Source organism: Psychrobacter sp. CR212, from assembly GCF_059693765.1.
Map to the genome: position 1 here is coordinate 57,672 of NZ_JCATIF010000007.1, position 55,662 is coordinate 113,333.

The window sequence follows — 55,662 nt, forward strand, 5'->3', positions numbered from 1 at the left end:
CTAAAGAAGAGCTAGTCAAATTAGCAAACGATGTACCTTTTGATATCCTTCAGTTTCACGGTGATGAAACGCCCGAACAATGCGAGCAGCTGGCAAGCCGTGTCAATAAACGCTGGATCAAAGCATTGCGTATCAATGTAGAGCAAGACACGCCCGATAGCGTTCGTGCTCAGGTTGCACAGTTTGCTGATGCAGGTGCCAGTAGTATTTTGCTGGATGCGTATCATCAAGCGGCATATGGCGGGACAGGGCAGCGCTTTGACTGGAGTCTCATTCCCCATGACAGCGCGTTACCCATTGTACTGGCTGGTGGTCTTGATGCGCAAAATGTCGCAGAGACATCAAATCTGCCCATCTACGGCGTTGATGTCAGTGGTGGTATCGAGGTTGATAAAGGCAAAAAAGATGCTGCTAAGATGCGTGCCTTTATGAAAGCGGTCAAGCGCGACCGATGGCAAAACGCTACGGTCACTGACGCCATTTAAGTTTGTTATCGTAGGTTATTTTCTATATATAATAGGCTTATTTGGTCGTTATTCCGATTTATCCGTTCCAATCTTATTTCATTTTTCTCTTTATATTTATTCTAAAAAATACCACTTATTACAGTAGGAATTACCATGAGTCATGTCGCGAACAAAGATTTATCTACTACAGCACAATCTGTAAACACCTTTACCAATCCTGAAAACGTGCAAGATTTTAACCAATACCCTGATGCACGCGGCCATTTCGGTGTACATGGTGGACGCTTTGTCTCTGAGACGCTGATGGCCGCATTAGAAGAGCTTGAGACGCTTTATACCAAAGTCAAAGCAGATCCAGCGTTTTGGGAAGAGTATCATAACGATTTGGTCAATTATGTCGGTCGTCCAACGCCGCTGTATCATGCCAAACGCTTGAGTGATGAGATCGGCGGCGCGCAAATTTACTTTAAGCGTGAAGACCTGAACCATACTGGCGCGCACAAAGTAAACAACACCATTGGTCAGGCATTGCTTGCCAAGATGTGTGGCAAAAAACGTATCATCGCCGAAACTGGCGCAGGACAGCATGGTGTCGCGACCGCAACGATTGCTGCGCGCTTGGGGCTAGAATGTATCGTCTATATGGGTGCTGACGATGTTGAGCGTCAAAAAATGAACGTCTATCGTATGCGCTTGCTTGGGGCGACAGTCGTGCCGGTTACTTCTGGCTCACGTACGCTCAAAGACGCGATGAACGAAGCCATGCGTGATTGGGTGACCAATGTTGATAGCACGTATTATATTATTGGTACGGTTGCAGGGCCGCACCCTTATCCGCTATTGGTTCGTGATTTCCAAGCCATTATTGGGAAAGAAGCCCGTATCCAGCATTTAGAAAAAACAGGCAAAATGCCAGATGCGTTGGTTGCTTGTGTTGGTGGTGGTTCAAATGCTATTGGTTTGTTCTTTGATTTCCTAAACGATACTGACGTTAAAATGTATGGTGTCGAAGCCACGGGTGATGGTATCGAGTCAGGTCGTCATTCTGCACCACTAGCTGCCGGTCGTATCGGTGTATTGCATGGTAACCGTACTTACCTCATGGCAGATGATGATGGTCAGATTCAAGAGACGCATTCTATTTCAGCCGGTCTTGATTATCCTGGTGTTGGCCCTGAGCATAGCTTCTTAAAAGACATGAAACGCGTTGAGTATGTCGGCTGTACTGACAAAGAGGCGCTAGAAGGTTTCCATGAAGCCACGCGCAAAGAAGGTATCATCCCTGCGCTTGAGTCTGCGCATGCTGTCGCCTATGCATTGAAACTGGCGAAAACCATGACGCCTGATCAGACAATCATCGTTAATATGTCAGGTCGCGGTGACAAAGATTTGCATTCAGTAATGAAGGCAGAAGGGATTGAGATGTAGTAAGAGTAGAGTAGTTTAGATGGTTGTATAAGAAAGTTTAGCAGCGTATTAATTTGATTAGGTATCATAAATCTCAATACGCTAATTGATAATTACTTCACTCTATAGAGTAGAGTAGTTATCAATATTGCTAGCTATTTTTTCATTATCGATAGTATACCTCCATGAATTTGAACCGCTTAATACCGAGTAAGCCTAGCCAGTTGGGCAAATATCCAGATCAAACGGTGCTAACAGCGCCAGTCACAATAAGTGTGGGTGTACCTACTGAAAGCGTCAGTTTTTGGCAGAGTTATGGTTTCTTTGTAGTTGTCATTGTATGGTCAGTGATTTATGTCTTTATGGCCGTTTGGGAGTTTTCGACAGGTTATACGGTTACGACAATTGATGAAATTTTAAGAAATATTATTGGGCTTTGGTCTCTTTTAGCTATACCCATGTTGTTTTTATTCCTGATGATATATTGGTTGCATCGTACCTACAGAGGTTTTGTCGTTCCAAATCCATGGGTTGCAAAGCGGTTGACTTGGAAACATGTGCCAATCATGGTTATTAAAGAAGATAGCATTAGCTTTCTATCTAGCTTCTTTATATTCATTGATAAGCTACATCATGATCAGATAGTAAGCTTTGATGATGTTGAAAAGTTTTATCTAAATCAAAGTAGTCATTCTGGTATTGGTTTTTCGATAATATATAAAAAACAGCATGTTGCAGCTATGAAAAATAAAGGTAAAAGACTTGAAGGCTTGTTAGCTCACAAAAAATTTACGTTATATGAGCATTACAATGTTTTGAATGGTCGGTATTATATTGATTTGCGTGAAATTCTAAATATTATGAATACTTTTCACAAGCAAAGAACTGATGGTATTAAATATTTGTCGCAAGATAACCATGATAATTTAATGGATATTGGCTGGTAAGAATACACTTATATAAGCTAACAATTTATTTAACAAAATTATAAGAGATCACTATGACCCGAATTGAAAGCACTTTTGAAACTTTAAAATCACAAAACAAAAAAGCTCTGATCCCTTACGTGATGGCAGGCGATCCTAATCCTGCAACGACCGTAGGTCTATTGCACGATTTAGTGAAGCACGGTGCAGATATGATCGAAGTTGGCTTGCCATTCTCTGATCCGATGGCAGATGGTCCAGTCGTATCGCTGGCAGGTGAGCGTGCCTTAGCAGCAGGGACGAGCACACGTGACACGCTAAAGATGGTAGCAGAGTTTCGCCAAACCGACACGCAAACGCCAATTATCCTGATGGGTTATCTAAACCCTGTCGAGATCATCGGTTACGATAATTTTGTGGATCTATGCGAGCAGTCAGGCGTTGATGGCCTACTAATGGTTGATTTGCCACCAGCAGAGGCGGGTAGCTTTACGCAGCATTTGACCGACCATTCAATGAATGAGATTTTTTTGCTATCGCCAACGACGTTGCCTGAACGCCGTGAGCAAGTATTGACCCATTGTGGCGGTTATATTTATTATGTATCGCTAAAAGGTGTGACTGGCTCAGCCACGCTAGATACAGACGATGTTGCCACTCAAGTTCAAGCAATCAAAGCAGAAACAGACCTGCCAGTATGTGTCGGCTTTGGTATTCGTGATGGTGCCTCTGCAAAAGCAATTGGTACTCATGCGGATGGCGTTATCGTGGGTAGTGCATTGGTACAGAATTTTGCAGATATTGATGCCAATGATACCGCGGCTGTGGCCAAGGCTCAGCAAAACATCATGGCAAAAATGGATGAGCTGCGTGCAGCATTAGACAGTCTGAGTGCTTAATATTCATTATCCTAGTATCGCTTTTATTAATCTAACAGCGGCAAGATGTTTTAAGTATCTCATTGAGACAATTTGATAAAGGTAATAGTTATAAAGGCGACAGCTGGTTTGAAGGGGTTATTTTGAGTAGTTGTCCTTGAATCGCGAAGTTAAATAATAGGAATCAATGACTCAAAAACGTTACTGAAAGATGATGTTAAATGACTTTGCTAAATTTAGTTTACGAGTGTAAACTAACATGACTATTATATGGCGTCTGATAGCCGTGGTTTGTCAGTGACTAGTTTCAAAAAGCATTTGCCAAAAAGCGTTTGTCAAAAAGTCTCAACAAGCACATCATCTATCAACAAGCACCTAACCAAATGATCGACACGTAAGATTGATACATTAGCGTGTCGCATAATTGCTCATGTTATGACTGGGTTTGACGCTTTGTTTAGACAACCATTAAACTCTCAATGACAAGCGAATGAGCCAACTTGTCAATAAGCCTTTTATGATGGCAAATAATATGACTGATACAGCAACAAAACTCGATAATAATACTGCTAAAGCCGAGCCAAACAGCAACGCTGATAGGCAGTCATGGTTTAACCGTCCTATACCAGGTATCAAGCAGCAATTAACTGCGCAATTGACCGCGGTAGAGACTGAACCGTCGACCAAATGCAGCAATTGTCATTCTGTGATTACCAACACCGCACTGATTTTTAACTGCTATGTGTGTCCGCACTGTGATCATCATTTACCGATGAGTGCTCGTGAGCGCTTAAATTGGTTGCTTGATCAAGTAGACGGTGAGACAGGGCAAGAATTCACTGCCAAAGATCCGCTGAGCTTTGTGGATAGCAAGCCATATCCTGCGCGTATGAGCGAAGCACAAGAAAAAACGGGCGAGAGTGAAGCGCTGGTTGCCATGTACGGCAAGCTGCGTAACCTTGATATTGTCGCTTGTGCCTTTGATTTCCGTTTTATGGGCGGCTCGATGGGTTCAGTGGTTGGCGATCGTTTTGTACAAGCCGCTGAAAGAGCGCTTGAGCAAAAAGTACCGTTAGTGTGCTTTGCTGCTTCTGGCGGTGCGCGCATGCAAGAAGGTCTCTTGTCATTGATGCAAATGGCACGTACAGCTGCCGCGATTGAACGTCTAAAAATCGCTGGTATTGCGTATATTGTGGTATTGACTAACCCTGTTTATGGCGGTGTGACTGCGTCATTGGCCATGCTGGGTGATATCCATCTGGCAGAACCAAAAGCGATGATTGGCTTCGCGGGTAAGCGTGTAATCGAGCAGACCGTGCGTGAGACGTTAGAAGAGCCGTTCCAACGTGCAGAGTTCTTATTAGAGCATGGCGTCGTAGATGAAGTGGTGCATCGTCATCAACTGATTGATACGATCTATCGTTTGCTCGCAAAACTGTGCCACATACCTAATGTAGATGCTTAATAAGATGTATGGCTCAGTATCATAAGTCATTTATTGAGTGCATAAACGCCTAGCCGCGTGCTAACATCTATTGTGTGCACAAGACATTCTAATAGCATTTATCGTCATGGTACGGTAAATGCTATTTTTGGTTTTTAGGGTGCGTCTCCTGCCTCTAGCGGACCAGCTAGTGCATGCGTCTATTATTTCTTATTAACATCTCATATAGGTTTCACCCATGTCTGACCCTCTAGCATCCAGTTCAATGACTCCTACCAGTACAGCCAGCTTGACCGAATGGTTAAATTATATGCAGCAAATACATGTGTCTGCGATAGATATGGGACTATCGCGTGTATTGCCTGTTGCCGAAGCGCTAGGAGTAGTAAAGTCAGCTAAAGATGACGCTTATGTCTTCACTGTGGCAGGCACCAATGGTAAAGGCTCTACGACCGCTGTTATCGCCGAAATGTGTAAAGCCGCAGGTTATAAGACGGCACTATATCAATCGCCACACTTGAGCGTATTTAATGAGCGCGTGCGTATCAATGGCGAAATGGTCAGCGATGAGACGCTGATTGATGCTTTTAGCAAAGTCGAAGCAGCACGTTTAGAGTGCGATTTGACCTTGTCATTCTTTGAGATGACAACGCTGGCAGCATTACTCATATTTGCTGAGGCAGACTGTGATGTATGGGTGTTAGAAGTTGGATTAGGCGGACGGTTAGATGTGGTCAATATTATTGATCCTGATATGGCAGTGATTACTAATATTGGTATCGATCATGTCGACTGGCTCGGTGACAATGTTGAGGACATCGGTCGCGAGAAAGCAGGTATATTGCGCCAAGGTATTTCTTTAGTTTATGGTGCTATTGAAATGCCATCTAGCGTGCAGCACGCTATCGATAATAAGCAAGCGACTTGTTATCAAATTGGGCAAGATTTTAGCTACCGCGATATTGACTCAATGATTTGGCAATACAGTAATGCGGCAGTTACCTTGCAACTACCACGCCCTGCGCTATCCTTGACCAATACTGCTAATGCACTATCGGCAGTACTTGCAAGCCCGTTGAAAGTCGATATAAGTGCCATCGAGCAGGCATTGCAAACTGTCAAACTGGCAGGGCGCTTTGATTATCGTGAAAGCCATCATCGCCATTGGTTGTTTGATGTGGCGCACAACGAGCAAGGTGTGGAATTTTTATTAGCGCAGTTATTGCCATTTTGGCATCAGCATTTGAGTAAACACGGCAGCCAAGCTGATAGAGACCTTCCAAAAATCAAAATGTTGTTCTCTATGTTGAGTGATAAAGATATCGACAAAGTAGTACAGCGTCTGACTCAAGCAGGCTTGCCGATTAGTGATTGGTTCATTGCTGAGATTGATTATCCTCGTGCCGCGAGTACCGAGCAGCTACAAGGCGTCTTAACTCAATATGTGGATAGCGCCAACATATATCAATTCGATGGCTTGCATGCAGCGACGTATGCGGTAATAGCTGATAGTCAGCCACAAGATCTAATCGTCGTATGTGGTTCGTTTCATACGATTGGCGAAGCGCTTGCTGCACTTGCCGTATAATCATTTAAGTTAAGGTGGCGCCTGTTTAGTGTTAATCTTAGTACTTGCCTGATAGCAGACAGCACGAAAAATATGCTTTATAATCAAAATGATTTACAAGACTGGTATAAGAAGGTCGATATACATTTTGCATAATAATGGCAGTAACTGGCGGTAAATATGTGTATGAGAGCAATGGTCTATATTGTTTTGGAATCATCGCAGCGCCGCTCAATCAACCTTATCACCAACTAAGAGACGTAAACGGATGAACTTTTCGAGACAAGCCTTATTGGGCATTGGGATGATTCTAGGCGGTAGCGTGATGTTATACGCCATGGTGCAGCAGATTGGCGAGAGCAACCAGCCACAGCCAACATCAGCGATGATAGAGAAACCAACGACCGAGCAAGAATCTCCGCAACCGCTAACGACTGACATTGAGACAGAAAAACGTATCCTTGCGCAAAAGCAAAAAGAACGTGCTGCTCGTGTTGCCGAGCAGGAGAGACGCGCACAGGAGTTTTTGACAGAACAAGAAGTGGCTGAAGCAGAAGCGTTGGCCAAAGCCCGTGCTGAAAGCCAGCAGTATGTCAAAAATATCGCGGCGACAAATGAACAGAGTGAGAGTTCAGAAGACGTAAAAGACACAGAAAAAAGTGTCAAAAGTAAGGAAGTGCAAGATGCTGAAAAATTGGTCAAGGCAGCCGATGATGCAGTGAATGAAGCCAAAGCAAAAAAGCAGGCGGAAGATGAGCAGCAACAAGCCAAAGCAAAACAAGAAAAAGCCGCTGCTGAAAAACTAGCAGAAAGTAAAAAAGAAGCAGAAGCGAAAAGACAAGCGGACGCTCAAGCTGCGGCCGAAAAAAAGAGAGAGGCAGCTGAAGCGGCTAAAAATGAGCCACCAAAATCGCCCTCTGATTATCAAGTCAAAAAAGGCGATGGGCTGATTAAGCTTGCAAGACAGTACAATATGCCTGTCGAAGTCTTGGCTCAAGCAAATAACATTTCACCATCGACCTCATTACAGCTGGGTCAAAACATTACCATACCATCGCGTAATCAAGTGCAACGTCTGGAGCGAGAAGCCGCTGCTGCCGAAAAAGCGGCTGAGGCTAAGCGAGACGCTCAGCAAAAGCTTCGTGAGGCTCGTCAAGAAGTTAAAGAAACCGATGCGAAAGGCAGCTTTGGGGTGCAAGTAGCGCTCGCAGATAATCAGGCCAAAGCGGATCAACTAGCGAAAAAATTCAAAGAGGCTGGATATCAAGTGAAGACCAGTCCGACCAGTCGCGGTGTACGCGTCATTGTTGGTCCTGAACGTGGAAAAGTTGCTGCATTGGCACTAAAAGATAAGATCAATAGTGATTCTAACGTCAATACGACCGGTGCTTGGGTGCTTTACTGGCGTTAAGCTATAACTATAGACTCAGCGACTGTCGTCAGAGATTGATGAGTAGATAAGTGAGATATTTTCTTTAGTACTGACTTGAATTATTATTTAATGATCAAAACACGACATTCGCTGTCGTGTTTTTTGTTTTATCGTTTGCCGATTGGCGCAAGCTTGGTTACGATGAGCACCATTTTTATTACTCATTTTTGTATAACCTGTCAGCCTATAAAGGTTGGCCTGTGGTGATCAGCCAATCATTGACTCTTCAGAGTTGTGAGGGCTAGCCGGTCACTGTTATATTGTATAAGGTAAAACCATGTCATTTGGCGCTATATTTTTAATCTTGGCCGTTGGGTTTTTAGGGCTGATTACGTTACCAAAGCTATTGGCCAGACGTCCAGTCGCAGAGCCAGACCCAAAGCCTGTACGCGGTGATGAGCTGGCTATCTGGCCATTTGCCCCAATGCCAATCATGACCGACACTGAAGTGATATTTTTTAATAAATTAAAAAATGCGCTGCCAGAGTATCATATCTTTGTGCAAGTTCAGCTGTCACGAATCATTGAAGCCAATAGTGACGAGACATCCGAGCGCAGTTTTTGGTTTAATCGTATCTGTCGCCAGAGCGTTGATTATGTAATCGTGGATGTTGACGCTCAGACCACGCTAGTTGCCATCGAGCTTGATGACTGGACACATAGCAGCAAAGCGCGGCAAAAAGCCGATGATAAAAAAGACAAAGCCCTGGCGAGTGCAGGCATCGCCATCGTTCGTTTTCACGCTGAGCGTATGCCTAGTGCCGATATGCTGAGATATGAGCTAATGCAGGTGATTGAGAGTTATTAAATGGCTCACTAAGCTTCTTTGGTTGTTAAAATGAGACAGTTATTCAAACTATCTAGCTTAGACTATTCTTTTATTTGGCTTAACTGCCTTGGATAAATGACAATCAGTCGCTCACCTTCGAAGTACAATCCTGTTCTGAGGTTTGGCGTGTCAGGGTAGGTAAGGGGCGGCTGACACCGACCATAGCGGTCATAAAAGTCGCGCCTATTAAACCACTCAATATAATGGGCTTTTCTCAATGCCGCCATATCAATGGTCACAAGATTGGTCTCATCACTCTTATCGCACCACTCATGCAGTGGGAAGTTTGGCTCAAGCCAAGCGGGATACTCAAAGTCAGTGCTATTGATAGGTAAAAAGAATCGCCCTTTGATCACACCATAGCGCTTGTCTATTTTGACCTGCCCGTGATCTTCCGTATCTACCCAGACGGCTCGAAACTGCTTGGTTTGCATGTGTGTCATCTTACGCTGTAGATTATCATTGGAGTTAATCCCTACCCAGTTCACAGGCTCAAAAGGTACTGATCCCATAAAAAATTTAATGGCTAGTTCCCAATGCTCCACCAGCCTCTCTTCATGGTTGTATAAAATTAAATCTAGCTCACCGACAGTCTGCTTACCATTGTACAGCTGTACATTATTAGCTAGTGTCTCGTACGGATGCAGATTACGCGCAAACCCATCCTCTAACCAAAACGATAGTAGTCCCTCAAAGTGAAAGCCCAATCGATTGGGACTAGGGCGTTTGAGTAAATAGCGGGTCAGCTCTTGATAGGCGGCAGTGGTGTCTAGCTCTGTTAATCGTTGCTTATACGCTTCAAACTGTGTCTGCCAAAATTGTGCACTATGCACAGCAACGGTATGTGTGTTCTCATGCGGTGCAAAGTCTAGCCACGTGGTCAAGACATTAGGACATGCCAGTACATAAGCCAAATCGCGCACGTAGGGCCGCTTATACGCTTCCCAAGGTGCATCATCTATGAGGCGATTAAATGTGGGCTGATTGACAGGATCGGGCATAGGATACACCAGTGTGAAGAGGTAGCATTTACCCTAACGGCTCGCTCTATAAAAGTCTATAGGACACGAGTATCGGCTAGGGCAGTGCTAAGCTTTTTGGCTTCAAAATATGATATTAATGTGATGGATATGAATACTGGTATCAGGCGGTGATAGTAAGTAAGGTAGTAGAATGCTAATTACTGCTTTAAGTAGAGAGAGTTGCCATTTAGGTTGATGTTGAGATGGCTTTTGCTTTGGATTCGTTAGGATGTGATTTTTCTGTTTCATATGTTTAGCTCCATAATTTACCGTAACTTGATTGATACGGCTTATGGTTGCTAGTTTATGAGATGGATAGTTACAGCAGTTTTATATAACGGCAAAGTGATTTTATATAAAATCCTAATCATCTTTAGTTTGTTCAGTAGCGAGCTTTAGCCAGTTACCTATAACTTGATTACTTACTTTCATACCATTAGTTTTTATTTGGTCAAATATGTTAGAGTTTGTAGTATTAGGCTCTTTGCACGCATAAGGACTGTTGAGGTCTAAATCAGCTACTTGCGCCATAGCTAAAACAATCTTAGCAGCATAGTTTTGCGATTTTGTATTCAGTTCCCTGTCATCATTAGCGGGCTTATTTAATAGTTCAGCTTTGGCTTGTGCTAGCTGGTTTTCGAGTTCGTCTATCTTGCCTTGTGCATTATTTGAGGTGTTTGTCTGTTTCTCTAATTCACTTATTTTACTATCTTTGTCCCTAATGACTTTAAGCAGTCCTTGAATGCGCTTTATCATTTCATCAGGCGTGTTTACAGGGTGTGTATCTTCATAAAAGCTTATATTGTCACTACATAGCTCATAAGATCTTTTAATTCGTTCACTTTGTGGCAGATCTTTACTAATAAAATCTATGCGTTTGCCGAAAGGAATAACGGCAACTTTAGGCTTTGCTTCTTGCGCTTGTGACAGCTTATTTTCGAGTTCTTTTATTTTTGCCTGTGCTTCTTTCAACTCGTTATTGCTAGCTTCTAATTGCTCGTTAGATTTATTAAGGATCAAAGGCTTAGCTGGTTCGATAGTAAGCCAATCATTGAAGCCATTAATTATATAACCATTTTCAAATAGATATTTTTGTAGATCAAGGGACAAAATAAAGCCATTAGTTAGTTGAAGCTCATCGTTTTTTACTGCAAGTTCAAGCATTAGCCTGTAACTTATGTAATCTGCAAAAACTTCAGTAAATCTAAAATGATTTTGGTATTTTTCTATCTCAAACGTACTATTACCTGCTACTAAACAAGCCGCCTGCATAATACTAAAACTATCGCGCTTAATTAAGTGTAATAGAAAATCATAGCGTAATTCAGGGTTGTTGAATTCTTCTCCTAAGACTTTGAAAATAGGTTTTTCAATCTCATCATTCCACTTGCGTGATGCTTCATCTACTTGAAACATAACGCTACTATCAAAATCTATGTTTAAATTTTTAATACATTCAATGGACTTTAATTCATCTATTAAATATAAGAAACTATCATCTAAATCGTTATCGTGGCTGTATAGAAAATATTTACTTGTTGCATATTTAATATTGTCGCATTGCGTTAAGAAATTTCTGGTATTAAGGTCGTACCCAAAACTTTCTCTATGAAGATCTTTTATATAACTTCCATTTTTACGATGTAAGAGATAAGAAGTTACGTGCTGATCGAAATTTTCATCTATAAGATATGCAGCTATACGTTCGATTTTAATATTTGCTTTAGTATGGAAAGCAATTAATTCTATGAAATCAGAAGCATAAATATATTTTTCATCTTCTAACCTTTGCTTATTTGAAGACCTCACAATACACACCCCTACACCCTTAAATAAAAGTAATTATAAGACAAGCCATTCTAAAGCTATATTAGTGGCGGGCTTTCGATTACTTACCGTACCTTAGCAAGATTCTTATCATTTATTCCTTAAATGTATCATACAATCCCTAGCCAAATTTAGCACAAAAAAAGCCAACCATTGAAAACAATGATTGGCTTTTCTCTTTACTGCTATGTTTGGTCGGAACGGCAGGATTTGAACCTGCGACCACTACACCCCCAGTGTAGTGCGCTACCAGACTGCGCTACGCCCCGAATGACTGACTATTTTACGCAAAATTATGTATATTGCAAGGGCTATTTATATTAGTCAAAATCTACAATACCATTCTGCCTAGTATAGTCAGTCTAATTGCTACGCTGCTCGTGTTAACCTAGCAGCTCTTTTAGAATTTGGTTCACTTGCTGCGGGTTCGCACTACCGCGACTGGCTTTCATGACTTGACCGACCAAACCGTTAAAGGCTTTTTCTTTACCGCCACGATATTCTTCGACCATCGCTTCATTTTTTGCGATGACGTCTTCGACCATGGCTTTGATAGCGCCCGTGTCAGTCTCTTGCTTGAGGCCTTTGTCTTTGATGATTTTGTCTGCTGCGTCATCACCAGTGCCGCCTTCACGCTCGTATAGCGCACTAAAGACTTTCTTAGCCAGTTTGCCAGATAGCGTGTCATCTTTGATACGTTTTAGCATACCAGCCAACTGTTTGGCGCTGATAGGAGAGTCGACGATGTCTTTGTCATCTTTGTTCAGTGCGCCGAGTAAGTCGCCCATGACCCAGTTGCCAGCCATTTTGGCATCTGCTTGTCCAACTTCTGCGACCACAGCTTCAAAATAATCAGCAATTTGACGACTACCAGTCAAGATACGAGCGTCATATTCTGACAGACCCAGCGCTTCTTCAAAGCGTGCACGGCGAGCGACGGGTAGCTCTGGCATGGCTGCTTTGATCGCGTTAACGGTATGCTGCTCGATACGGACAGGTAGCAAGTCAGGATCAGGGAAGTAGCGATAGTCGTTGGCGTCTTCTTTGGTACGCATGGTACGCGTTTCGTCACGCTCTGGATCATATAGCATGGTTGCTTGTACGACTTTTCCGCCATCTTCCAAGATATCGATTTGACGTTCGATTTCACGATTGATAGCACGCTCGATAAAGCGGAATGAGTTTAGGTTTTTTAGCTCAGTACGAGTACCGAGATCAGCGCCTGGCTTGCGCACAGAGACGTTACAGTCACAGCGGAATGAGCCTTCGGCCATTACTGCGTCTGAAATACCTAACCAAGTGACTAGCTGATGGATGGCTTTGATGTAGGCAAGCGCTTCGTGAGCAGAGCGCATGTCTGGCTCAGAGACGATTTCGATTAGTGGCGTACCAGCACGGTTCAAATCCACACCAGTCATACCATCGACTGCGTCATGGACAGATTTACCTGCATCTTCTTCTAGATGCGCGCGAGTGATACCCATACGTTTAGGATATTCGTTCTTCTCGCCTTCGTTGACCACAACATCGATATAGCCTTCACCCACGATAGGATTGGCCATCTGAGTGATTTGATAGCCTTTAGGCAAGTCAGGGTAAAAGTAGTTCTTACGATCAAACGTATTAAACAGACCCAGCTCAGCATTGACACCGATACCGAATTTTAGCGCGCGATCGACCACGCCAGCATTTAATACTGGCAATACACCAGGTAAGCCTAAGTCAACGATACTTGCTTGGCTGTTTGGCTCATGACCGAAGTCAGTTGGCGCACTTGAGAATATTTTACTTTCTGTATTTAGCTGGCAGTGAATCTCGATACCGATGACCACTTCATAGCCATCGACAAGTAGCTCTTTAAGCACAGCGTGCTCGCGGACGGCACTGTTATCAGTAGTAGCTGTACTCATTATACCGTCTCCTTTGCGATGGTAGAGTGTTGTAGATGATGGTCGGTATGCTGCTGGAACAAATGCGCAGTCGTGAGCAATTGACTCTCTTGCCAGTGTTTACCGATTAATTGCAAGCCAATAGGTAGGCCTTCTGTCGTCAAACCTACTGGCTGACTGAGCGCGGGTAGACCCGCTAGGTTGACCGCGATGGTATAAACGTCGCCTAGGTACATGGTCGCAGGGTCGAGGTCTTCTGCCAGCTTATAAGCTGCGGTCGGCGCGGTGGGACTGGCGATGACGTCACAATTGGCAAAAGCATCATCAAAGTCTTTGACAATTAAGCGGCGGATTTTTTGTGCTTTAGTATAGTAAGCATCGAAGTAACCAGCAGATAACGCATAAGTCCCTGTCAAGATACGGCGCTGTACTTCAGGGCCAAAGCCTTCAGAACGTGAGCGTGTATATAGATCAATCAGGTCGGTTGGGTTTTCACAGCGATAGCCAAAGCGTACGCCATCGAAGCGTGACAAGTTCGAAGACGCTTCGGCAGGTGCTAGCATATAATAGGTGGCGAGCGTGATTTCAGGGTCAGTGATGTTTACTTCTACAATCGTTGCGCCTAATTCTTCGTATTTCTTTAAAGCGGCACGTGCTGCTTGTTCGACTTCGCTATCAAGCCCTGTACCAAAGTATTCTTTAGCCACACCAATACGCAAACCGTCAAATGGCTTATCACCAGCCGCAGCCTCTGCATCATTGATGTCTTGTACGTAGTTAGGCATATCGTATTTGATCGAAGTGGCATCGCGTGGATCGTGACCAATCATTGGCTGAAGCAGATAAGCACAATCTTTAGCGCTGCGTCCCATGCTACCAGCTTGATCCAAACTTGAAGCGTAGGCAATCATACCAAAGCGTGACACACGCCCATAAGTAGGCTTGATACCCGTTAGACCACAGAATGAGGCGGGCTGACGAATAGAGCCACCCGTATCACTACCGGTCGCAACAGGGACAAAACCTGCGGCAACGGCAGCAGCACTACCACCTGAAGAGCCACCAGGGACGCGCTCTAGGTTCCAAGGGTTCTGTACGGTGCCGTAGTACGAGCTGCTGTTGTCTGAGCCCATCGCAAACTCATCCATATTGAGCTTACCTAAGCTAATCATGCCAGCTTTGTCGATGTTAGAGACGATAGTCGCGTCATATGGTGAGACAAAGTTATGCAGCATCTTAGAGCCACAAGTCGTTAATACGCCTTGGGTACAAAAGATGTCTTTGTGCGCCATCGGTACGCCAAGTAGTGGACGCTGATCGCCTTGTGCACGCATCTCGTCAGCGGCTTTTGCTTGTGCACGTGCTGTCTCAGAAGTATGCGTGATAAAACTATTGATCTTGCTGTCTAGCGCATCGATACGCTTGATGTAATGCTCGGTTAATTCTGCGCTGCTAAATTGTTTGTCTTGCAAGCCAGTAATTAGCTGCTCGGTACTTAATAAATGAAGTTCAGACATAAGGTGTCGTCCGTCAAAATGTGAATAGCATAAAATAAAATAGGATAATGGCAAATGCGTGGTTGTATTATTCAGCCACTATTATTCAATCACCTGAGGTACAAGGTATAAGCCCTCTTCGACAGCAGGCGCGACCGACTGATTGCGCTCGCGATTGATATCGTGTTTGGCCACGTCAGCACGTAACTCTTGGCAAGCTTCATGGATATTGGCTAGTGGTTTGATGTCTGTTGTATCAACGTTAGATAAGGTATGCATCAATTTTAATACTTTACTGATATCGGCGGCATAGCTATCGGCCGTGCTTTCATCGACACCCAAGCGTGCAAGGTTGGCCACTTCTAGGATTTCTTCACGGCTGACAGTGTTGTCAGACGTTGCTGATTGCTGAGACATAGTTTCTCCAGTTAAGGACAGTTTTTGTTAGAGTAGGGATAAGGCAAATATATAAGCGCTCAAATGTAATTGGCTATAAAGTTGGCTTATTATAAAGCATCTGACCCAAGTTTACAGAGTATGAGGCTTGATTGATGCACAATATCAATCAACATACGTATCAATCAGGGCAGAGTGCCGGCATAGCAATACGCAAATACTTGCAAAACTGACCGCATAATTCATGATTGATTTTCAATTGCTTCCCAATTAGGTTCTAAAATACGTTACAGTATGTACCTACTACTAAGCAAAACAACTATCTGCCTGTAGAGCCTTGTTAGTTATCACATTAAAAGCAGTTTCATTGAGTTGAATGATAGTCACCACTATTTCAAACTTTGTAACAACTTTTAGCGTCTCAGACAAAAATCCTTGCTTACTGATGCAAATACCTATGTTTTTTTTGAGCTAAATCGGTATAATTTAGCTCAGTTTTTCATTTCATCATTATTGCTTAGGTTTGACTGGTTGCGATGATTCACTTTCGCTCCCGTTAATGTCTAACGACGACCTGCTCAACACTGACGAGTAACACCTCAGTCAATCTCATTCGCCTCATTCGTAAGACGCTGGATATATTAGTCATGAACCTGTTTGGATTTTTATCAAATAATATCGCTATCGACCTCGGTACTGCGAACACCCTTATTTTTATTCCTAATAAAGGCGTCGTACTTGACGAGCCTACGGTGGTCGCATTGCGAAGCAATCGTACTCAAAACCCGACCGTCGCTGCTGTGGGTATCGATGCCAAGCAAATGCTGGGTCGTACGCCTGCCAATATCACGGCGATTCGCCCGCTAAAAGACGGTGTGATTGCTGATTTTGAAGTGACGCAAAAAATGCTAAAACACTTCATCACTAAGGTAAAAGCCAAGCGTTTTATGGCACAGCCTAACGTGGTGGTTTGTGTGCCATGTAAGTCTACCTTGGTTGAGCGTAAGGCGATTCGTGAGGCAGTATCATCAGCAGGCGCGAGCAAAGTATTATTGCTAGAAGAGCCAATGGCTGCGGCTATCGGTGCTGGCATGCCTGTTCATGAAGCCAGTGGTTCTATGGTCGTCGATATCGGTGGTGGCACCACTGAGATTGCTGTTATCGCGCTATCTGGTTGCGTCTATGCTGAGTCTATCCGTATCGGTGGCGATATGTTTGATGAGGCGATTATTACACATGTGCGCCGTACGCATGGTTGTGTGATTGGTGAGACGACCGCTGAGCGCATCAAAAAAGAAGTTGGCTCTGCATTGAATGAAAATAGCCAGCTAGAAGTAGAGGTTCGTGGTCGTAGCATGGCAGAAGGCGTACCAAAGACCTTTATCGTAAACTCAGAAGAAATACAAAAAGCCCTGACTGATCCACTAAGCGGTATCATCAGCGCAGTCAAAGTCGCTCTTGAGCAGACACCGCCAGAGTTGTCATCAGACATCGCAGAGCGCGGTATCGTATTGACGGGTGGTGGCGCATTGCTACGCGATCTTGACAAGCTTATCTCACAAGAGACAGGCTTACCAGTGACGGTAGCAGAAGACCCATTAACCTGCGTTAGCCGTGGTGGTGGTATCGCCCTTGATTTCATCAATAACAAAAGCTTGAACATGATTTTTGTCTAAATAGTTTTTGCTCATGAGTGTTATGCCCACATACCTTTGCTATCGCTATTATCCTGCTTCAGGATGGCTAACATAACTCACGAGATGATAAGTAAATAACATTAAAGGTAGCCAATTGCGCTGCCTTTAATTGCATTAATCCATGCTAGAACCTAATATCGCCGATAAACATCCATGCTCTAAATAAGTGCTATTGCTCATTTTAGAATTCTTAAATTAGACGACTTATGACTCCAAGTATTTTTGCGCGCCAAGCACTATCACTTCGTAAGACCGCCATCGTGTTGATAGCGGCCTTAATTCTGATGTGGTTTGATAGCAAAAATTCGGAGTGGTTCAATCCAGTGCGCAGTACCAGCCATGCTGCTATGCAGCCTATTTATGAGCTGTCTTTATTGCCAAGCTATGCCACGCATTGGGCGAGTGGCAGCATCCAGTCAAAAGAAGCCCTACGCCGCGAAAACATGCAGCTAAAATCACAACTCATTCATGCACATGCCAAACTGCAGCAACAAGATTATATCTTGGCGCAAAACGCACGCTTGCAGGGGATTTTATCAACCACGAAGCCTGAGCAGTTTGATCTCAACTTAGCTCAAGTCATTGGTACAGATACCAACTTACTCAGACAGATTGTTGTGCTCAATAAAGGCAAGCAAGACGGCGTGCAAGTTGGACAAACGGTCATTGATGAAAATGGTATTTTGGGGCAGATCATTAACGTCTATCCTAATACGAGCCGTTTGTTATTGATTACAGATGACCAGCAGTCAGTGGCTGTCACCGTCAAGCGGACAGGTCAACGGGCTATTGTGACAGGCCAAGGTATCCCATCTGCACTGAGCCTAAACTATGTCTTTAAAACCTCAGATGTCCGTGTGGGTGATGAGTTGGTATCATCTGGTTTGGGTGGGCGAATTCCAGCGGGCTATCGTGTTGGCCGTATTGCCCACATCAAAGATGAGCAAGCGGATAATTTTAGAAGTATCGAGGTCACGCCTTCTGCAAACTTTATTGACAACGCTTATGTCTTGATATTACAAGACAAAATGCTCACTAAGAGTAAGAGCAGTAGTCAATGAATTCTGATGTCATAACGTTTTAACCAATAATGCCAGCTGCCTTTTTTATCAAAATTTTGCCTATCGTACTATCTCATTATTACCCAATGCATCCTATAACAGCGGTCGCTACACAATCGAAGGTAAATACTCATGTCGTATCCTGATTCTGAGAATTCAACGGCACTGTTGATTGTGGTCATTGTTCTAAGCTTTATCATTGCTTCATCGCTCAATGTCTATCCGTTAAGCCCAAGTATGGCAACATTACGGCCCATGATTATGATCATGGTGCTGATATATTGGCTACTGTTCCAGCCGCGCTATGTGGGTATCTTTACCGCATTTACTATTGGGCTTATTGCAGATTTGCTGATGGACACCCATCTAGGACAGCAAGCCTTTGCCGCTGTCGTGGTGGCACTAGTGATCAAAATTACTAGTATCTATGTTAGACAACTAAATACCATCAGCGCATGGCTGATAGCCAGTTTAGGATTAATTGTTTTTCAGCTAAATTTATGGATGCTGCAGATGTTTATCCAAAATACCTTTATCGCAAAATCTGCTTTGTCGCTTATGATGAGTATCATCAGCTGGCCACTTGTCTTACTGGCTCTACGCAAGTTTGCGCGTTAATGATGTTTATTAACTTATATACAAAATATCTAAAAAATACATACCTCATAAATCTGTAAATGAAGAGAAGAGCGATGGATATCATTTTAGCGTCTGGTTCGCCGCGCCGTCGAGAGCTACTAGCAAGAGCACAGTTAGATTTTAGAGTATTGAGTGTAGAGATTGACGAAACGCCGCAAGATGATGAATTACCCAAAGACTATATTGAGCGTATGGTCGCTACCAAAGCCATGGCTGCCATAGAGCAACTAAACGGCACATTAGAAGTCGATGAGAACGGTACCAACGAATTAATTATCATTTTGACCTCTGATACCATCGGTGTGTTACCAGATGGCAAGACAGTACTGGTCAAGCCGACCGATCGTGAGCATGCTTATAGCATGTGGCAGCAGATGTCAGATAATATCCATGAAGTATGGACTGCCGTACAAGCCACCAAAATACAGCGGCTACCTAAAGGAACAGAACACAATGCATCAAAGCGCACTCAGGCATTTCAAATTATCGACCAGCAGCAAATTACTGAGCGTACAGCAGTAACCTTTATACCATTGACTACAGAGATGATGAGCAATTATTGGGACAGTGGAGAGCCTGCTGATAAAGCGGGTGGCTATGGTATTCAAGGTTTGGGTGCTGCTTGGGTCAGCCGTATCAACGGTAGTTACACCAATGTCGTTGGATTGCCACTGGCGCAAACGCTGGCCTTAATCAAAGACATGACAGAAGGCAGTGAGGATATCGTTGACCCGTTATAATTATATATGCACATAATGACACGGTAGGGCAATGGGCAAGAGCAAGGCGCATTTGTTACACTGTCAATCTAATAGACGATGACCGTCTGATAAGAAAGCTGAGAGATAAGAGAAAAAACTATGTCCGAAGAGCTGCTGATTAATATTAGTCCAATGGAATCCCGTGTTGCGGTTTTAGATAATGGCATCTTGGGTGAGATTTATATTGAGCGACATCACAAACTGGGTTTGGTCGGCAATATTTATCTGGGCACAGTCGTACGTGTCCTTCCAGGCATGCAGGCAGCCTTCGTTGATATCGGTCAATCGCGGACAGCGTTTTTACATGTCAATGATATGCAGCGTGAGCCTCGCCCAGTTGCAGAAGACAAAAGCAAAGCCGCTACAAATATCAAAAAAGATAATAGTGACAATAGCGCCATCTTAGAAACATCCACGGATAGCTTAGCAGTCACGCCACCTGTTGTCAGTGCTCAAAGTACGGAGGTAGTGCCTGTTTCTAAGACCTTGATTCAGCATCGATTACACGAAAGCCAGCGTATCTTGGTACAAGTCACTAAAGACCAATTAGGCAGTAAGGGTGCTCGCTTAACCACCAACATATCATTACCATCCCGCTATCTGGTCTATTTGCCCTCAAGCGATCATATCGGTATATCACAGCGTATTGATGGTGAAGAAGAGCGCACGCGTCTGAAAACTGAGCTTAGTAGCTTAATGCAAACGGTCAATCTAAAAGGTGGACTCATCGCTCGTACTGCCGCCGAGCGTGTTCCTGTAAACAAGCTAGAAGAGGATATTTATTACCTGTTGCAGCTGTGGCGTACTATCTGTGCTCGCCGCCAAGAGATCAATCATCACCAAAGCTCAGAACTTATTTATCAAGAACTATCGCTACCACTGCGCTCTATTCGTGACTTGGTACATGCTGATACCGAAAAAGTCATCATTGATAATACGCAAGTTTATGAACAAGTCAGATACTTTGCCAAAGAGTTTGTACCGTTCATTTACGATAAAATCGTGCATTATACGGCAGAGCAGTCACTGTTTGACGTGCATCGGGTTGAAGATGATTTACGTGACGCATTGAAACGTCGTGTTGACTTGAAGTCTGGTGGCTATTTGATTATTGACCAAACAGAAGCAATGACGACGATTGATGTTAATACAGGCTCTTTTGTAGGCGGTCGCTCATTAGAAGACACCGTTTATAAGACTAATCTAGAAGCCACACATGCCATCGCACGTCAGCTGCGCCTGCGTAATCTAGGCGGCATTATTATTCTAGATTTTATCGATATGCTTGAACAGCAGCATAAGGATGATGTATTAGAGAGCTTACAGGCGCAGCTAACCCAAGACTATGCCAAAACCAAAATTACGCAGGTTAGTGAACTTGGCTTAGTGGAGATGACACGCAAGCGCACGCGTGAATCATTAGGTCAGCAGCTTTGTGAGCCGTGCTCAACTTGCCAAGGTCGTGGGTTCGTTAAAACCGCAGAGACCGTTTGCTTTGAGATTTTCCGTGAGATCATGCGCTGCGCCCGTACTTATAATTCTCCTAAGAAATTCACAGTAGTGGCTCATGCGGCAGTCATTGATTTATTGCTGACATCAGAGTCAGATACAGTAGCAGATTTAGAGTATCTACTGGGTCGAGTGATTACATTTGACGTAGAAAATCTATATACCCAAGAGCAGTATGACATTGTTTTGGACTGAGATTACTGAGCCTACTGCCAGAGACTTGTTACAAGTATCTTGACCAACAAAGCAGTTTTCTGAAAATTGAGGTCTTTAATTACGTCAGATATTGCCCTTGCAATACCTAAAATACTCTGTATAATACACACCACTGAATTATATATGCGCAGCTGACTAAAAAAGCTGACGCTATGACAGCTGGAGCATCGTTTCTAGCACTATTTCATTATGCCTTTGCTGACATCCATTATAGGAGAGTTGGCGGGGCTTTAAACTATTTTGCTTTTGGCACGCTATAAGTTCGGATAAAGAACTCATTCTGGTTAAGAACAGAAGGCCGCTTTAAGTGAATATTTAACCAAACTGCTTTTGATCATAGTCTTGCAAACCAAGAATGACGAAAGCACATATTAGGAGCTTGCTGGCATGGCTAACCAGAGAATCCGTATCCGTCTTAAGTCTTTTGATCATCGTCTGATTGATCAATCTGCACAAGAGATTGTTGATACTGCAAAGCGCACCGGTGCGCAAGTTTGTGGTCCTGTACCGTTGCCGACTCGCATTGAGCGCTTCAACGTTCTAACCTCACCACACGTTAACAAAGACGCTCGTGACCAGTACGAAATCCGTACTCACAAGCGTATGGTTGATATCGTTCAGCCTACTGACAAAACTGTGGATGCGCTAATGAAATTAGATTTAGCGGCGGGTGTTGACGTCCAAATTGCTTTGGGTTAATGCACATTACACACCCAACCCATTAATATAAGATATAAAGAGGTCTAAAATGGCGATCGGTTTAGTCGGTAAAAAATGCGGCATGACCCGTGTCTTCACTGAAACAGGCGCATCTATCCCTGTAACAGTGGTTGAGGTCGATGCAAACCGCATTACTCAAGTAAAAAATACTGATGTAGATGGTTACCAAGCCATCCAAGTCACCACAGGTACCCGTCGTGACAGCCGCGTAACTGCTGCACAAAAAGGTCACTTCGCGAAAGCTGGCGTTAAAGCTGGTCGTGGTGTTTGGGAATTTCGTGTCAACGATAGCGATCTTGAAGGTCGTGAGATTGGCGGTGAGATTCTAGCTGACTTGTTTGAACAAGGTCAGATGGTTGATGTGACAGGACAAAGCAAAGGTAAAGGCTTCCAAGGTCCAATCAAACGTCACAACTTTAGTATGCAAGATGCTACTCATGGTAACTCAGTGTCTCATCGTGCACATGGTTCAACTGGTCAAAACCAGTCACCAGGTAAAGTATTCAAAGGCAAAAAGATGGCGGGTCAGATGGGTAACAAGCGTGTTACTGTTCAAGGCCTAGAAGTGATTTCGGTTGATGCCGAAAAAGGGTTACTTGTCATCAAGGGTGCTATCCCAGGTGCCACCGGTGGCGATGTTATCGTACGTCCGTCAGTCAAAGCCTAAGCAAGGGGATTAACGTGGATTTAAAAACAGTTACAGGTGCAGCGGTTGAGCTTTCTGATACGGCTTTTGGTCGTGAATTCAATGAAGCATTAGTGCACCAAGTCGTCACCGCTTATCTAGCTGGTGCTCGCCAAGGTACACGCGCTCAAAAAACCCGTGCCGAAGTTTCTGGCGGTGGTATCAAGCCATGGCGCCAAAAAGGTACTGGTCGCGCTCGTGCGGGCTCTATTCGTAGCCCAATCTGGCGTTCAGGTGGTCGTGCATTCGCTGCAAAACCACAAGATTGGTCACAGAAAGTAAACCGTAAAATGTATCGCGGTGCGATGCAGTGCATCCTAGCAGAATTGATTCGTCAAGAGCGTCTGATTTTGGTAGAAGAGTTGAGCGTTTCTGGGCCGAAAACTAAAGAACTGATTGCAAAGCTAAATGAGCTTGATGCACCTCGTGCATTGATCGTCACCAAAGAAGTTGACGAAAACTTATACTTAGCTGCTCGCAACATTCCGCACGTCAATGTACTTGGTACAAACGAAGTGGATCCAGTGAGCTTGATCGCATTTGATAAAGTGATCATGTCAGTTGAAGCTGCGAAACAATTTGAGGAAGCACTAGCATGAACAACGCAAGACTTTATCAGGTCTTAAGAGGGCCTGTATTCTCAGAAAAATCTCAAATGCTTGGCGACTCACTTGGTGTGCAGGTATTTAAAGTTGACTCTAACGCTACTAAGCTTGAAGTCAAAAAAGCAGTTGAGTTGATGTTTGAAGGTGTTGAAGTTACTAAAGTAAACACTTTGAATGTTAAAGGTAAGACAAAGCGTTTTGGTAAAAGTATCGGCCGTCGTAACGACTATAAAAAAGCCTATGTTACCTTAAAAGCTGGTCAAGATGTACAAATGGCTGATGCTGGTGAAGAAGTCGCAAACACGACTGCCTCTACTAGTGAAACAGCGAATAACGAATAAGGATTACACTCATGCCTATCGTAAGAGCAAAGCCAACATCACCAGGCCGTCGTTTTGTTGAAAAAGTGGTGCATCCACACCTTTATAAAGGTCGTCCTTATGCAGCGCTTCTAGAATCAAAAAGTAAGTCAGGTGGTCGTAACAATAATGGTCGTATTACTACTCGTCACATTGGCGGTGGTCATAAGCAACATTATCGCATTATCGACTTCAAACGTACTAAAGACAATATCCCAGCTGTGGTAGAGCGTATTGAATACGATCCTAACCGTACTGCACATATTGCATTACTTAAGTATGCTGATGGCGAACGTCGTTACATCATCGCTGCTAAAAAACAAGCAGTTGGCGATACAGTAATGTCAGGCGAAACATCTCCAATACGTCCAGGTAACTGCCTACCGCTAAAAAACATCCCATTGGGTACTGTGATTCATAATATCGAGCTGAAAATCGGTAAAGGTGCACAGATGGCTCGTTCTGCGGGTGCTAGCGTTCAGTTATTAGGCCGTGACGGTATCTACGCTATTTTACGTCTACGTTCAGGCGAAACTCGCCGTGTGCACGTAAACTGCCGTGCTGTTATTGGCGAAGTTTCTAACACTGAAAACAACTTGAAATCACTTGGTAAAGCTGGTGCTTCACGTTGGCGTGGTGTTCGTCCTTCAGTTCGTGGTGTCGCGATGAACCCAGTTGATCACCCACATGGTGGTGGTGAAGGTCGTAACAAAGGTCGCCATCCAACTAGCCCTTGGGGTCAGAAGTCTAAAGGACTTAAAACGCGTCATAATAAGCGTACTGACAACATGATCATCCGCCGCCGCGCCAAGAAGAAATAAAGGAAGAATTTCATGCCTCGTTCATTGAAAAAAGGTCCATTCATAGACGCGCACTTATTTGCTAAAGTTGAGAATGCATTAGACACCAACTCACGCAAGCCAATTAAAACTTGGTCGCGCCGCTCGATGATCCTACCACAAATGGTTGGCCTGACTTTATCTGTCCACAACGGCCGTACTCACGTACCGGTTATCGTCAGTGAGCAGATGGTTGGTCATAAACTAGGTGAATTTGCCCCGACTCGTACGTATCGTGGTCATGGCATTGACAAAAAAGCTAAGAGATAAGGTGCTTACCATGGAAGTAACTGCAAAATTACGCGGTGCCGCCATATCGGCACAAAAAGTTAGACTCGTTGCTGATGAAGTTCGTGGCAAATCTATTGAGCGTGCTTTGGATATCCTAACGTATAGCAATAAAAAAGGCGCTGTGTTTGTTAAGAAATGTCTTAACTCAGCCATCGCCAATGCCGAACATAATCACGGCCTAGATATTGACGACCTAAAAGTCGCTACTATCTATGTTGATGAAGGCATTACGCTAAAACGTATCCTACCACGTGCCAAAGGTCGCGCTGATCGTATCAGCAAGCGTACTTGTCACATCACTATAAAGGTAGGAGAATAAGTTATGGGTCAAAAAGTACATCCAATCGGAATTCGTCTTGGTGTTGTAAAAAAGCATAACGCAAACTGGTATGCTGATCCTAAACAATACTCAGAATACCTAATCAACGATATTCAAGTTCGTGAATATCTACGTAAAAAGCTAGATAACGCAATGATCAGCAACATCATGATCGAGCGTCCTACTGGCGCTGCTAAGATTACCATCGCCACTGCGCGCCCTGGTATCGTTATCGGTAAGAAAGGCGAAGATATCGAAAGACTTCAAAAAGAATTGACCAAAATTATGGGCGTACCTGCTCAGGTCAACATTGAAGAAATCACGTCACCTGACCTTGATGCACGTTTGGTAGCAGAGGGTATCGCAAGCCAGCTTGAGCGTCGTGTTATGTTCCGCCGTGCGATGAAACGAGCTGTACAGAACAGCATGCGTTCTGGTGCTAAAGGTATTAAAGTTGAGCTGTCTGGTCGTCTTGGCGGTGCTGAGATTGCTCGTAGTGAATGGTATCGTGAAGGCCGTGTGCCATTGCATACACTTCGTGCTGATATTGACTATGCGTCAATTCGTGCAGAGACAACTTACGGCACCATCGGTGTTAAAGTTTGGATTTTCCGCGGAGAGATCCTTGACGGTATGAACAGTGTTTATAATCCCGTCAAAGAAGAGCAGACTCGTGCGCCAAAACGCCGTGGTCGCGGAAACGGAAACCGTCGAAACTCAGACAGAGGTTAAACTATGTTACAGCCAAAACGTACCAAGTTTCGTAAAATGCATAAAGGTCGTAACACTGGGCTAGCTCATCGTGGAAGCACCGTTGCATTCGGACAAATTGGTCTAAAATCATTGACGCGTGGTCGTATGACAGCCCGTCAAATCGAAGCAGCACGTCGTACCATCACTCGTAAAATTAAGCGTGGCGGTAAGATTTGGATTCGTGTATTCCCAGACAAGCCTATTACCAACAAACCATTAGAAGTACGTATGGGTAAAGGTAAAGGTCCAGTTGAGTACTGGGTATGCGAAATCAAGCCTGGTAAAGTGCTATATGAAATTGAAGGGGTATCTGAAGAGCTTGCTCGCGATGCATTAACGCTTGCTGCAGCAAAACTGCCCTTTAAAACTACCATTGTTAAGCGGACGATAATGTAATGAAGATCAGTGAATTACGTGATAAATCATTAGAAGAACTGACCCAGTTACTTGATGAAAAGCAGCTTGATGCTTTCCGTATTCGTATGGCTAAAGCAACTGGTCAGTTGGGTAATACCCATGAAGTCAGAGCAAATCGTCGTACGATTGCTCAGCTTCAGACTTTGATTAACGAGAAACAACGAGGCGACTCATGAGCGATAACAATCAAACAGCTACCAATGCTAGCGTATTGACAGGACGAGTTGTCAGCGACAAGATGGACAAGTCCATCACAGTTTTGATTGAGCGTCTGGTTCGTCATCCTTTGTATGGCAAGCAGCTTCGTCGTTCTACTAAAATCAAAGCACATGATGAGAACAACGTTTGTCAACAAGGCGACCTTGTCCGCATCAAAGAAACGCGTCCAATCTCAAAAACTAAGTCTTGGACTTTAGTTGATGTGGTTGAAAAAGTAGAAAAAATCTAAGTAAATTGCATTGAAAGCCAGAAGCTGTTAAAATAGCCGCCTTTTTAAGGATGCTGATTGCGCCGAGCGTATATCACTCACATTAAGAGTAAGCTGCGGTTATTTATATTAAAATGCCGCCTTGCTCATTCTGTGCTAGCGGCAGCAACTGGTTTTTATTGCTCATACGTGTGGAGTAACGCTATGATTCAGGTTGAGTCAATGCTGGAAGTTGCAGACAATAGCGGTGCAAGGCGAGTTCAGTGCATTAAAGTACTGGGTGGTTCTCATCGTCGTTATGCATCAGTTGGCGACATTATTAAAGTAACGGTTAAAGAAGCCATTCCTCGTGGTCGTGTCAAAAAAGGCGACGTGATGAATGCAGTAGTTGTACGCACCAAAAAAGGCGTTCGTCGTCCAGATGGTTCTGTGTTACGTTTTGATGACAATGCTGCGGTATTGTTGAACCAAAACAAAGCGCCGATTGCAACTCGTATTTTTGGACCGGTAACTCGTGAACTACGTGGTGATCAGTTTATGAAAATTGTATCACTAGCACCAGAAGTATTGTGAGGTAATCCATGTCAAAATTACGTAAAGGCGATACAGTTATCGTGATTGCTGGGAAAGACAAAGGCAAGCAAGGTACTGTACAAGCTGTAAAAAACGATCGTATTAAAGTTGAAGGCGTTAATATTGTTACTAAACATCAGAAGCCAAATCAGGCGACTGGCGTTGAAGGTGGCATTCTTAAGCAAGAAGCTTTTATGCATATCTCAAATGTCGCAATCTTAAATGCGCAAACCCAAAAAGCAGACCGTATTACTTATCAGTTTGGCGAAGATGGCAAGAAACAACGCGTCTATCGTTCAAACGGTGAAGTAGTGGCGACTGCGTAAGACACTAAGGGTGTAATGGTAATGGCAAGATTAAAATCTTTATATAACGATAAATTAAAGCAGCAAATCAAAGAAGATCTTGGTTTGGACAATGTGATGCAAGTGCCTAAAATCACTAAAATCACACTTAACATGGGTGTAGGCGGCGCGTCTCAAGACAAGAAATTGCTTGAAGGTGCTGTAGCTGACATGACCGCGATTGCTGGTCAAAAACCTGTTGTCACCAAAGCGCGTAAATCAGTTGCTGGCTTTAAGATTCGTGAAGAATGGCCAATTGGCTGTAAAGTAACGCTACGCGGTGAGCAAATGTACGAATTTTTAGATCGTCTCGTTGCCATTGCAATTCCTCGTATTCGTGATTTCCGTGGTTTTTCACCTAAAGCCTTTGACGGACGTGGTAACTACTCATTGGGTATCAAAGAACAGATCGTATTCCCAGAAGTAGATTTTGACAAGATTGACCGTATCCGTGGTATGGATGTGACAATCACCACGTCAGCTCAATCTGATGAAGAAGGTCGTGCGTTGCTTAAAGCATTCGGCTTCCCATTTAAATAAGGTAAAGACGTTATGGCAAAGAAGAGCATGATTAACCGCGAATTAAAACGCGAAAAAATGGTTGCTAAATATGCTGAAAAGCGTATCAAGCTAAAACAAACTATCAGTGATATCAATGCATCAGACGAAGAGCGTATGGACGCGATGTTAGAGCTACAAGCTCTTCCACGCAACTCATCACCAGTACGTCTGCGTAATCGTTGTGCTATCACCGGTCGTCCTCACGGTTACTTCCGCAAGTTTGGCTTATCACGCAATATGCTGCGTGAGCGTGTCATGCAAGGCGATGTGCCTGGTGTTCGTAAAGCAAGCTGGTAAGGAGTAACTATATGAGTATGCAAGATACCGTTGGGGATATGCTAACCCGTATCCGTAACGCACAAATGGCTAACAAAGTATCGGTAGCAATGCCGAGCTCTAAATTACGTAAATCAATTGCTGATCTGCTAGTTAGCGAAGGTTATGTGGCGAGCGCTGTTGTTACTGAAGAAGAAAACAACAAAGCAACCCTTACTATTGAATTGAAATACTTCGAAGGCCGTGCGGTTATCGAAACTATTCAACGTTATAGCCGCCCTGGTCTACGCCAGTTCCGCGGTAAAGACGAAATCCCTACTGTTAAGCAAGGTATGGGTGTTGCTATCGTATCTACAAGCCAAGGTATCATGAGCGATCGTGCTGCACGCGCTGCTGGTATCGGTGGTGAAATCGTTGCATTTGTAGCGTAAGCTATACGACGATGAAGTCTATTTGATGGTGGTTAGGCTTCTATCGATTGAGTAATGTTTAATTATTTCAAATTGATAGGTGTCTAACACAGTCAACTATGCTAAACTAACACGCTTTTTAGCCTGTTAGTTTTTTCGCTAATAAAAGCAAGTTAAATTTTTTAAGGAATATTCCTATGTCTCGTGTGGCTAAAGCCCCAGTAACGCTGCCAAATGGCGTAAGCGTTACTTTGAACGATCGGCAGGTCGAAGTTAAAGGCAAGAACGGTACTATGTCTTTACACCTGCATGAATTGGTCGAGCTGAAACAGGAAGATGATGCTATCATTTTCTCACCTGCAGTCGATTCAAAAGAAGCTATGATGCACACTGGCACCATGCGCGCTCTTGTTAACAATTATGTTACTGGCGTAAATGAAGGCTTTGAAAAGCGTCTTCAATTGATTGGTGTTGGTTATCGCGCACAAGTTGCTGGTAACAAAGTAACCTTGAACGTTGGCTACTCTCATCCAGTAGAGTACACACTACCTGAAGGTGTATCGGCTGAAACCCCAACGCAAACTGAAATTGTTTTGAAATCAAACAATAAACAGCAGCTTGGTCAAGCAGCGGCTAATATCCGTGGTTTCCGTCCACCTGAGCCTTATAAAGGTAAAGGTATTCGTTATAGTGACGAGCATGTGATTCGCAAAGAAGCTAAGAAAAAATAAGGTGAGTTGAAATGTTTGATAAAAAAGCAGCTCGTCTGCGTCGAGCTAAGAAAACACGCGCGCATATCCGTTTCTTAGGCGTTCATCGCTTAACGGTTAACCGCACGTCAAAACATATTTATGCCCAGATTATCTCTCCAAATGGTGGTGAAGTGATTGCTCAGGCATCTACCTTAGACAGCAGCTTGCGTTCAGGCGCGACTGGTAATGCTGATTCAGCAACGTCTGTAGGCCAAATGATCGCAGAACGCGCAAAAGCAGCTGGCATTACTAAAGTTGCCTTTGACCGTAGTGGTTTCAAATATCATGGTCGAGTTAAAGCTTTAGCAGAAGCTGCTCGCGAAAACGGATTGGAGTTTTAATCATGGCTAGAAATGATAAAAATGATAAAAATGAACAGACTGACGGTCTAGTAGAACGCTTAGTTACCGTTGATCGCGTTGCAAAAGTTGTTAAAGGTGGTCGTATTTTCTCTTTCACTGCGTTGACTGTAGTGGGTGATGGTAATGGTCGTGTTGGTTTTGGTCGTGGTAAAGCGCGTGAAGTGCCAGCTGCTATCCAAAAAGCACTAGAAGCTGCCAAACGTAATATGATTACTGTTGAGCTAAATGATGCAACTTTGTATCATCCGATCAAAGCAAGTCATGGTGCTAGTAAAGTCTACATGCAGCCTGCATCTGAAGGTACTGGCGTAATCGCTGGTGGCGCAATGCGTGCTGTGTTAGAAGTTGCTGGTGTCAAAGATGTTTTGACTAAATGTTATGGTTCTACCAATACTGCTAACGTTGTTCGTGCAACGTTTAACGGTTTACGTGATATGTCAACTCCAGAGAAGATGGCAGCTAAACGTGGTAAATCTGTAGACGAAATCTTGGGTTAACTTAGACTAGGTGAGTTACGATGAAAAAAATGAAAGTCACTCAATTTAAATCGGGTGCCCATCGCCTAAAGAGCCACAAAGCGAGCTTGAAAGGATTGGGTTTACGCCGCATTAATCACACTGTTGTAGTAGAAGATACTCCTTCAACACGTGGTATGGTTAATCGCGTTAACTACATGGTAAAAGTGGAGGAAGCGTAATGGGTCTTAGATTAAATGAATTATCACCAGGTGTTGGCGCAAAGAAAACTGCCCAACGTCGTGGTCGTGGTATCGGTTCAGGTCTTGGTAAGACTGGTGGTCGTGGTGTAAAAGGTCAGAAATCTCGTTCAGGTTCTAGCGTTCGCTCAGGATTTGAAGGTGGTCAAATGCCTTTATATCGTCGTCTACCAAAATTTGGTTTTACCAGTAAACTGGCTATGAAGACTGCTGAAGTACGTCTTTCTGAACTGAATAAAATTGAAGGCGATGTAGTTAGCCTTGAAACACTTAAAGCTGCTAACCTTATCCGTCACGATATGAAACGTGCTCGTGTAATGCTATCAGGTGAAGTCACTAAAGCTTATACTTTCAAAGGTATCAAAGTGACTAAAGGTGCTAAGCAAGCAATCGAAGCTGCTGGTGGTAGCATCGAGGAGTAGTAACGTGTCAAAGCAATCAATGTCATCGGCTGGTATACCGCTTAATCCATTCGCATTTATACGTAAGTATGATGAGCTATGGACGCGTTTATTATTTTTAATCGGCGCATTGATTGTTTATCGTTTAGGGTCACATATTCCAGTTCCGGGTATTAACCCAGTTAACTTGGCTGATCTGTTTTCGCGCAACGAAAACACCATTCTGAGCATGTTTAATATGTTCTCAGGTGGTGCGCTAGAGCGTATGTCTATCATGGCACTTGGCATTATGCCATATATCTCAGCATCGATTATCGTACAGATGATGTCTGCAGTATTGCCATCGCTTGAAGCCCTCAAAAAAGAAGGTGAAGCGGGACGACGCAAGTTAAACAAGTATACCCGTCAGGGAACGCTTGCTTTAGCCCTAGTACAGTCATTAGGAATGTGTGCCGGCTTAATCAGCCAAAACCTTACTTTATCTACTGGTCTTACCTTTTATATTCCAGCTGTTACTTCTTTAGTAGCAGGCGCAATGTTCTTAATGTGGCTTGGTGAGCAGATTACAGAGCGCGGCGTAGGTAATGGTATTTCAATGCTCATTTTTGCGAGTATTGTGGCTGGTACGCCAGGTATGATTTCGCAATCTATTGAACAGGTCAATCAAGGTCAGATGAACTTGATTGTGCTATTTATTTTTGTACTGCTAGGTATCGCGGTTACTGCGGGTATCGTTTATATTGAACGTGCTCAACGCCGTGTTCCTGTGAACTATGCACAAAAACAGCAACAAGGCCGCAAAATTTATGCTCAGCAGCAATCACATTTGCCGCTTAAGCTAAATATGGCAGGGGTTATCCCAGCTATTTTTGCCAGTTCTTTGTTATTGTTTCCTGCAAGTTTAGGGCAGTGGGTTGGTCAATCGACTGATCCTACCTTTGTACAGAAAATACTTCAAAATATGGCATTGGTACTGTCTCCAGGACAGCCGCTATATTTAGTACTGTTTGGCGCAATGATTATTTTCTTCTGTTATTTTTATACGGCGCTGGTATTTAGTCCGCGTGAAGTAGCAGAGAACCTTAAACGTAGTGGTGCGTATATCCCAGGTATTCGCCCAGGACAACAAACTCAGCGTTACCTCGATCATGTATTAAACCGACTGACCTTTATTGGCGCGATGTATATGACGGTTATTTGTTTAATGCCAATGGTCGTCCAGTCATCGTTTGGTGTGCCGTTTCAACTCGGTGGTACGTCTTTACTGATTATGGTGGTTGTGGTAATGGACTTCATCTCGCAGATTCAAGCGCATTTGATGACCCATCAATATCATGATCAGACGTTAATTCAATCGCCCACTCAACCTTAAATGAGCGGTACGATATTTCAAGGAGCATGCTATGAAAGTTCAAGCATCAGTTAAAAAGATTTGTGGTAGCTGTAAAGTTGTGCGCCGTAAAGGCCGTGTACATATTATTTGTACAGCAGAACCTCGCCACAAGCAACGTCAAGGTTAATATTTAGTATTAGAAAACATCTAGTTTTCACTGCTGATTAAATTAATACTTGAAAAATAACGGCGGATGCGATATCATCCGCCACTTGCCGTGTTTATACAAAATCTTTTATAATAGAATCGATGAGCAGACTTATAGTCAAAACATCGATAATGACTATAAAAGCTCTAGTATTAACAGCAACAAATCTGAAGAGTAAAGCCTTATCGCTAGATAACGCTTATTTTTCTTTAATGGAGAGAAATCAATGGCTCGTATTGCCGGCGTAAACATTCCGGATAATAAGCATGCTGTTATTTCACTAACTTACATCTTTGGTGTAGGTCGTACCACTGCTCAGAAAATCTTAGAAGCAGTTGGCATCGCCCCTACTACTAAAGTCAGTCAGTTAGATGATACACAGTTAGATGCTATCCGTGCACAAGTTGCAAACTACATGACTGAAGGTGACCTTCGTCGTGAAGTTTCAATGAACATCAAGCGTTTAGTTGATCTTGGTTGTTACCGTGGCATCCGTCATCGTCGTAACCTACCAGTTAGAGGTCAGAACACCAAGAACAACGCTCGTACTCGCAAGGGTCCGACACGTCCTCTCAAAAGATAATTAACTTAGGAAGCTAAAAGATGGCAAAAGACACTCGTAGTCGCAAAAAGGTGACTCGTCGTTCAGTATCGGAGGGCATTGCCCATATCCATGCGTCTTTTAATAACACCATTGTTACGATTACCGATCGTCAAGGTAATGCATTGGCTTGGGCCACTTCAGGTGGACAAGGCTTCCGTGGTTCACGCAAATCTACACCATTTGCAGCTCAGGTTGCAGCTGAAGTCGCTGGTAAAGCGGCTCAAGAATATGGTGTTAAGAATATCGACGTTTTGGTCAAAGGACCAGGACCGGGTCGTGAGTCTGCGGTAAGAGCACTAGGTGCATTGGGTTATAAAGTTAACAGCATCTCTGATGTAACCCCAATCCCACACAATGGTTGCCGTGCGCCGAAAAAGCGCCGCGTCTAATATTAAAGACGAAGCTTTTTATCCCAAAAGCTTATAGGAGACATAACAATGGCCCGTTATATTGGACCAAAACTTAAATTATCACGTCGTGAAGGCACTGACTTAGGTCTTAAGTCTGGCGTTAAACCATATGACGTAAAAACGAAAAAAGCTGGTCGTCCACCAGGTCAACACGGTGTAAGCCGTAACAAGACCTCAGAATATGCTCTACAGTTGCGTGAAAAGCAAAAAGTTAAGCGTATCTATGGTGTATTAGAGCGTCAGTTCGCTAATTACTATAAAGAAGCTGCTCGTAAGCGCGGTGCTACTGGTGAAAACTTGTTAGCTATGCTTGAGAGCCGTCTAGACAACGTGGTATATCGCATGGGCTTTGGCTCAACTCGCGCTGAAGCACGTCAGCTAGTCAGTCATCGTACTGTTATGGTAAAAAAAGCTGGTCGTGATGAGTTTGTTCGTGTGAACATTCCATCAATTCAGCTTCAAGATGGTGATGTCATCGCTATCCAAGAGAAGTCTCGCGAACAGCTACGTATCAAAAACGCTATCGAACTAGCGACCCAACGTGGTATTCCAGAATGGCTTGATGTTGATCATAGCAAACTACAAGGCACGTTCAAAAAAGCGCCTGATCGTATTGATCTACCTGCTGAAATCAACGAAAGCTTGATCGTTGAGCTATACTCTAAGTAATAACGTCATGCTCAATGTTATGAAAATGGCATTGAGCAATTAACGTTAATTAAACCAGTTTAATAAATCGAGGTGACATCATGACGCTAAATGCAACTGAGTTTCTAACGCCGAACGCCATTAATGTGGATACGGTTAACGAAACGATTGCGAAAGTCACGCTCGAACCGTTAGAACGCGGCTTTGGGCATACCCTAGGTAATGCTCTGCGTCGCATCTTGTTATCTTCATTACCTGGTGCTGCAGTCATTGAAGCTGAGATTGATGGTGTTGACCATGAATATTCAACGCTTGAAGGACTACAAGAAGACGTACTTGACCTGCTTTTGAATCTAAAAGGCTTGGCAATTACACTTCATGACCAAAATGAAGTATTTTTGACCTTGGATAAACAAGGTCCAGGCACTATCACTGCTGCAGACATCGCGTTACCGCACAATGTTGACATCATCAATCCAGAATTGGTCTTGGGTACATTGAGCGACCGTGGTCATCTTAAGATGCGTTTGCGTGTAGTGATGGGTCGTGGATATGAGCCAGCAAACCAGCGCCGTGAAGATGGTGATACCAGAGCAATTGGACGCTTAAAGCTTGATGCAAGTTTTAGTCCTGTGCTTCGTGTTGCTTATCAGGTTGAGAACGCTCGCGTTGAGCAGCGTACTGATCTTGATCGTCTTATCGTTGAGCTTGAAACTAATGGCACTATAGATCCAGAAGAAGCAATTCGTAAAGCAGCAACTATTTTACAGCAACAGATTTCAATCTTTGTTGACCTAGAAGCTGAAGAAGCGCCTGAGCCTGTGAAAGAGAAAGAAGAGGTTGATCCGGTGCTATTACGCCCTGTGGACGATCTTGAACTAACGGTTCGCTCAGCCAACTGCTTGAAAGCTGAAAACATTTACTATATCGGTGATTTGGTACAGCGTTCAGAGACTGAACTTCTAAAAACCCCAAATCTTGGTAAGAAATCATTAACAGAAATCAAAGACGTACTAGCGTCTAAAGATTTAGAGCTCGGTATGCGCCTAGATAACTGGCCACCAGCTGATTTACGTGTTGATGATCGCTTTTCTTATCGTAGCCGTTAAACTTTAAGGATTTTTGACTATGCGCCATCGTAAGAGTGGAGTCAAGCTGGGTCGTACCGGCAGTCATCGTAAGGCAATGTTTCAGAACATGACCAACTCATTATTTGAGCATGAACTGATTAAAACAACTTTACCAAAAGCTAAAGAACTACGTCGCGTTGCCGAGCCATTGATCACTATGGCTAAAGAAGACAGCGTTGCTAACCGTCGTTTGGCATTTAGCCGTATGCGTAGCAAAGCTATGGTAGGCAAATTATTTGGCACGTTAGGTCCTCGTTATCAGACGCGTCCAGGTGGTTATTTGCGTATCGTAAAGTGTGGTTACCGTGATGGTGACAATGCGCCAATGGCTTATGTAGAATTGGTTGATCGCGACTAGTTTTGCATTAAAGACATATTTCATAAAAAAAGCTCCAATTGAATTGGAGCTTTTTTTTGTGCTTAGATTTAGTTAATTATATTGCTATCTGATCACAGTAGTAATGAGTCGACATCAGCAGCACCTTGCCTAATGACTTCAGGGCGGCTACTAGTCATATCTACAATGGTGGTGAGTTTGGTCGTTTTTATACCTGCATTGATGAGTCCGTCGATTTGATTACCTAATAAGTCTTCAATCTCAAATGGATCGTCTAATATATCATCTCGATTAGGGAGAATTAACGAGCTGGTCAGGATAGGTTCATCCATAGCTTCTAATAATGCTTGAGCGATAGGATTGCTTGGTACTCGGATACCAATGGTTTTTTTCTTAGGATGCGCCAGTTTTTTGGGAACATCTTTTGTCGCATTTAGGATAAAAGTAATTGGGGCTGGGGTATGCGCTTTTAGTTGTTTATACTGAGCATTGTCTACGGTCGCATAGGTGGCAATCTCGCTTAAATCGCGGCAAAGTAAAGTAAATTGGTGTTTGTCATCCAGTGCGCGGATTTGCTTAAGTTTGTCTAAGGCCGCTTTTGCGCCCAAACGGCACCCAAAAGCGTAGCTGGTATCGGTAGGGTAGATGATTAACTGGTCTTTGCGCAGTAGGTCAGCGGCTTGCTCAATGAGACGTGGCTGAGGATTATCAGGATGAATATAGAAAACTTCCATAATGGTTCCTTATTTTATAATTATTAGTTTTTAATTGAGACAATTTTTTCATTAATTAGATGTAGTTCAATCATTAGACATATTAAAAAAGTTATTTCAAAAATTAAGCAAATCTGTATTTTTAAAATACTACTTTAGTTATCAGTATAGCTTAAAGCAAATATAAGTTTAGTGGCAAGGCGTTACCAACCGTAGAAAATCGTTAATAATTAGGAACACTTAGTAATTTGAATTAAGCGTTGATTTCAGATGAAGGAGTACAAACGCTAATTAAAGCAGTCAGTAAAGTCTTAGCGTCACGCGGCAGAGTATAAGGTTTGGCTATATAGCTTTCTACTTGCTGATAGACATCACTAGCAAAGGTACTACTACTAGTGTCGAAGTCGGCAAACAAATTATCTTGTGAGACTTGGAAGTTTCGACCACACGCTAAGGTGAATAAACATTCTAATGCCTGTGGTTTGATCTCTACGCGCTCAAATGCTTGCTGCTGAGCTTCTGTCCGACCGTCTGGGGCATACCAGTAGCCAAAGTCAGGTAATTGTCTACGAGCGTCACCAGCCAGGCACCAATGACTCAGCTCGTGCAGGGCACTGGCAAAAAATCCATGAGCGAATTCAATTCTGGCAGGCTCATTGTCTTGAGCAGGGAAATACTCTGGCTCACCCTCACTACGAACCAATATCACTTGCTGGTTAGTAAATAAAGTATTAAATAGCTGTATGAGCCAATCAGTAGCTAATCGTTCGCTATCAATTATCAATCCTGCTGAGTAAGTATTGTCAGGCTGAGTAGTAGATAACTTTTGCCACTGACTTCTCCATTCTCTTAAATACTCATCTTCATCGAGGCACAGTCTATTGCTAAGAGCATTTTCAATATGACGATCTAGTTGAGTAAGATATTGCAGCAACGAACTTGCTGTAGCAGGAGAAAGTAAATCAGAAAAATTGATTTTATTATCAGGTAGATTCATAGAGAAGACATTGACTTAATAAATATTAAAGACAAAAAATTTTAGGTAAAAAAGTAAGTAGTAAAAAAGCTTGAACATATTTGCTATCAAAAAATCTTAACATACTAGCGCTAGCAGAATATGGCACTTTCCGTTAGTATGGCAGGCAATATTATACACCGTTTTTATGAATGAGGCCGCGCATGTCAAGCACTCCAGAAACTAAACCGTCAGCACCTTACGCTGACAATAAAAAAGCGCCTGTATCTACTAGCATGCCTGAGCACATTTCTTTGGACAAATGGGCGGACACGGGTTTTGAGTGGTCAGGAGAAGTCGATCCAAACTCTTTTGAACGTCTTGCCACGACGTTGAGCGCCGAGCATGATCAGTCAAACACTCAGTTAAACGCTGAACTCTATCGCCGTAATAATGTTTTGCATTTGGCATTTACGTTGACAGGTGATGTTTGGCTAACGTGTCAACGCTGTTTACAACCAATTGCGATAGACTTATCTGATGATTATGACATTGCACTACTCGAAAATGACAGCCAAGTGCGTCTGGTTAATGATGAGCAAGATTATTTGTTACTTGATGAAATCGTCACTGAGCAGTCTCCGGAGCGTCTATTACCATTTAAAAAACTGGTAGAAGATGAGATATTGCTCAAAACACCAATGGCGCCAAAGCATGATGATTGTGAGATGTCAGTTGAGCAGTTTGGCGAGATACCAGAAGAAGAAGAGAATGAAAATCCATTCGCTGCTTTAGCCTCCTTAAAAGGTAAGCTATAAGAGCCAAATTTATTTATTCAAGTATTTGAGAAGCCTTTTATCTGCTTTGTACAGAAGAGTGCAAGGCGGGGCTTTATTAATCTAATAAATATGCGTATAATGTCCGGTTTATTGCATTCGAGCAACCTGTTGCGTGCTGATAGAAGCTGACTAGGTAAATTTTTCATAAATTTCAGACATAGTTAGCGCTTTATGTAAGTAACAATCTATTTAACTAATGATGCTTCAGACTTAGGTTGTTGTGATTATATAGCCTCTGTCAGTATCGACTAAAGCTGAATTTCAAGCTTATCCCTTTTAAGTATAGGAGCTATATCATGGCTGTTCAAAAAAGTCGTAAAAGCCGTTCTCGTCGTGACATGCGCCGTTCACATCACCGTATGGAAATTGCTGAACTAAGCGTAGATGCTACTACTGGTGAAAAACATCGTCGTCATCACATGACTAAAGATGGTTTCTACCGTGGTCGTCAGCTATTCAAAGTTAGTCAAGATGCCTAAGACATTGGCCCTATGATAGCTAGGTAAAATAGTGACAGTACTGGTGACTGTTGTTGTATTTACTTGGCTATCATTAGTCAATAAGCTTTGAGCTAAAAAAAGCCAAGTTATTTCGCTATCATATATTATGTGGCTGGATAACTTGGCTTTTTGTTATTTATGACTAAACTCATTGCTTAGATGACTTTTTATTTTTAGCAGATAGAAACGCGTACTCAATCGTTAGTGATTTTGATTGGTACTGTGTTTTCCTATCGTTGTTTGGTCTGCATCCGCTATGATAATAGTGTGTGTCAGTGTATAGTTTACTGACAATCCGTTTTCTTAGATAAATAATTGAACTAGCGGCTTTGTATCACATTTAATAATATAATACACCCCATTGTTTTAGGGATATTTCTAATCAGATAAGGGATATTGGTTATGGCTTCTGTACCCGATATGGTAAAAAAGCAACCCGCTCGTATCGCGGTCATTTTTCCTGGACAAGGATCTCAAGCAGTCGCGATGACGAGTGAGCTTGCTGAAATCTACCCAGAGATACGCGATACATTTACCGAAGCGAGTGAGGCGCTTGGTGAGGATTTGTGGGCAATCTGTCAGGATGAAGAAAAACTCAATCAAACCGAGTATACTCAGCCAGCGCTACTGACAGCTAGCATTGCCATTTGGCGTGTCTTACAACAAAAAATAGAAGAGACGCCTTGCTATTTAGCTGGTCACTCTCTGGGCGAGTACAGCGCCCTGTGTGCTGCCAATGTGATATCGCTTGGTGATGCCGTCACCCTAGTGCATAAGCGCGGTCAGTTGATGCAAGAGGCCGTTGTAGGTGTCGATACTGCTATGGCTGCCGTGTTAGGACTAGAAGACAACCGAGTCGAAAATCTGTGTGAGCAAGCAACAGAGCATGTCGAGGGTGCCATTGTTGGCGCTGCTAACTTCAACAGCCCAGGACAGGTAGTGATCTCGGGTAACGCTGCTGGCGTTAACGCTGTCATCGACAAAGTCAAAAATACGGGCAAAAAATCTGTGCCCTTAAAAGTGAGTGTGCCGTCTCATTGTGCGCTAATGGAGCCGGCAAGCAATGCTTTAGCTGAGATACTAGCAGGCATTCAATTTGATCAAGCAGCAATCCCTGTTATCCAAAATCGCTATGCACGCGTTGAGACCAGTGCCGCCGGTATCAAACAAGCATTGACTGAACAGCTGAGTGAGCCAGTACTGTGGTCAAAAACCATGCAGGAACTGGCCGATAAGCAAATTAATCTATTAATCGAATGTGGCAGTGGCAACGTATTAAGCAATTTGGCTAAGCGTCAAGCGCAGCCAATCGCAAGCTATCCTACAGACAAGCCTGCCCGTCTAGAGAAATTATTAGAGGTGTTATCATGAGCCGTACTATTACATTAGTAACTGGCGCGAGCCGCGGTATCGGAAAGGCAGTAGCCAAACGCTTTGCTAAAGAAGGACATTTTGTCATTGGAACAGCAACCACTGAAAAAGGTGCTGAACTTATTGATGACTATCTTCATTATAGTGGTGGTATCGGTCGCGTCTTAGACGTACGTGATACTACTCAAATTGATAAATTGTTTGAAGAGATCGAAAGCGTCTATGGAGCGGTACAAGTATTGGTTAACAATGCAGGTATCACGCAAGACGGTCTGCTAATGCGTATGAAAGACGATGACTGGTCAAATGTCATCGATACGAATTTGACCTCAGTTTACCGCATGAGCAAACGCGCAGTACGCGGTATGATGAAAGCGCGCCGTGGTCGTATTATTAATATCACCTCTGTTGTTGCTCAAATGGGTAATGCAGGTCAATCTAACTATGCCGCGACTAAAGCTGGTGTAGAAGGTTTCAGTCGTACGCTTGCACGTGAAATCGGTTCACGCCAAGTGACTATCAATTGCGTGGCACCAGGTTTAATCGAGACTGATATGACAGATGAGCTCGACGAACGCCTATTGAATTCTATGCTAGATGCCGTTCCTATCAGCCGTCTTGGTCAACCAGAAGACATCGCAGCAGCAGTACATTTCTTAGCCAGTGATGAAGCCAGCTATATCACCGGCGCGGTCATTCCGGTCAACGGTGGCATGTATATGTAGGCGTTACATAGTTATAATAAAAAACTGTGTGAACGAGTGTAAACTATAATAAAGGGTGTTATAATAACGAATACTTTTGATTCAAAGCCCTGTATTATAGCAGGGCTTTATTAGACAGACTGTGTGACAAGTCATAGAGTACTCAGACAGCATTGCTAGTCTGGCAAACACATTTTATATACCATGCTATAGAGCTTAAATAAGGCACAATAGCAGTTTATTAAAAATAATAGATGATAACGGAGTAATCTATATGAGTAATGATATCGAGCTAAGAGTAAAATCAGCAGTTGCTGAGCAACTAGGTATGAACGTTGAAGACATCAATAACGATGCTTCATTCATGGAAGACCTAGGTGCGGACTCGTTGGACCTAGTTGAATTGGTGATGTCTTTTGAAAGTGATTTTGGTATCACTATTCCTGACGAAGACTCTGCAGAATTGACTACTGTTCAAAAAGCAATTGATTACGTACAAGCCCAGCTATAATTTGCCATTTGTTTAGCAAATTTTATAATGCCGCTTATCTTAATAGATAGGCGGTTTTTTTATGAGGGTAATTTAATTGATCGGTTGCATTAACATAAGCTACGTCAATTAACATTACTCAACATACTCTTACTATTCACGTTTGGTTCGTTTGTCTATACTCATCATGGTAGACAGTACAAAGCACGGTGATGTTCAATAACACACCACCGAAAATAAATATGAATAATAAATAACAATATTTCAAGGAGCAGTTATATGGGTATGTTCAGTTTTGCAAAAGATATCGGTGATAAAATCTTTAATCGTGATGATGAGAAGCATGATGCTAAGACAGAAACCAAGGCAGATGCTAATACACCGGTAAAAAGCAACGAGCCTTCAGCTCAATCCGTTGCTAATATTTTGTTACGCCGTATACAACAACAGAATCTAAATATCAGTAATTTAAAAATCAAATATAACGGCTCTACAGATACAGCAGAAATTAGCGGTAACGCGAAAACTCAAGCTGATCGTGAAAAAGCAATTATTGCCATTGGTAACGTACAAAATGTTGCTAAGGTCATTGATAATATCGATATCGAAGAAGATGCACCTGAGTCAACGATGTATACGGTAAAATCTGGCGATAGCTTATCTAAGATTGCTAAAGATGTTTACGGTGAGTCTGGCGATTATATGAAAATATTTGAAGCCAATAAGCCAATGCTATCTGATCCAGATAAAATCTATCCAGGTCAAGTGTTACGCATTCCTAAGCCATAACAAATTGATGATATAAGCAATAAATAATCTGTACAAAAAATCGATGATAAAAAAGCCTCTTTTATAAGAGGCTTTTTTATTATTTAAAATGATATAGCAATGGATATGAAGTTCTAATAGTGGCGAATACTTGAAGTATTTAGACTTGGGTGCTGTCTTTCAGCTTTTTTTGCTGCTCATTCAAGGCCCACTCGATATGCTCGTCGAGCATAGCATTGTGTATAGTGAGCTTGGATTTTAACTGTTCAACCACGTCCAAACTGGCATTGGCATTGCCAAGACCAATCGCGATATTACGTAAGAAATTGATATAGCCTGTGCGTCTGAGCGGGCTTCCTTGTGTGTTGTTCAAAAAATCCGCTTCTTGCCATTGCCATAATTCAAGCAAACTGCTGTTATCGAGACCATGCCTTGGTGCGAAGTCCTCAACGGTAGTCAGATTGGCATAACGATTCCATGGACAGATCAGCTGACAGTCATCGCAGCCAAACACCCGATTGCCAATCGCGCGTCGATACTTGGTATCAATAATACCATCGTGTTCAATCGTCAAATAAGAGATACAGGCAGAAGCATTGAGCTCATAAGGCGCTACAATTGCTTGGGTAGGGCATACATCAATGCAAGCGCTACAACTGCCACAATGCTCTTTAACAGGCTGGTCATCGGGCAGCTCTAAGCTTAAAAACAGCTCACCTAGCACAAAAAATGAGCCAGCTTGTTTGTTGATTAATAACGTATGCTTACCTGTCCAGCCCAGACCAGCAGCATCGGCAATAGGCCGCTCAAAGATAGGCGCAGAATCACTAAAGGGTCTAAAGATAAACTCTTTATCTGAACCAATATCTAGATGCTGCCATTCAGGAAGCATGGCCTGGATATTCAGAGCCAATTGCTTTAAACGGCTACGCATTGTCTTATGATAATCACGACCTCTTGCATAACGCGCAATGATGCCTTGGTTGGGATGGTCGTTGTCTGTGACAGCACGCGGTGTTGGGGCTTTGGTTAGGTAGTCCATCCTTACACTAATAATGGTCTTTGCGCCATCCACTAACTGCTCGGGATGAGCGCGCAGATGATGGTTGTTGTGCATGAACTGCAATTGACCCTCATAGCCTTTATCGAGCCATTTTTGAAGCTGCTCAATTTGCTTAGTAAACAGTGGATGATGGACAGATAAAAACCCACAGTCAGCAAATCCTAACGTTTGCGCTTGCGTTTTGATCCATTGTTTAACATCTGCTGTTGTTGCAAAGACTGTTGAGTTACTAACGGCAATCTTGTTTTTGTCGGTAGGCATAGAGATAGAGGCTTATTGGCTGTCTGCTTGTTTGGGTTGATCAGATTATTCGCATCTCACAATCAGTAATCATATGAATAGTGTTTATGATAAGCCAGTGAGCGATAAGCGCAAGTAGAAAAGAAAATAAACTCACATTCATATTGATACATAAGTAGACATGAGCTTTTGCTAAGCTGATACCAAAGTTTAGAAACTAGACTTTCAACACTATAAAAATATCAGAAAAACATGGCCGAGGATAATACATGAAAAATTTTACCAGTTTATCACCTATAAAAAATACAAAACCTATTGCGCTTTATAGTAGTGAGCAAATTTATGCCATGGAGCAAGCGTGGTTTGCTCAAGGATACGATAGTTTTGGCTTAATGCAGCAAGCAGCTTGGCAAATGGCACAGCAGATAGAATTGCTTTATGAACAAAAATGTCTCAATGCTAATCATTCTGCTAATACCAACGTTTATCATCGTACGGAGCGTTTGCGCCGAGTAAGTGTCTGGGTAGGCAAGGGTAATAATGGCGGGGACGGTTGGCTCATTGCTCACTATCTGCAACAAGCTGGCTGGCAAGTAGAGGTCATTGCTGTTGGTTTTGATAAAAACGATTTCGTTATTGATGATAAATCAGTCACTTCTAACAGCAAAGACAGCGACAGTAGCAATATAACTGACGCAACAAAGGCTCTTCAAATAGCGCTATCTGCCAACTGTCATTATCAACGCTTCGAAGAGATTCATAGCAGTCACAATGAGTCAGAGAAAATTGCTTTATTAGCTGAAATTTATATTGACGCACTGTTTGGGATTGGGCTAGATCGTGCACCAGAAGGTATTTATAAAGAGGCTATTAGCGCTTTTAATCGTACTACTCAGCAACAAAACGCACTAGCAGTCGCCGTCGATATTCCAAGTGGATTGGTGGCGTCTACTGGTGCGGTATTTGATCGTATAGCAGTACAAGCTGATGTCACCTTATGCCTGATTGCGCGCAAATTTGGTTTGCACACCAAAGATGGTACGGATTATAGCGGAAACATAATCGATATACCGTTAATACCTTATCAAACAGCTAGACCTCACAAAATATCTGATAAAAATACCAAGCAAAATACTATTGAAGCATTTGAACCTGTTGCCATACTGCTGACGGCTGCACATAGTATGAAGCCGCGCCGCCAAAACAGTTACAAAGGTAGCTACGGTCATGCGCTAATCATTGGTGGAAATCGCGTTGATGGCTCTCAAGGGATGGGCGGTGCTGCGATACTGTCTGCCTCAAGCACCATGGCAACTGGCGCTGGTAAAATAACCGTTGCCTGTCATGAGGCTTTTCATGGTGCATTATTAACGTCACTGCCAGATGCGATGACAATTGATTTGCATGATGCAGATGGGTTAAAGGCATTGATTGAACAAGCCAGTGTTATCGCGATTGGCATGGGATTGGGCCGTGACGAAAAAGCAAAGGCGCTGTTTATCGACTACATACAGACTGCGATAGCTCATGAAAAATCAATAGTGATCGATGCAGATGGTCTTTATCATTTGGCCTCGCTGCAAATGGATAGCCATGAACTGGTAACAGAGCTTCGCGAACATAGCATCAATCATCGAGTTTGCTTGACACCGCATAGCGGCGAAGCGGCTAGATTGCTCGATCAAAAAATAAGCGAGGTAGAAAGTGATAGATTGCGAGCCATAAAACAATGCGCTGCAGTTTATGGTGGTGACTGGGTATTAAAGGGAGCAGGGTCGCTAGTTTTGGAGCAAAAATCAGGACGAGCGCGAGTATATGTCTGTGATGCGGGCAATGCTGGTATGGCAACTGCTGGCATGGGCGATATTCTATCTGGAGTGATTGCTGGATTATTAGCACAACAAGACTTAGCAGCAGAGTCGTACAGTTTACCTCAGGCGGTACTTATTCATGGATTTTCAGGGGACACACTGGTTAATCAAGGTAATGAATATCATCGTGACAATAAGCTATTGATTGGACAACGAGGGCTACAAGCGCAAGATATGCCAGCAGCCATTCGCCATGTTATGCAGCTAGTGATGGTCGACTAACCCTCACTATTGGGTCGACTAGGTTGTAGAGCCACTACAATACTGGTCGATCGCCTGCTGTACACGCTCACGTTTTAGCTCAATTTCACGCCCATCTAGATATTGACGCTTGCCATTTGCATCCATCTCATAGATACGGCCGCCAACATTTAGATTCGTTAAATTGTTACGTAGCGATTGGCAGCGCTGAGCATTGGCTTGAGCTTCTTGTTCTTTGATACGCGCTTCAAGTGCGGCTACGCGCTGTTCTTCTGCCGTTTGAGTATTATTGCTTTGGCTGGGGTCTGTTTTGCCAGCCATTTGCCCGGCGTTATTTTGTCTACCGTCACTACGAAATTCAATCAACTCAACGTTTTTACCATTTTGCGGCGCGTGCTGACTATATTTAACTTCGCCATGTGCGCCAATGGATTTGTAAACTTGAATAGCCTGACTGGCATTCATGGACAGCATTAGCATACAGGCGGTACTCGTTAGCCATTTAGCAGCAGTCGCTATTTTAGACGCATATGCCATGACAGCAATCCTCTTGTTTTATAAAAGCAAATTTGTATAAGGGTAAATATAACATTTGAGCACTTTATTGGCAGCACTAATGTATCGACTTCCAATTTTAGCAAATAATACTTATCAATGTATATTATTTAATAACTAATAGTTTGGGATAGGCTTTAGAAGTTTTTCTTGACAATAACAGACAAACAATCGAATATAATAGAAGTTGATTGGTCAGTGAACGGCTTTTATGATATTGCCGTGGCACTTGAAAATGATCACTACGAGCTACTTATCGGTAGTTTATGCAGTGTTATTTTCTTTGTGATGATGATATAGCACACGTAGCATTGGCTACTCATAACTATACATTGTCTCCGGACTTATCTGTCTACAATGACTAAGATAAACTTATTATTTGAACTGTGCTAAATGTAATTCTGGCAATTGTGCAAAATACGATACAGTACTGGTTATAAAGTGCGCCAAAGCCTCTGTTATAAGTTTTAGTAACTTATGCATAGTATTTGGGTATAAATATCCTGTTATCTGTACGTCTTTGCACTCATGAATTTATTATCAGTACTTATTTATAGAAACACTCAATAATAAGCTTCTTTTATAGGTGCGCCCGCATCTTGTCACTGTATATCGATAAACATCCATCACAAAACTGACCTTAAATACATTGCTGTGTTTGAGTAATTTGCTGTCTTAAAAAACAACGTTACTTAAATATGATAGGCAAATATTCTTGATATGGACAAGGATTAGCGATCATTTTATGAGTTTTGAAGTAATACCTATATGGGGTTATCTTTTATCATAGAATACCGCAAATCCTCGCCGCAAAAAAAGGTGATGACAGTGACGCAAACCACGCAAAGTCCGAATATGACGGGACATACCCAAACGGGTAATGCCGCCAAAAATTTTGAAGAAAAACAACAACGTCTTGCAGAAGGCAGCTCACAGCCTGTGATGCTATCGGGCGCTGAAATGCTGGTACAAGCGCTGACAGACGAAGGTGTCAAATATGTCTTTGGTTATCCAGGCGGTGCCGTTCTGCACATCTATGATGCGCTATTTCAGCAAGAAGCCATTGAGCACATCTTAGTGCGTCATGAGCAGGCGGCAGGACACATGGCAGATGCTTATTCACGAGTCACTGGTGAGACGGGGGTTGTATTGGCAACCTCAGGGCCTGGTGCCACCAATACGGTTACTGCTATTGCGACCGCCTTTATGGATTCAGTACCGATGGTCGTGATTTCAGGTCAGGTGCCAAGTAGTCTAATCGGTGAAGATGCTTTCCAAGAAACGGATATGGTGGGGGTATCGCGTCCGATCGTTAAGCATAGTTTTCAGGTGCGCCATGCTAGCGAAATTCCGATGATTGTCAAAAAGGCATTTCACATTGCACAGTCTGGCCGACCAGGTCCTGTCGTTATTGATGTGCCAAAAGACATGACTGCTCCTAGTGAAAAGTTTGCCTATAAATATCCAGAAGAGGTATTTATACGCTCATACCAACCTTCGCTCAAAGGCCATAGTGGTCAGATCAAAAAAGCGGTCGAGACACTACTATCTGCCCAGCGTCCTGTCGTATATGCAGGTGGCGGCGTTATTTGGAGCAATGCTCACGAAGAGTTGACTGATCTGGCTCACCGTCTTAATTTACCAGTGACCAATACACTAATGGGTCTTGGTGCATTTCCTGGCTCTGATCGTCAGTTCCTAGGTATGCTTGGTATGCATGGTACTTATGAAGCCAACATGACTATGCATCATGCCGATGTTATTTTGGCAGTGGGTGCGCGTTTCGATGATCGCGTCACCAATAATGTTAAAAAATTCTGTCCGAACGCGACGATTATCCATATCGATATCGATCCTGCGTCGATTTCAAAGACCATCCTTGCGCATATTCCTATCGTTGGCGATGTAAAATCTGTCTTAACTGACATGCTAGAGATCGTTGGAGAAGATAAGCAATTAGAGCAACACGCATTGCTCGATTGGTGGTCACAAATTAATGAGTGGCGTAAGCGCCATGGTTTGCGTTATGACACCAGCACAGATAATGGCATTAAGCCACAAAGTGTCGTACAAGCTCTAGATAAAGTGACTAACAGTAACGCTATTATCACAAGTGACGTCGGTCAGCATCAGATGTTTGCAGCCCTTTACTATACTTATAATGAGCCTCGCCAATGGCTGAACTCAGGCGGCCTAGGTACGATGGGTGTTGGCTTGCCGTATGCCATGGCAGCCAAGCTTGCCAACCCTGAGCGTGATGTGGTGTGTATCACAGGCGAAGGCTCTATTCAGATGAATATCCAAGAGCTATCAACCTGCTTGCAGTATGACTTGCCAGTTAAAATTCTAAATTTAAATAACGCACAGCTAGGTATGGTGAAGCAGTGGCAGGACATGCTGTATGAAGGTCGCCATGCACAGTCTTATATGAACTCCTTGCCAGATTTTGTCAAATTGGCTGAAAGCTATGGTCATGTCGGTATCAAGATTACTGACCCTGCAACGATGGAAGAGCAGTTGGCTGAAGCGATGGCCATGAAGGACAAGTTGGTATTTATCGATGTTTATGTCGATCGTAATGAGCATGTATATCCGATGCAAATCGCTGGACAAGCCATGCGTGATATGTGGTTAACAAAAGGGGAGCGTACCTAATGCAACAACAACATCTGATTTCGGTATTGATGGAAAACGAAGCGGGTTCGTTGTCGCGTCTAGTCGGTTTGTTCTCACAACGTGGCTACAATATCGAAACGCTCAACGTCGCGCCTACTGATGACCCAAGCATTTCACGCTTGACCTTAACGACCATTACCTCACCAGAAAGAATTGAACAAATCACCAAACAATTGCATAAATTGATTGAAGTGGTTAAAGTGCATAATCTGACGGAGAATGTACACGTTGAGCGTGAATTGATGCTGATCAAAGTAAGAGCAACTGGTAGCATACGCGAAGAAGTAAAACGCAGTGCAGATATCTTCCGTGCGCAGATTGTCGATGTGAATGCCAACTTATATACGATTCAAATCGTTGGTGACAAAGCCAAGCTTGATGGTTTTATCGATGTGCTTGGACGTGACCGTATTATGGAAGTGGTTCGCTCGGGTGTGATTGGTATTGCCCGCGGTGAGAAAACCCTTAGCACCTAGACTTAATGCCCAAATATCCTATTTTATTGAAGAACTATTTATCTAAATCAACAAAGCGCTTATCTTAATCACTATCTTGATTACAGTATAAGCGTCTACTATCCATGGTAAGCCATGATTGAGGACAAGGACTCTATTTATGAACGTTTTTTATGACAAAGATTGTGATCTATCAATTATCCAAGGTAAAAAAGTGGCCATTATCGGTTATGGTTCACAAGGCCATGCGCACGCGCTTAACCTACAAGACTCAGACGTTGATGTAACGGTTGGTCTACGTGCCAACTCAGGCTCATGGAAAAAAGCTGAAAATGCGGGCCTAAAAGTTGCTGAAGTCGAAGAAGCGGTAAAAGCTGCTGACGTTATCATGATTTTGACGCCTGATGAGTTCCAAAAAGAGCTTTATAACGACGTCATCGAGCCAAACATCAAAGAAGGCGCGACCCTTGCATTTGCCCACGGTTTTGCTATCCATTATAACCAAGTAGTGCCACGTGGCGATCTTGACGTGATCATGGTAGCACCAAAAGCACCAGGTCACACCGTACGTTCAGAGTTCACCAAAGGTGGCGGTATTCCTGACTTAATCGCCATCTACCAAGATGCTTCAGGTCAAGCTAAGCAATTAGCATTATCTTACGCTGCTGGCGTTGGTGGTGGTCGTTCAGGCATCATCGAAACCACATTTAAAGATGAGACTGAAACCGATCTATTCGGTGAGCAAGCGGTTCTTTGTGGCGGCGCGGTTGAATTGGTAAAAATGGGCTTTGAAACCCTTACTGAAGCAGGCTACGCGCCAGAAATGGCTTACTTTGAGTGTTTACATGAGCTCAAGCTTATCGTCGACTTAATGTATGAAGGCGGTATCGCTGACATGAACTATTCAATCAGTAACAACGCTGAATACGGCGAATATGTGACTGGTCCTGAAGTTATCAATGAGCAGTCACGTGAAGCCATGCGTAACGCGCTAAAACGCATCCAGTCTGGTGAATACGCAAAAATGTTCATCTCTGAAGGTGCAACCAACTATCCATCAATGACAGCTCGTCGTCGTAACAATGCAGCGCATGAGATCGAAACCACAGGTGCCAAATTGCGCGCTATGATGCCTTGGATTGGTGGCAACAAAATCATCGATAAAGACAAAAACTAATTCGATACTACTTAAATAGAGTATTTGGTAGTTTATTAAGTAACCCGTGTTATCACCTGATAGCACGGGGTTTTTTATATCCTACTTTTAGCATATGGTTACACCGCTATATGTGTTGGTTGAAAACCAGTAAAAACTGCCCAATATAGGCAGGCATCTTCACATTAGCCAGTGGGCTTTTACTGTGCTTGCTTATCTTTGATTGATCAAAGTAGATGAGTCCTCATTCATATTTTCTATAGATTACAGGTTGTATGTTGTGCAAATATCTTATCCAGACTGGCTAACGCCGCAATTCGTGTATATTACTCTTAGCGCTGTCGTAGCAGTTTTAATTTGGATAGAAGGAGAAATGCTTAAGAAAACCGATGGTAAACTGCCCAAATCTAAGTTTTTCCAAATCAGTTCAATCTTAGACACCATCTGGTTCTTTATCTCTGTAGTTGTCCTATACGTGATTGATTTGGCACCGCTCGCGATTGCTGTACCTGCCGCTTATGGCATTTACACGACCTTTGGTTGGGTCTACGGTACGCGACTACTAAAGCGCAAAGGTATCCCTGATTCTCCTAAGGACTTGGTCATACCGGCCAAATATATTGCTTATAGTCAGTCGTTTTCGTTGATATTTTTTGGGCTATGTTTGCTTGTATTAAGTTCACCATGGTTACCGATATTGCAATAGGCAATGAATGAGTTTTTGGCCTATAAGGGTCTTTCTTGTCGTATTTAATGATGGCTTCGTAATTATAGCCTAATATTCATATGTTAGAAATTTATTCAATATCAATATGATAACGGCAAAAATGCTAGCTATTTTGATAGGTTCTAATAGCTGGAATTTATTTACAAAAATCATCAATTTAGACTGTTACCTGTATAGAAAACTGTTATAATCAGATTGTACTCAAAGTATTTGAGGTAAAAAATTCAGGTTTTCTCTTAGATTATTTGCAATTTTGAACCGTAGCGTTCAGCAAAAGATGCATGGGTATATATCAATTAATCGGTGATGACACAAGTCTCGCCAACAGTTAAAGAGTCAGGAAAATTTATGTCAGATAAAGTTGAAGGCACTGTAAAGTGGTTTAATGAAGCTAAAGGTTTTGGTTTTATCGCTCAAGACAACGGCGGACAAGACGTATTCGCTCACTACAGCGCTATCCAAGGTAACGGTTTCAAAACGCTAGCCGAAGGCCAAAAAGTGTCGTTCATCTTAGGTGAGGGCAAAAAAGGTCCACAAGCTGAGCAAATCGAAGCACTATAATCTCTTTGCTGTTTGGGCACACTGATGTTTAGTACGCTCGATGACAGTTAGAGTGACGATATGCATAAAATTTTTGTTTATAAAAACAATAAAAGTATTGTATCGACTTTAAAAAAAGGCAACCTCTTATCAGGTTGCTTTTTTTATATCATTTTATCTGAAGTAGCGTTTGATTGATTTTCTTAATAATCATCAGTTCATAATAGGTACTGACTCAAGAGTAAATAAGGTTCTATTATGAAATGGGAAACTTGGTTTTCAATTGACTGGCAACAAGCACTAGGTATTTCTTTATCTGCGGTGGGCTTCTATATGGGTTTGATGCTCTGTACCCGATTGATGGGTCTGCGCAGCTTTTCCAAACTATCAAGCCATGATTTTGCCATGACAGTTGGTATTGGTAGTATATTGGCATCGACTGTATTGGCGGATAAACCATCGTTACTGCAAGGACTGTTTGCGGTTGCGGTATTGTTTTTGATTCAAGGCGTCATTTCAGTCATCAGACGCAAGGTAAAGCCACTAAAAGCGCTGATAGACAATCGTGCCATCATACTCATGGCACATGGCGAATACTTCTCAGACAACTTAAAAGAAGCAAATCTTACGACTAGCGATGTTCAAGAAGTGCTGCGCAAAAATGGCATCAAAGCCAAAACTGAAATATTTGCGGTCATTATGGAGACGACAGGAGACATGAGCGTCATCAAAAACAATGATGTAACTCCTGACTGGGCGTTGTTTGATGACATACGTGACAGTGAGTTGTTAATGAGCTCTAGCAAAGACAGCGACATATAGCTGTTGGGTTCTTCGAGACTACTATCAGTTGAACCTTAGGAAATAAATAATAACAAAATATTAAATAAACATACCATTGAGAGTGCTATAAAGAGGAGGGCTCTTAAGGCTATTATCAAAGGAAAATCACCAGATCACGTGTTTATAAACTATTTATTATAGAATAGTGACAAATTTATGACGCATTATTCACGGCGTTGTCTTGACCTTATCTGCAGGCTGACGCAAGATACATAGGTCTGATAAGAACGGTTGGCTTAGCTTTAGCAGATTTTATCCGTAAGAAGTGCAATGCTAATATAATTTCGAATATTGGCGTATTTTTCTTAATTAGTTATACATCTGTTGATATAGTAATAACCTTGAGTAGTATTTTGAACGACGATTTGAACCACAACGAAAATTTGGTTCTTAACTGATATTTTTTAATTCATAACATTAATAAACGAGGAACGTATGAAAGCATTAGTAGCGGTCAAGCGTGTCATTGATTATAACGTAAAAGTACGTGTAAAAGCCGATAACTCTGGCGTTGATCTATCAAACACCAAAATGTCGATTAACCCTTTTGACGAAATCGCAGTAGAAGAAGCCGTTCGTCTAAAAGAAGCTGGCGTCATTGATGAAATCATCGTCGCGTCTATCGGTCCAAAAGAGTCACAAGAGCAAATTCGTGCAGCCCTAGCATTGGGTGCTGATCGTGGTATTTTAGTCGTGAGTGACGAAAAACCGTATCCACTACAAGTTGCCAAGATTCTAAAAAATATCGCTGAAACAGAAAGCACAGATATTATCTTGTTGGGTAAACAAGCGATTGATGACGATAACAACCAAACGGGTCAGATGCTAGCGGCATTGATGGGTATCGGTCAGGGTACGTTTGCCTCAGAAGTGAAGGTTGAAGGCGACAAAGTCAACGTAACGCGTGAAATCGATGGCGGTCTACAAACAGTTGCCCTTGATTTGCCAGCAGTCATCACAACTGATCTACGTTTGAATGAGCCACGTTATGCAAAATTGCCTAACATTATGAAAGCGAAGAAAAAACCACTTGATGAGAAAACGCCAGCAGATTTCGGTGTCGATATGACGTCTAAGCAAGAGATTATTAAAGTCGTGCCACCTGCTGAACGCAAAGCTGGTATTACAGTAGGGTCAGTTGATGAGTTGGTTGATAAGCTAAGAAACGAAGCAAAAGTCATTTAATGATTAGATACTTCGTTACGGCATATCCTGTACAAAGCTAAGAATTTGACTGCTTTATTTATATTAAACGATAGTTGCTCAAAGGGCTTTGTACACAAACAACCGCATGAATAGATAATACGAATAAATAAAGGATTAAAACCATGGCAATTTTGGTATATGCAGAACATGACAATGCCAGTCTAAAAAAGGCAACTTTGAACACCATCGCTGCTGCTAAGCAAATCGGTGATGACATCCATGTATTAGTGGCAGGTAGTGGTGCTCAAGCAGTCGCTGATGAAGCAGCAAAAGCAGAAGGCGTGACGAAAGTACTATTAGCTGACAATGCAGCCTATGAGCATCAACTGGCGGGCAATGTGGCACTATTGGTTGCTGATGTGGCTGGTGATTACAGCCATATCCTAGCAGCTGCGACCACGACTGGTAAAAACTTTATGCCACGCGTTGCAGCGTTACTTGACGTCAGCATGCTGTCTGAAATCTCAGGTGTGGTAGATGCGCAAACGTTTGAGCGTCCTATCTATGCTGGTAATGCAACGGCAACCGTAAAAACGACAGAAGACAAAGTCGTACTAACCGTACGTACGACTGCATTTGACCCAGTAGCAAGCGAAGGTGGTTCAGCGACTGTTGAAACTATCGATAACGTACAAGAAACTGGTAAAGCTAGCTTTGTGAACGAAGAAATGGCTAAGTCTGATCGTCCAGAATTGACCTCAGCTGGTATCGTGGTTTCTGGTGGTCGTGCCTTGGCAAATGGTGAAAACTTCACCAAATACATTGAGCCATTGGCTGACAAACTAGGCGCAGCTGTTGGTGCGTCACGTGCGGCTGTTGATGCAGGCTATGTACCAAACGATATGCAGGTCGGTCAAACGGGTAAAATCGTTGCACCGCAGCTATATATCGCCGCTGGTATCTCAGGCGCGATTCAGCATTTGGCTGGTATGAAAGATTCTAAAGTCATCGTTGCTATCAATAATGACCCAGAAGCCCCTATCGCTAGCGTTGCTGACTACTTCCTAGAAGCAGATCTATTTGAAGCGCTACCTGAGCTTACTAGCAAGGTTTAATGTATAGTCACAGAGTTACTAAACGGCTACGGCGTTATCCTCCTTAGAGGTACTACTTGTACAATCTGCAGTCGGCTGCCTTGTATCCGTTTTAGACTTCGTTGACTATATTAGTAGTAGACAGATAACAAAAACCCACTATCAATCGGTAGTGGGTTTTTTTATTGCTTGATAGAGAAGATTTTAATTATAGTTATAAGTGGACGCTAAGAGTACTGTCTTTGGCGCAAGGTTTCATACAGGCACAAAGCCCCAGCAATCGCCACGTTAAGACTCTCTTGCCCATTTGGCTGCGGTAAGGCTATCGGCGTGGCACATTGCATTAGCTCGTCACAAACGCCTTGACCTTCATGACCCATAATCCAAGCGACAGGTGCCGATAGATTGTGATCATAAATCAAAGTATCGGTATGTGAGCTGGTCGCCAACAGTGGCACTTGTACGTGATCTAAAATATCTTGCGTACTCAAGCCTTCATAAATAGTCAGCGCAAACTGTGCACCCATGCCTGCTCGTAGCGTCTTGGGAGACCAAGCTTGCGCGGTAGCACTGGTACATAAGATGTTGCGAATACCAACCGCTGCTGCTGTGCGCAGTAGCGTACCAACATTCCCGCTGTCTTGTACATCATTCAAGACTAAGCAGTCCTCATCAATCATTGATAAGTTAGGCGTTGGTACGTTGATGATAGCCATGATATCGATACCAGTACCTAAGCTACGAATACTCTCGTACAGTGAATTGGATAAAATAAGAATAGGCGTATAAGTCGGCAGACGAGTGAGTATTTGT

Annotated in this window: 66 protein-coding genes and 1 tRNA gene (2 of these 67 running past the window's edge); 56 read left to right on the plus strand and 11 right to left on the minus strand. The window is 43.0% G+C overall.

Annotation, left to right across the window (positions count from 1 at the left end; all coding sequences use genetic code 11):
- The 8 genes from AC58CZ_RS12140 to AC58CZ_RS12175 form a co-directional block, all read left to right on the plus strand.
- Positions 1-485, plus strand: the 3' portion of a protein-coding gene (locus AC58CZ_RS12140) for a phosphoribosylanthranilate isomerase (RefSeq protein ID WP_093069531.1). It extends 187 nt beyond the left edge of the window; 485 of the gene's 672 nt are visible here — the last part of the coding sequence; the start codon falls outside the window, past its left edge; its stop codon occupies positions 483-485.
- Between the two features lie 135 nt (positions 486-620).
- Positions 621-1,895 carry a tryptophan synthase subunit beta gene (gene trpB / locus AC58CZ_RS12145; protein WP_494224639.1) on the plus strand — a complete coding sequence of 425 codons (1,275 nt, stop codon included), beginning with the start codon at positions 621-623 and terminating at the stop codon, positions 1,893-1,895.
- Between the two features lie 164 nt (positions 1,896-2,059).
- Positions 2,060-2,821 (plus strand): hypothetical protein, encoded by a 762-nt coding sequence (locus AC58CZ_RS12150; RefSeq protein WP_494224638.1) that lies wholly within the window; start codon positions 2,060-2,062, stop codon positions 2,819-2,821.
- 53 nt (positions 2,822-2,874) lie between these two features.
- The gene (trpA, locus tag AC58CZ_RS12155; RefSeq protein ID WP_494224637.1) at positions 2,875-3,699 is read left to right on the plus strand and encodes a tryptophan synthase subunit alpha; all 825 of its coding nucleotides are present in this window, start codon (positions 2,875-2,877) and stop codon (positions 3,697-3,699) included.
- 499 nt (positions 3,700-4,198) lie between these two features.
- Positions 4,199-5,143, plus strand: coding sequence for an acetyl-CoA carboxylase, carboxyltransferase subunit beta (gene accD / locus AC58CZ_RS12160; protein ID WP_494224679.1), 945 nt, complete (start codon positions 4,199-4,201; stop codon positions 5,141-5,143).
- Between the two features lie 217 nt (positions 5,144-5,360).
- Positions 5,361-6,710: a bifunctional tetrahydrofolate synthase/dihydrofolate synthase gene (gene folC / locus AC58CZ_RS12165; RefSeq protein WP_494224636.1), complete on the plus strand. Its 1,350-nt coding sequence runs from the start codon at positions 5,361-5,363 to the stop codon at positions 6,708-6,710.
- A 247-nt stretch (positions 6,711-6,957) separates the two neighbouring features.
- Entirely contained in the window at positions 6,958-8,100 is a 1,143-nt protein-coding gene (locus tag AC58CZ_RS12170; RefSeq protein ID WP_058024016.1) for a LysM peptidoglycan-binding domain-containing protein, read from the plus strand.
- Between the two features lie 298 nt (positions 8,101-8,398).
- Positions 8,399-8,929, plus strand: a complete 531-nt coding sequence (locus tag AC58CZ_RS12175) for a DUF2726 domain-containing protein (protein ID WP_494224635.1) — start codon at positions 8,399-8,401, stop codon at positions 8,927-8,929.
- Positions 8,930-8,991: 62 nt separating this feature from the next.
- Here the strand turns inward: AC58CZ_RS12175 and AC58CZ_RS12180 are convergent, their stop codons facing one another.
- The 6 genes from AC58CZ_RS12180 to gatC form a co-directional block, all read right to left on the minus strand.
- Positions 8,992-9,951 carry a DUF1853 family protein gene (locus tag AC58CZ_RS12180; protein WP_494224634.1) on the minus strand — a complete coding sequence of 320 codons (960 nt, stop codon included), beginning with the start codon at positions 9,949-9,951 and terminating at the stop codon, positions 8,992-8,994.
- Positions 9,952-10,335: 384 nt separating this feature from the next.
- Positions 10,336-11,781, minus strand: a complete 1,446-nt coding sequence (locus tag AC58CZ_RS12185) for a coiled-coil domain-containing protein (RefSeq protein WP_494224633.1) — start codon at positions 11,779-11,781, stop codon at positions 10,336-10,338.
- A gap of 210 nt (positions 11,782-11,991) precedes the next feature.
- Positions 11,992-12,068: transfer RNA gene (locus AC58CZ_RS12190), tRNA-Pro, on the minus strand.
- A gap of 114 nt (positions 12,069-12,182) precedes the next feature.
- On the minus strand, positions 12,183-13,709 hold the full coding sequence (gatB, locus tag AC58CZ_RS12195) for an Asp-tRNA(Asn)/Glu-tRNA(Gln) amidotransferase subunit GatB (protein ID WP_494224632.1): 1,527 nt from the start codon (positions 13,707-13,709) through the stop codon (positions 12,183-12,185).
- Entirely contained in the window at positions 13,709-15,205 is a 1,497-nt protein-coding gene (gene gatA / locus AC58CZ_RS12200) for an Asp-tRNA(Asn)/Glu-tRNA(Gln) amidotransferase subunit GatA (RefSeq protein ID WP_494224631.1), read from the minus strand. The genes gatB and gatA overlap by 1 nt, the downstream gene beginning before the upstream one ends.
- 81 nt (positions 15,206-15,286) lie before the next feature.
- Positions 15,287-15,601, minus strand: coding sequence for an Asp-tRNA(Asn)/Glu-tRNA(Gln) amidotransferase subunit GatC (gatC, locus tag AC58CZ_RS12205; protein WP_058024005.1), 315 nt, complete (start codon positions 15,599-15,601; stop codon positions 15,287-15,289).
- Between the two features lie 617 nt (positions 15,602-16,218).
- Between gatC and AC58CZ_RS12210 the strand changes: the two genes are divergently transcribed.
- The 33 genes from AC58CZ_RS12210 (at position 16,219) to rplQ (ending at position 35,963) form a co-directional block, all read left to right on the plus strand.
- Positions 16,219-17,256 (plus strand): rod shape-determining protein MreB, encoded by a 1,038-nt coding sequence (locus AC58CZ_RS12210; RefSeq protein WP_494224678.1) that lies wholly within the window; start codon positions 16,219-16,221, stop codon positions 17,254-17,256.
- A gap of 227 nt (positions 17,257-17,483) precedes the next feature.
- Positions 17,484-18,338, plus strand: a complete 855-nt coding sequence (gene mreC / locus AC58CZ_RS12215) for a rod shape-determining protein MreC (RefSeq protein ID WP_494224630.1) — start codon at positions 17,484-17,486, stop codon at positions 18,336-18,338.
- Between the two features lie 132 nt (positions 18,339-18,470).
- On the plus strand, positions 18,471-18,956 hold the full coding sequence (gene mreD, locus AC58CZ_RS12220; protein ID WP_058024002.1) for a rod shape-determining protein MreD: 486 nt from the start codon (positions 18,471-18,473) through the stop codon (positions 18,954-18,956).
- Positions 18,957-19,030: 74 nt separating this feature from the next.
- Complete coding sequence (locus tag AC58CZ_RS12225; RefSeq protein ID WP_494224629.1) at positions 19,031-19,717, plus strand: Maf family nucleotide pyrophosphatase; 687 nt, start codon at positions 19,031-19,033, stop codon at positions 19,715-19,717.
- Between the two features lie 120 nt (positions 19,718-19,837).
- Positions 19,838-21,442, plus strand: a complete 1,605-nt coding sequence (locus AC58CZ_RS12230; protein ID WP_093069559.1) for an Rne/Rng family ribonuclease — start codon at positions 19,838-19,840, stop codon at positions 21,440-21,442.
- A 408-nt stretch (positions 21,443-21,850) separates the two neighbouring features.
- Complete coding sequence (rpsJ, locus tag AC58CZ_RS12235; RefSeq protein ID WP_010196670.1) at positions 21,851-22,162, plus strand: 30S ribosomal protein S10; 312 nt, start codon at positions 21,851-21,853, stop codon at positions 22,160-22,162.
- Between the two features lie 49 nt (positions 22,163-22,211).
- Positions 22,212-22,850, plus strand: coding sequence for a 50S ribosomal protein L3 (gene rplC / locus AC58CZ_RS12240; protein WP_075106933.1), 639 nt, complete (start codon positions 22,212-22,214; stop codon positions 22,848-22,850).
- 14 nt (positions 22,851-22,864) lie between these two features.
- Positions 22,865-23,467, plus strand: a complete 603-nt coding sequence (rplD, locus tag AC58CZ_RS12245; protein WP_058025577.1) for a 50S ribosomal protein L4 — start codon at positions 22,865-22,867, stop codon at positions 23,465-23,467.
- Complete coding sequence (gene rplW / locus AC58CZ_RS12250; RefSeq protein ID WP_071003149.1) at positions 23,464-23,814, plus strand: 50S ribosomal protein L23; 351 nt, start codon at positions 23,464-23,466, stop codon at positions 23,812-23,814. The genes rplD and rplW overlap by 4 nt, the downstream gene beginning before the upstream one ends.
- 11 nt (positions 23,815-23,825) lie before the next feature.
- The gene (gene rplB / locus AC58CZ_RS12255) at positions 23,826-24,653 is read left to right on the plus strand and encodes a 50S ribosomal protein L2 (protein ID WP_058025575.1); all 828 of its coding nucleotides are present in this window, start codon (positions 23,826-23,828) and stop codon (positions 24,651-24,653) included.
- 12 nt (positions 24,654-24,665) lie between these two features.
- Positions 24,666-24,941, plus strand: a complete 276-nt coding sequence (gene rpsS / locus AC58CZ_RS12260) for a 30S ribosomal protein S19 (RefSeq protein WP_010196682.1) — start codon at positions 24,666-24,668, stop codon at positions 24,939-24,941.
- 10 nt (positions 24,942-24,951) lie between these two features.
- Positions 24,952-25,281: a 50S ribosomal protein L22 gene (rplV, locus tag AC58CZ_RS12265; protein ID WP_021813373.1), complete on the plus strand. Its 330-nt coding sequence runs from the start codon at positions 24,952-24,954 to the stop codon at positions 25,279-25,281.
- A gap of 3 nt (positions 25,282-25,284) precedes the next feature.
- On the plus strand, positions 25,285-26,013 hold the full coding sequence (rpsC, locus tag AC58CZ_RS12270) for a 30S ribosomal protein S3 (RefSeq protein WP_058025573.1): 729 nt from the start codon (positions 25,285-25,287) through the stop codon (positions 26,011-26,013).
- 3 nt (positions 26,014-26,016) lie between these two features.
- On the plus strand, positions 26,017-26,430 hold the full coding sequence (gene rplP / locus AC58CZ_RS12275) for a 50S ribosomal protein L16 (RefSeq protein ID WP_025644399.1): 414 nt from the start codon (positions 26,017-26,019) through the stop codon (positions 26,428-26,430).
- Entirely contained in the window at positions 26,430-26,627 is a 198-nt protein-coding gene (gene rpmC / locus AC58CZ_RS12280; protein WP_025644397.1) for a 50S ribosomal protein L29, read from the plus strand. The genes rplP and rpmC overlap by 1 nt, the downstream gene beginning before the upstream one ends.
- Positions 26,624-26,899: a 30S ribosomal protein S17 gene (rpsQ, locus tag AC58CZ_RS12285; RefSeq protein ID WP_021813375.1), complete on the plus strand. Its 276-nt coding sequence runs from the start codon at positions 26,624-26,626 to the stop codon at positions 26,897-26,899. The genes rpmC and rpsQ overlap by 4 nt, the downstream gene beginning before the upstream one ends.
- 183 nt (positions 26,900-27,082) lie before the next feature.
- The gene (gene rplN, locus AC58CZ_RS12290; RefSeq protein ID WP_010196702.1) at positions 27,083-27,451 is read left to right on the plus strand and encodes a 50S ribosomal protein L14; all 369 of its coding nucleotides are present in this window, start codon (positions 27,083-27,085) and stop codon (positions 27,449-27,451) included.
- Positions 27,452-27,459: 8 nt separating this feature from the next.
- The gene (gene rplX / locus AC58CZ_RS12295) at positions 27,460-27,777 is read left to right on the plus strand and encodes a 50S ribosomal protein L24 (RefSeq protein WP_058025572.1); all 318 of its coding nucleotides are present in this window, start codon (positions 27,460-27,462) and stop codon (positions 27,775-27,777) included.
- Between the two features lie 21 nt (positions 27,778-27,798).
- On the plus strand, positions 27,799-28,335 hold the full coding sequence (gene rplE / locus AC58CZ_RS12300) for a 50S ribosomal protein L5 (protein WP_057758706.1): 537 nt from the start codon (positions 27,799-27,801) through the stop codon (positions 28,333-28,335).
- Positions 28,336-28,347: 12 nt separating this feature from the next.
- Positions 28,348-28,653 (plus strand): 30S ribosomal protein S14, encoded by a 306-nt coding sequence (gene rpsN, locus AC58CZ_RS12305; RefSeq protein ID WP_223334764.1) that lies wholly within the window; start codon positions 28,348-28,350, stop codon positions 28,651-28,653.
- 11 nt (positions 28,654-28,664) lie between these two features.
- On the plus strand, positions 28,665-29,063 hold the full coding sequence (gene rpsH, locus AC58CZ_RS12310; RefSeq protein WP_058025570.1) for a 30S ribosomal protein S8: 399 nt from the start codon (positions 28,665-28,667) through the stop codon (positions 29,061-29,063).
- 176 nt (positions 29,064-29,239) lie between these two features.
- Positions 29,240-29,773, plus strand: a complete 534-nt coding sequence (gene rplF / locus AC58CZ_RS12315) for a 50S ribosomal protein L6 (protein WP_058025569.1) — start codon at positions 29,240-29,242, stop codon at positions 29,771-29,773.
- Positions 29,774-29,784: 11 nt separating this feature from the next.
- The gene (gene rplR / locus AC58CZ_RS12320) at positions 29,785-30,135 is read left to right on the plus strand and encodes a 50S ribosomal protein L18 (RefSeq protein ID WP_057758713.1); all 351 of its coding nucleotides are present in this window, start codon (positions 29,785-29,787) and stop codon (positions 30,133-30,135) included.
- Positions 30,136-30,137: 2 nt separating this feature from the next.
- Positions 30,138-30,653: a 30S ribosomal protein S5 gene (rpsE, locus tag AC58CZ_RS12325; RefSeq protein WP_075106935.1), complete on the plus strand. Its 516-nt coding sequence runs from the start codon at positions 30,138-30,140 to the stop codon at positions 30,651-30,653.
- A 20-nt stretch (positions 30,654-30,673) separates the two neighbouring features.
- The gene (rpmD, locus tag AC58CZ_RS12330; protein ID WP_057758718.1) at positions 30,674-30,853 is read left to right on the plus strand and encodes a 50S ribosomal protein L30; all 180 of its coding nucleotides are present in this window, start codon (positions 30,674-30,676) and stop codon (positions 30,851-30,853) included.
- Positions 30,853-31,293, plus strand: coding sequence for a 50S ribosomal protein L15 (gene rplO / locus AC58CZ_RS12335; RefSeq protein WP_058025566.1), 441 nt, complete (start codon positions 30,853-30,855; stop codon positions 31,291-31,293). Before rpmD ends, rplO begins: the two co-directional genes overlap by 1 nt.
- Before the next feature lie 19 nt (positions 31,294-31,312).
- The gene (gene secY / locus AC58CZ_RS12340; RefSeq protein WP_166739245.1) at positions 31,313-32,644 is read left to right on the plus strand and encodes a preprotein translocase subunit SecY; all 1,332 of its coding nucleotides are present in this window, start codon (positions 31,313-31,315) and stop codon (positions 32,642-32,644) included.
- 31 nt (positions 32,645-32,675) lie between these two features.
- The gene (gene rpmJ, locus AC58CZ_RS12345; protein WP_010196721.1) at positions 32,676-32,792 is read left to right on the plus strand and encodes a 50S ribosomal protein L36; all 117 of its coding nucleotides are present in this window, start codon (positions 32,676-32,678) and stop codon (positions 32,790-32,792) included.
- A 247-nt stretch (positions 32,793-33,039) separates the two neighbouring features.
- Complete coding sequence (gene rpsM / locus AC58CZ_RS12350; protein ID WP_021813384.1) at positions 33,040-33,396, plus strand: 30S ribosomal protein S13; 357 nt, start codon at positions 33,040-33,042, stop codon at positions 33,394-33,396.
- A gap of 20 nt (positions 33,397-33,416) precedes the next feature.
- On the plus strand, positions 33,417-33,806 hold the full coding sequence (gene rpsK / locus AC58CZ_RS12355; RefSeq protein WP_045454458.1) for a 30S ribosomal protein S11: 390 nt from the start codon (positions 33,417-33,419) through the stop codon (positions 33,804-33,806).
- 48 nt (positions 33,807-33,854) lie between these two features.
- Positions 33,855-34,496, plus strand: coding sequence for a 30S ribosomal protein S4 (gene rpsD / locus AC58CZ_RS12360; RefSeq protein ID WP_058025563.1), 642 nt, complete (start codon positions 33,855-33,857; stop codon positions 34,494-34,496).
- An 80-nt stretch (positions 34,497-34,576) separates the two neighbouring features.
- Positions 34,577-35,584: a DNA-directed RNA polymerase subunit alpha gene (locus AC58CZ_RS12365; protein WP_058025562.1), complete on the plus strand. Its 1,008-nt coding sequence runs from the start codon at positions 34,577-34,579 to the stop codon at positions 35,582-35,584.
- Positions 35,585-35,603: 19 nt separating this feature from the next.
- Positions 35,604-35,963 (plus strand): 50S ribosomal protein L17, encoded by a 360-nt coding sequence (rplQ, locus tag AC58CZ_RS12370; protein ID WP_021813387.1) that lies wholly within the window; start codon positions 35,604-35,606, stop codon positions 35,961-35,963.
- Between the two features lie 92 nt (positions 35,964-36,055).
- Here rplQ and AC58CZ_RS12375 read toward each other — a convergent pair whose 3' ends face one another.
- Both AC58CZ_RS12375 and AC58CZ_RS12380 read right to left on the minus strand, forming a co-directional pair.
- Positions 36,056-36,676, minus strand: a complete 621-nt coding sequence (locus AC58CZ_RS12375) for an L-threonylcarbamoyladenylate synthase (RefSeq protein WP_494224628.1) — start codon at positions 36,674-36,676, stop codon at positions 36,056-36,058.
- A 232-nt stretch (positions 36,677-36,908) separates the two neighbouring features.
- The gene (locus AC58CZ_RS12380; RefSeq protein WP_494224627.1) at positions 36,909-37,652 is read right to left on the minus strand and encodes an elongation factor P hydroxylase; all 744 of its coding nucleotides are present in this window, start codon (positions 37,650-37,652) and stop codon (positions 36,909-36,911) included.
- A gap of 182 nt (positions 37,653-37,834) precedes the next feature.
- Here AC58CZ_RS12380 and AC58CZ_RS12385 point away from each other — a divergent pair, with 182 nt between their 5' ends.
- The 6 genes from AC58CZ_RS12385 to lysM all read left to right on the plus strand — a co-directional run bounded on the left by AC58CZ_RS12385 (position 37,835) and on the right by lysM (position 42,303).
- Complete coding sequence (locus AC58CZ_RS12385; RefSeq protein WP_058025365.1) at positions 37,835-38,428, plus strand: YceD family protein; 594 nt, start codon at positions 37,835-37,837, stop codon at positions 38,426-38,428.
- 317 nt (positions 38,429-38,745) lie between these two features.
- A complete protein-coding gene (rpmF, locus tag AC58CZ_RS12390) occupies positions 38,746-38,928 on the plus strand; it encodes a 50S ribosomal protein L32 (RefSeq protein ID WP_057758809.1) in 183 nt (60 codons plus the stop codon).
- Positions 38,929-39,351: 423 nt separating this feature from the next.
- Positions 39,352-40,320 carry an ACP S-malonyltransferase gene (gene fabD, locus AC58CZ_RS12395; RefSeq protein ID WP_494224626.1) on the plus strand — a complete coding sequence of 323 codons (969 nt, stop codon included), beginning with the start codon at positions 39,352-39,354 and terminating at the stop codon, positions 40,318-40,320.
- Positions 40,317-41,045, plus strand: coding sequence for a 3-oxoacyl-ACP reductase FabG (gene fabG / locus AC58CZ_RS12400; RefSeq protein WP_494224625.1), 729 nt, complete (start codon positions 40,317-40,319; stop codon positions 41,043-41,045). Before fabD ends, fabG begins: the two co-directional genes overlap by 4 nt.
- Before the next feature lie 253 nt (positions 41,046-41,298).
- On the plus strand, positions 41,299-41,535 hold the full coding sequence (gene acpP, locus AC58CZ_RS12405) for an acyl carrier protein (protein ID WP_071003168.1): 237 nt from the start codon (positions 41,299-41,301) through the stop codon (positions 41,533-41,535).
- 258 nt (positions 41,536-41,793) lie between these two features.
- The gene (lysM, locus tag AC58CZ_RS12410; RefSeq protein ID WP_494224624.1) at positions 41,794-42,303 is read left to right on the plus strand and encodes a peptidoglycan-binding protein LysM; all 510 of its coding nucleotides are present in this window, start codon (positions 41,794-41,796) and stop codon (positions 42,301-42,303) included.
- Between the two features lie 139 nt (positions 42,304-42,442).
- Here the strand turns inward: lysM and queG are convergent, their stop codons facing one another.
- Positions 42,443-43,606, minus strand: a complete 1,164-nt coding sequence (gene queG, locus AC58CZ_RS12415; RefSeq protein ID WP_494224623.1) for a tRNA epoxyqueuosine(34) reductase QueG — start codon at positions 43,604-43,606, stop codon at positions 42,443-42,445.
- Between the two features lie 248 nt (positions 43,607-43,854).
- On the opposite strand from queG, the gene AC58CZ_RS12420 reads away from it, so the two are divergent.
- Entirely contained in the window at positions 43,855-45,678 is a 1,824-nt protein-coding gene (locus AC58CZ_RS12420; RefSeq protein ID WP_494224622.1) for an NAD(P)H-hydrate dehydratase, read from the plus strand.
- An 18-nt stretch (positions 45,679-45,696) separates the two neighbouring features.
- Here AC58CZ_RS12420 and AC58CZ_RS12425 read toward each other — a convergent pair whose 3' ends face one another.
- Entirely contained in the window at positions 45,697-46,194 is a 498-nt protein-coding gene (locus AC58CZ_RS12425; protein ID WP_494224621.1) for a DUF4124 domain-containing protein, read from the minus strand.
- A gap of 840 nt (positions 46,195-47,034) precedes the next feature.
- On the opposite strand from AC58CZ_RS12425, the gene AC58CZ_RS12430 reads away from it, so the two are divergent.
- The 8 genes from AC58CZ_RS12430 (at position 47,035) to AC58CZ_RS12465 (ending at position 54,870) form a co-directional block, all read left to right on the plus strand.
- On the plus strand, positions 47,035-48,867 hold the full coding sequence (locus AC58CZ_RS12430; RefSeq protein WP_494224677.1) for an acetolactate synthase 3 large subunit: 1,833 nt from the start codon (positions 47,035-47,037) through the stop codon (positions 48,865-48,867).
- Complete coding sequence (ilvN, locus tag AC58CZ_RS12435; protein WP_494224620.1) at positions 48,867-49,364, plus strand: acetolactate synthase small subunit; 498 nt, start codon at positions 48,867-48,869, stop codon at positions 49,362-49,364. The genes AC58CZ_RS12430 and ilvN overlap by 1 nt, the downstream gene beginning before the upstream one ends.
- Before the next feature lie 139 nt (positions 49,365-49,503).
- Positions 49,504-50,520 (plus strand): ketol-acid reductoisomerase, encoded by a 1,017-nt coding sequence (gene ilvC, locus AC58CZ_RS12440; protein ID WP_075106944.1) that lies wholly within the window; start codon positions 49,504-49,506, stop codon positions 50,518-50,520.
- 352 nt (positions 50,521-50,872) lie between these two features.
- Positions 50,873-51,205 (plus strand): hypothetical protein, encoded by a 333-nt coding sequence (locus AC58CZ_RS12445; protein WP_227517147.1) that lies wholly within the window; start codon positions 50,873-50,875, stop codon positions 51,203-51,205.
- Positions 51,206-51,574: 369 nt separating this feature from the next.
- The gene (locus AC58CZ_RS12450) at positions 51,575-51,787 is read left to right on the plus strand and encodes a cold-shock protein (RefSeq protein WP_058025376.1); all 213 of its coding nucleotides are present in this window, start codon (positions 51,575-51,577) and stop codon (positions 51,785-51,787) included.
- 237 nt (positions 51,788-52,024) lie between these two features.
- Positions 52,025-52,588, plus strand: coding sequence for a YetF domain-containing protein (locus AC58CZ_RS12455; RefSeq protein ID WP_494224619.1), 564 nt, complete (start codon positions 52,025-52,027; stop codon positions 52,586-52,588).
- 456 nt (positions 52,589-53,044) lie between these two features.
- Entirely contained in the window at positions 53,045-53,794 is a 750-nt protein-coding gene (locus AC58CZ_RS12460; RefSeq protein ID WP_201608079.1) for an electron transfer flavoprotein subunit beta/FixA family protein, read from the plus strand.
- Positions 53,795-53,937: 143 nt separating this feature from the next.
- Entirely contained in the window at positions 53,938-54,870 is a 933-nt protein-coding gene (locus AC58CZ_RS12465; RefSeq protein ID WP_058025379.1) for an electron transfer flavoprotein subunit alpha/FixB family protein, read from the plus strand.
- 206 nt (positions 54,871-55,076) lie between these two features.
- Here the strand turns inward: AC58CZ_RS12465 and AC58CZ_RS12470 are convergent, their stop codons facing one another.
- Positions 55,077-55,662 carry the 3' portion of a TrmH family RNA methyltransferase gene (locus AC58CZ_RS12470; RefSeq protein ID WP_494224618.1) on the minus strand. It continues 209 nt past the right edge of the window, so only the last 586 of its 795 coding nucleotides appear in the window; the start codon falls outside the window, past its right edge; it ends in the stop codon at positions 55,077-55,079.

What these genes read in the sequence shown, in the direction of transcription:
- ilvC (WP_075106944.1), top strand. Translation starts at nt 49,504, where the DNA reads ATGAACGTTTTTTATGACAAAGATTGTGATCTATCAATTATCCAAGGT.
- AC58CZ_RS12230 (WP_093069559.1), top strand. Translation starts at nt 19,838, where the DNA reads ATGTCCGAAGAGCTGCTGATTAATATTAGTCCAATGGAATCCCGTGTT.
- rpsE (WP_075106935.1), top strand. Translation starts at nt 30,138, where the DNA reads ATGGCTAGAAATGATAAAAATGATAAAAATGAACAGACTGACGGTCTA.
- rplP (WP_025644399.1), top strand. Translation starts at nt 26,017, where the DNA reads ATGTTACAGCCAAAACGTACCAAGTTTCGTAAAATGCATAAAGGTCGT.
- AC58CZ_RS12170 (WP_058024016.1), top strand. Translation starts at nt 6,958, where the DNA reads ATGAACTTTTCGAGACAAGCCTTATTGGGCATTGGGATGATTCTAGGC.
- rpsH (WP_058025570.1), top strand. Translation starts at nt 28,665, where the DNA reads ATGAGTATGCAAGATACCGTTGGGGATATGCTAACCCGTATCCGTAAC.
- rpsQ (WP_021813375.1), top strand. Translation starts at nt 26,624, where the DNA reads ATGAGCGATAACAATCAAACAGCTACCAATGCTAGCGTATTGACAGGA.
- gatA (WP_494224631.1), bottom strand. Translation starts at nt 15,205, where the DNA reads ATGTCTGAACTTCATTTATTAAGTACCGAGCAGCTAATTACTGGCTTG.
- AC58CZ_RS12460 (WP_201608079.1), top strand. Translation starts at nt 53,045, where the DNA reads ATGAAAGCATTAGTAGCGGTCAAGCGTGTCATTGATTATAACGTAAAA.
- rplC (WP_075106933.1), top strand. Translation starts at nt 22,212, where the DNA reads ATGGCGATCGGTTTAGTCGGTAAAAAATGCGGCATGACCCGTGTCTTC.
- gatB (WP_494224632.1), bottom strand. Translation starts at nt 13,709, where the DNA reads ATGAGTACAGCTACTACTGATAACAGTGCCGTCCGCGAGCACGCTGTG.
- AC58CZ_RS12385 (WP_058025365.1), top strand. Translation starts at nt 37,835, where the DNA reads ATGTCAAGCACTCCAGAAACTAAACCGTCAGCACCTTACGCTGACAAT.
- AC58CZ_RS12375 (WP_494224628.1), bottom strand. Translation starts at nt 36,676, where the DNA reads ATGGAAGTTTTCTATATTCATCCTGATAATCCTCAGCCACGTCTCATT.
- AC58CZ_RS12455 (WP_494224619.1), top strand. Translation starts at nt 52,025, where the DNA reads ATGAAATGGGAAACTTGGTTTTCAATTGACTGGCAACAAGCACTAGGT.
- AC58CZ_RS12380 (WP_494224627.1), bottom strand. Translation starts at nt 37,652, where the DNA reads ATGAATCTACCTGATAATAAAATCAATTTTTCTGATTTACTTTCTCCT.
- rpsS (WP_010196682.1), top strand. Translation starts at nt 24,666, where the DNA reads ATGCCTCGTTCATTGAAAAAAGGTCCATTCATAGACGCGCACTTATTT.
- rpsK (WP_045454458.1), top strand. Translation starts at nt 33,417, where the DNA reads ATGGCAAAAGACACTCGTAGTCGCAAAAAGGTGACTCGTCGTTCAGTA.
- rpmC (WP_025644397.1), top strand. Translation starts at nt 26,430, where the DNA reads ATGAAGATCAGTGAATTACGTGATAAATCATTAGAAGAACTGACCCAG.
- AC58CZ_RS12425 (WP_494224621.1), bottom strand. Translation starts at nt 46,194, where the DNA reads ATGGCATATGCGTCTAAAATAGCGACTGCTGCTAAATGGCTAACGAGT.
- rpsM (WP_021813384.1), top strand. Translation starts at nt 33,040, where the DNA reads ATGGCTCGTATTGCCGGCGTAAACATTCCGGATAATAAGCATGCTGTT.
- rpsC (WP_058025573.1), top strand. Translation starts at nt 25,285, where the DNA reads ATGGGTCAAAAAGTACATCCAATCGGAATTCGTCTTGGTGTTGTAAAA.
- fabD (WP_494224626.1), top strand. Translation starts at nt 39,352, where the DNA reads ATGGCTTCTGTACCCGATATGGTAAAAAAGCAACCCGCTCGTATCGCG.
- rpmJ (WP_010196721.1), top strand. Translation starts at nt 32,676, where the DNA reads ATGAAAGTTCAAGCATCAGTTAAAAAGATTTGTGGTAGCTGTAAAGTT.
- gatC (WP_058024005.1), bottom strand. Translation starts at nt 15,601, where the DNA reads ATGTCTCAGCAATCAGCAACGTCTGACAACACTGTCAGCCGTGAAGAA.
- rplQ (WP_021813387.1), top strand. Translation starts at nt 35,604, where the DNA reads ATGCGCCATCGTAAGAGTGGAGTCAAGCTGGGTCGTACCGGCAGTCAT.
- queG (WP_494224623.1), bottom strand. Translation starts at nt 43,606, where the DNA reads ATGCCTACCGACAAAAACAAGATTGCCGTTAGTAACTCAACAGTCTTT.
- accD (WP_494224679.1), top strand. Translation starts at nt 4,199, where the DNA reads ATGGCAAATAATATGACTGATACAGCAACAAAACTCGATAATAATACT.
- lysM (WP_494224624.1), top strand. Translation starts at nt 41,794, where the DNA reads ATGGGTATGTTCAGTTTTGCAAAAGATATCGGTGATAAAATCTTTAAT.
- rplR (WP_057758713.1), top strand. Translation starts at nt 29,785, where the DNA reads ATGTTTGATAAAAAAGCAGCTCGTCTGCGTCGAGCTAAGAAAACACGC.
- AC58CZ_RS12420 (WP_494224622.1), top strand. Translation starts at nt 43,855, where the DNA reads ATGAAAAATTTTACCAGTTTATCACCTATAAAAAATACAAAACCTATT.
- AC58CZ_RS12180 (WP_494224634.1), bottom strand. Translation starts at nt 9,951, where the DNA reads ATGCCCGATCCTGTCAATCAGCCCACATTTAATCGCCTCATAGATGAT.
- rplV (WP_021813373.1), top strand. Translation starts at nt 24,952, where the DNA reads ATGGAAGTAACTGCAAAATTACGCGGTGCCGCCATATCGGCACAAAAA.
- AC58CZ_RS12225 (WP_494224629.1), top strand. Translation starts at nt 19,031, where the DNA reads ATGGATATCATTTTAGCGTCTGGTTCGCCGCGCCGTCGAGAGCTACTA.
- secY (WP_166739245.1), top strand. Translation starts at nt 31,313, where the DNA reads ATGTCATCGGCTGGTATACCGCTTAATCCATTCGCATTTATACGTAAG.
- rplX (WP_058025572.1), top strand. Translation starts at nt 27,460, where the DNA reads ATGTCAAAATTACGTAAAGGCGATACAGTTATCGTGATTGCTGGGAAA.
- AC58CZ_RS12365 (WP_058025562.1), top strand. Translation starts at nt 34,577, where the DNA reads ATGACGCTAAATGCAACTGAGTTTCTAACGCCGAACGCCATTAATGTG.
- ilvN (WP_494224620.1), top strand. Translation starts at nt 48,867, where the DNA reads ATGCAACAACAACATCTGATTTCGGTATTGATGGAAAACGAAGCGGGT.
- mreC (WP_494224630.1), top strand. Translation starts at nt 17,484, where the DNA reads ATGACTCCAAGTATTTTTGCGCGCCAAGCACTATCACTTCGTAAGACC.
- rpsN (WP_223334764.1), top strand. Translation starts at nt 28,348, where the DNA reads ATGGCAAAGAAGAGCATGATTAACCGCGAATTAAAACGCGAAAAAATG.
- AC58CZ_RS12445 (WP_227517147.1), top strand. Translation starts at nt 50,873, where the DNA reads ATGCTTAAGAAAACCGATGGTAAACTGCCCAAATCTAAGTTTTTCCAA.
- mreD (WP_058024002.1), top strand. Translation starts at nt 18,471, where the DNA reads ATGTCGTATCCTGATTCTGAGAATTCAACGGCACTGTTGATTGTGGTC.
- rpmD (WP_057758718.1), top strand. Translation starts at nt 30,674, where the DNA reads ATGAAAAAAATGAAAGTCACTCAATTTAAATCGGGTGCCCATCGCCTA.
- AC58CZ_RS12175 (WP_494224635.1), top strand. Translation starts at nt 8,399, where the DNA reads ATGTCATTTGGCGCTATATTTTTAATCTTGGCCGTTGGGTTTTTAGGG.
- AC58CZ_RS12450 (WP_058025376.1), top strand. Translation starts at nt 51,575, where the DNA reads ATGTCAGATAAAGTTGAAGGCACTGTAAAGTGGTTTAATGAAGCTAAA.
- rplN (WP_010196702.1), top strand. Translation starts at nt 27,083, where the DNA reads ATGATTCAGGTTGAGTCAATGCTGGAAGTTGCAGACAATAGCGGTGCA.
- rpmF (WP_057758809.1), top strand. Translation starts at nt 38,746, where the DNA reads ATGGCTGTTCAAAAAAGTCGTAAAAGCCGTTCTCGTCGTGACATGCGC.
- folC (WP_494224636.1), top strand. Translation starts at nt 5,361, where the DNA reads ATGTCTGACCCTCTAGCATCCAGTTCAATGACTCCTACCAGTACAGCC.
- trpB (WP_494224639.1), top strand. Translation starts at nt 621, where the DNA reads ATGAGTCATGTCGCGAACAAAGATTTATCTACTACAGCACAATCTGTA.
- acpP (WP_071003168.1), top strand. Translation starts at nt 41,299, where the DNA reads ATGAGTAATGATATCGAGCTAAGAGTAAAATCAGCAGTTGCTGAGCAA.
- rplW (WP_071003149.1), top strand. Translation starts at nt 23,464, where the DNA reads ATGAACAACGCAAGACTTTATCAGGTCTTAAGAGGGCCTGTATTCTCA.
- trpA (WP_494224637.1), top strand. Translation starts at nt 2,875, where the DNA reads ATGACCCGAATTGAAAGCACTTTTGAAACTTTAAAATCACAAAACAAA.
- rplB (WP_058025575.1), top strand. Translation starts at nt 23,826, where the DNA reads ATGCCTATCGTAAGAGCAAAGCCAACATCACCAGGCCGTCGTTTTGTT.
- rplO (WP_058025566.1), top strand. Translation starts at nt 30,853, where the DNA reads ATGGGTCTTAGATTAAATGAATTATCACCAGGTGTTGGCGCAAAGAAA.
- rplE (WP_057758706.1), top strand. Translation starts at nt 27,799, where the DNA reads ATGGCAAGATTAAAATCTTTATATAACGATAAATTAAAGCAGCAAATC.
- rpsJ (WP_010196670.1), top strand. Translation starts at nt 21,851, where the DNA reads ATGGCTAACCAGAGAATCCGTATCCGTCTTAAGTCTTTTGATCATCGT.
- rpsD (WP_058025563.1), top strand. Translation starts at nt 33,855, where the DNA reads ATGGCCCGTTATATTGGACCAAAACTTAAATTATCACGTCGTGAAGGC.
- AC58CZ_RS12465 (WP_058025379.1), top strand. Translation starts at nt 53,938, where the DNA reads ATGGCAATTTTGGTATATGCAGAACATGACAATGCCAGTCTAAAAAAG.
- AC58CZ_RS12430 (WP_494224677.1), top strand. Translation starts at nt 47,035, where the DNA reads ATGACAGTGACGCAAACCACGCAAAGTCCGAATATGACGGGACATACC.
- AC58CZ_RS12150 (WP_494224638.1), top strand. Translation starts at nt 2,060, where the DNA reads ATGAATTTGAACCGCTTAATACCGAGTAAGCCTAGCCAGTTGGGCAAA.
- fabG (WP_494224625.1), top strand. Translation starts at nt 40,317, where the DNA reads ATGAGCCGTACTATTACATTAGTAACTGGCGCGAGCCGCGGTATCGGA.
- rplF (WP_058025569.1), top strand. Translation starts at nt 29,240, where the DNA reads ATGTCTCGTGTGGCTAAAGCCCCAGTAACGCTGCCAAATGGCGTAAGC.